Below are 55,050 nucleotides of genomic sequence, written 5' to 3'. Positions count from 1 at the left end.
CAAAGGGCTGATCTGTCCTCGCGGCATCTCCCTGAGCATCGGAGGCAGAACAATTCCGGCAGCGTGGAGACTCCCATGTTAATCTTAACGGTCAGGTCATGTCTCTGCTGTTAGGTCCACGATTGACCGCAACGCTCTCGTGGTCAGGAGTTTGCTGTAATGCCGGGTGTGAGAAGCTCCAGCATGGCTGGATGCGTGCTGTGGATTGCGGCGGGGGTGAGCGCCGCGTCAGCGGCCGACCTCCTCCAGGGGCCCGTAATGCCCCCCGCTCCTGAACTGCGCGGTTCACTGGCGGGCGACGGGGATCGGGAAGCACCGGGCTTCTACCTGCGCGGCGACATCGGCTTCAGCAATCAAGCGGTCGACCGCCTCTCGAACAGCCTCGACGCGCTCGGCACCATCGAGAAGGTCAACCTCGGCTTTGCAGGCGCGCCTCTCGCTGGGATGGGCCTCGGATATCGGTTCAACCGCTGGTTCCGAGCCGACGTGACGGGCGAGTACCGCAGCGCCGCCTCATTTACCGGGCTAGAGCGCTACCGTGACGAAAGCCTGCCGCTCGGGTACGGCACCGACGAGTACACGGCCACGAAGCGCGACGTGGTGGTTCTCGCGAACGGCTATGTCGACTTCGGAACCTATTACGGGGTGACACCCTTTCTGGGGGCCGGTATTGGGGCGGCCTATACCACCATCGACAACTTCAAGGACACGAACGTCGTCACGCAGGGCTTGGCCTATGCCCGACCCGGTTCGAAGACGAACCTGGCCTGGGCTCTCCACGCGGGTCTCGGCTATGACGTGACCTCGAACCTCAAGGTCGAGTTCGCCTACCGCTACCTGAACCTCGGTGACGCCAAGACGGGCACCGTCTCCAACTATGCCGGCCAGTGCGGTTCGTGCGAGGCCCTGACATTCAAGAACATCGACTCGCACGACGTGAAGATCGGGGTGCGTTGGCTGCTGCCCACACCTGTTGCGGCGGTCGAGCCTGCACCGCTCGTGCGCAAATACTGAACTAACACCCTGCTCAGAAGCGTCGGACGCCGGACCCGCCTCGTGACGATGAACGCGCACTACCTCCCGGCATCGCGTCCCGCCCGGTGCCAGGATCACGCGCCTCCTTCAGAACACAGCCTCGCCGGCGAGCAGGCCGAGCGCTGCGGAGACTATGGCGAAGACCAGCAACAGACCAGACAGGATCAGCGAGATCCGGCCCGCGCCTGTGGGGACGCCGAGGATCAAAGCAAGCATACCGCCTCCCAACGAGATCACCAGGGCAATCAGCGCTAGCCTCAGCAAAGAACTTCTCCGTCGCTCGACGACGTCCCATGGCTTTGGGGTGGACCTTCCGAGCGCGCCCAGTCCCAACCGGGTGCGGCCAGAGCACATGGATGGGCATGCCCCCTGACTACCGGCAGCATCCGCCCCCCGAGCGCACCACGTTGTAGACTGCTGGAAGCGACTTGACGTAGACAGCGATCGCGCGTCGGTCTTCCTCCGTGAGTTGCGCCGTGTTCCAGACAACTTCCCGCATTGGCCCGCCAATATGCATGCCGCGCATGCCATGGCCGGCCAGAACGGCCGCGATGTCGTCGACCGCCCAGCGGCCGATGCCGGACCTCGGATCGGGAGTCAGATTCGGCGCCGACCAGCCGTCCGGCCCACCGTCGCGCCCCGCGACGCCGGCCATGAAGTGGCTGCGATCGATGGCGCCGAGGATGTTGCGCGGCGAATGGCAGTCCGCACAGTGGGTGACGGAGGTGACAAGGTAACGCCCGCGGTTCCACACCGCGCCTTGCTCCGGAGCAGGTTCGAGGGGACCGCGATAGAGGAATAGGATCTTCCATGCTGCCATCGCGAGGCGTTGGTTGAAGGGGAAGCCGAGCTCGTGCGCTCGGTTCGGCTGCGGCACCGCCTGCACGGTGCGCAGATAAGCCCAAAGATCGCCGATGTCGGCATCCGACATGCCCGTGAACGAACCATAGGGGAACACCGGGTAGTAGTGCTGATTGTCAGGGGAGACCCCATAGCGCAGCGCGCGCCGCAGATCGTCCAAGCGCCAGCGGCCGATCCCATCGATGGGGTCAGATGTCAGATTTGGAGTGAAGAAGACGCCGAACGGCGTCTCCATCGGACGCCCCCCTGCCATGTATTGGCCGCCGCGGCTGGTATGGCAACTCGCGCAATTGCCGGCTGTCACCAGATATCTTCCCCGACTGACAGCCTCTGGATCCGGTGTCTCCGGAGCGCGGGCCGAAATTGGGTTGCAAGCCGCGAGTGCAACCGATGCCAGGAGAAGGGCCGCAATGCCGCCGGCCCGTCTAGACAGTGCTCTCATCCCTGCCTCTCATCCAGACTGAGCGAGCATCGCGACGAGGCGCCATGTCGGCCGCAGAGCGGCCTTCATTCGCCTGCGCGAGCCTCCCCTCCGCAGCACCGATGCCGCCCAGGGCCACGGATGACAGGCCTCTCGAAGGCGCAGGCCCCAAATTAGCTCCGGACACGCGACGCTTGCGCGTGCGACCGAGCGCAGGACCGCTGAGCCAACACGCGTCAGAGAAAGTGCTGGGTCAGCAGCCCATTTGCCCGCCGTTGCCGGCATTCTGCCCCAACGGTGCTCCCCCCTTCATACCGCCGCCTTGGCCCATCATGCCACCGCCCTGACCGCCTTGCCCCATCATGCCCATGCCACAGCCCTGACCCCCACCCTGGCCCATCTTGCCCTGGCCCTGCATACCGGACTGAGATTCCTGCGCCGGTGCATTCGGCGGCCCCGACGGCTGGGTCTGGGCGTGGACCGGCGCGAATGCGCCGAGAGCCACGACGAAAACACCGGCCGTGAGGCCCTGTCTCGATCTGCTCGTCATAGTACTGCTCTCCTGTGATGAGCTCCGAACCCAAGGGTGACTGGAGAACGATCCCGCCCGCGTTGCGTTGCAGTGACTTGATGGAAAGCTTCCCCAAGCAGATGAGCTTCGGCGAAATCACCTGGAGGCCTGAGGCCGGTGCGGCGTACATCTGAAGTCTCGACCCGGCACGCTGCCACGTCGGCAGATCCGCCCCCGCGAGCAGGAACCGAGAACGCTCTGAGTTTCGGGTTGCTTCGCAGCGTAGCTCTCTCCGACGCTCTTTGCCTCGGCGCTCCACGGGTGGGTCGAGGCCTCTGGCCCGGCGCAGCCTGTCATTCTGCGTCCACGTCTGCGTTCGATCCGCCAAGAGGTTCGATGAGAACCGGGCCGAAAACGGCGCGACCCAGCTCCAGCGCCTCGCCGATCGTCAAGCAGGCCCCCTCGGAGGGCTGCATCCGAGTGTCTCGCCAGCTGACTCGATGGGCGTCCGAGCAGAAGAACGCGATCGATGGGCAGCATGAAGAGGCTGCGCTGCCGATATAGGCAAAATCGTACCAGACGACGGCTTCGGCCGGGGCGACGCTCTGCAGCGCGTGGCCTTCATCCCTCGTCGTAACGCGGATCGTCTCGCCACAATGCCGGCAGGACGACGCGATCGTGATGTCGGTTCGATACATCGCCCCGACTCCGAGGGCATCGATGGCACAAAGGGCGTGGATGCGCCGCCCCCGAAGCTCGACTTTGTGCCCGCTCGCCGCCTCCGTGAATGGGTAGGCGTATCGGATCGCGTCGGCACCGGGTTCGAGCCCGATGAGGTCGCGGAGCTGGAGATTGCGAAGAAGCGCCTGGACGCGGGTCGGGTCGACCCCGGTCTCTGCAGCGACCTCGCTCGGCCGTGGTGGGCGTCCGCGGTCGGCATAAAGCTGCAGCACAGTTCGCCAGATGAGATCCTCGCTAGCTTCAAGGGCGTGGGACCATCGGTCGAGCAGACCGGCGCGCACCACCATGCGCCGCAAGAGCGCCTCGCGCGCCGCAGGCGTCGTGACCGCCGACCAGTCCGGACGCAGCACGCCCGGCCTGATTTCGGCGGCAAGCTCCCGTCTCGCGCTTGCAACGTCATCCATGGCTGGGCTCTCAGCAGAGGTTGGCAGCTTATCCGGCGCAGCACGACAGCTTCTTCACGTCTCTGTCGAAGGTTTGTGCCGCCAACTTCAGGCCCTCTACCGTCGTCAGGTAGGGAAAGATCGTCTCCGCCAGATCGTCGATGGTAAGCCCGCCGCGGATCGCCATGGCCGCGGTCTGAATGCTGTCGGCCCCTTCGGGTGCGAGAATGTGCGCGCCGAGCAGCTTTCGGGTGCCTCGGTCCGCTACGAGCTTGATCAAGCCGCGGGTATCGCGCGCCGCAAGCGCGCGCGGCACATTGTGGAGGGAGAGAACCGAGATGCGCACGTCATGTCCGGCTGACCGGGCCTGCGTCTCGGTGAGGCCGACGCTTGCGACCTGCGGGTCGGTGAAGACCACCGCCGGCATGGCCGAGTTGTCATAGCGCAAGCGATCGCCGTTCAGCGCGTTCTTAGCCGCGAGCTTCGCGCCATAGGCGGCCATGTACACGAACTGGTCCTTGCCCGTGACGTCCCCCACCGCATAGACCCCGGCCTTGGAGGTGCGCATCCAGTCATCGACCAGAATGGCGCCCGTGGCCGTCTGGGCAACGCCGGCCTCCCGCAGGCCGAGGCTCTCGACGTTGGGTGCGCGCCCGGTCGCGACCAGGATCCGCTCGGCAGTCAGCGTCTCGGCACGCCCGTCCCGCGTGACCGTGAGGGCAACGCCGTCCCCTGTCCGCTGAACGGCCTCATAGGCCAGGCCGCCGACCACTCTGACGCCCTCATCCACCAGATAGTCAGTAAGCGCGGCCCCGATCTCCGGTTCCGCCTCCGGCAGCAGGTGGCTGCGGAAGACAAGGGTGACCTCGACGCCGACGCGAGCAAAGGTCTGCGCAAGCTCGGCCCCAATATAGCCGCCGCCGAGCACAATCATGGAAAGCGGGAGCTCGGTGAGCTCCAACGCCGTCGTGCTATCGAGAGGAGACACGTCCTCGATCCCCGGGATCGTCGACAGGGCCGGGCGCGTCCCGGTCGCAATGATGATCCGGTCAGATAACAGGCGCTTGCCGTTGGCCTCAACGCCACCCTCGACGAGGCTGGCACGGCCTTCATGGTAGGCCACGTTGTTATAGGCAGGCAGGAGGTCAGCATACTTTGCCTGGCGAAGGCCTGTGACAAGAGCGTTCTTCTGAGCGATCAGTGCTCTCCAGTCAGTCACCTGAGCCCGCGCCGCGATGCCGTCGAACCGCGACGTCGCGGCCTTCGCGTGGTGGACAGCCTCCGCGACGCGGATGAGGGCTTTGGAGGGCACGCAGCCGATATTGACGCAGGTCCCGCCAATGATGCCGTGTCCGACGAGAGCGATCTGCGCGCCCTGCTCGGCGGCTGTGATCGCAGCCGAGAATCCAGCCGAGCCGGCGCCGACGACCACGAGATCATAGCGGGCGCTGCCGTTTCGCTTGTGGGTGGCGCAGCAGTCATTCATGACATGGAACCTTTGTTTCTACGGCCTTTGGCAGCCCGTGGCTTCGCAGCGAGTCAGCGGTCCTCGTCAGGCCAGTCCCGACGAGAGGAACGGACATCCCGGCGTGATCGGGGTTGTGGTCCGTTTCCCGACACGAGCGGTTTCCGAGAGGGTCAAATCCTTCCCGGCCCGATCTACCGGACGGCAACGCCCGGGTTGGGCGTCGTGGCAGTCGCTTGCTTCACACGGGTCGGGAAGCCGGCCTTGCCGAGGGCCTGGGCGAGGGCGTCAACCGTGGCTTTCTCATCATCGAAGGTAACGGTGGCTGTTGCCTCGCCGGTGCCCTCGACGATCGCAACCTGGCTGACACCCGACATACCGAAGAGTACCCTCTTCACGATCGGCACGCAGGTGGCGCAGCTCACGTTGCCGATCTCGAGGGCTACGGTACGCGGTGCCGCCATAATCTCACGCGCGGCAAGCAGGGCGGAGGCCGTCAGGGCGGCACGAACCAGAGCCTTCATGTCGAGTGATCTTTTCAAGGATCGATGAACAAGCGGGCGGTGTAAGGGAAGGTCGCGGCGGCCAGGACGAGCACGGCTGCCGTCCAGAGGACGAACTTGGCGATGCGGCCAGATGCTGGGCGGGCGCAGTAGCTTCCGCCGGCGCACGCCATCTTCGGGCGGCGGTAGACGCGCCAGAACCCAATTCCCAGGAAGGCAAGCGCCGCCGCAATGAAGAGCGGCTGGTAGGGTGCCAGGGTTCTCAGGTTTCCGATCCAGGCACCGCTCACCCCGAGGCTGAAGAGCACGAAGGGCAGGATGCAGCACGACGAGGCGCCGAGCGCGGCCAGGATGCCCCCGGCCGCCCAAAGCGGCGCTTCCTTCGGGCTGACATCGTCCTGATCGGCCCCCAACTTGGTAAACGACGTCTGGGTCACTTCAAGCATTAGGGACTCTCCCGAACTGGTGCTTCAGTCACCGCAAGGCGCTGACTATCCTCAGGGTCTGGCCCGCGCGGGAAACCCGGCCTCACTCGCGGCGGTGGTGAGCTTGCCAGGGCCGGCCTTGGCGTCGTCGAACACGACCGTCACGGTTCGTGTATCCAGAAACACCGTCGCCTTGATGACCCCATCCACGTTGGTGAGGCTCCTCTTGACCAAGACCGCGAAGCTGGCACACGTCATCCTATCCACCTCAAGCGTGGCCGTGCGTTCGGCAGCCAAAGTGGGACTGGCAGGGGACACGATCACCAAGATCACAGCGAGTCGAGCGAGAGATTTCATGGGCTCTTCTTTCCCGTCTACAGGTCAGCGAGGAACGGGACGACATAGGGGAAGAGGAGTGTCGCCACGACCAGGATGGTGGCGCTCCATAAACCGGCCCTCGCCAGGCGATCAGATACGCACGGACGGGCGCAGCATGCCCCGGCTCCGGCTCCCACTCTGGATTTGCGGAAGTGCAGGACGAGACCGCCTGCGAGGAAGGCCAACGTGAGAGCAATGAGCGGCACCTTGTACGGAGCGAGCGCTGTCAGGTGTCCAACCCAGGCCCCAGCCAGTCCCAGGGAAAGCAACGCGAACGGAAGCACGCAACACGATGCCGCCCCGAGGCCAGTTAGAACCCCGCCCGCGGCCAAGAACTGTTGCCCGTTCGGGCGGGCTACTTTCAAAACGGACATTGCGACCGTCGAGTTGATCTGGGTTGAGTCGAGCATTAGCGCGGTCCCTTCCCGCTAAGACGGACCCTACGAGCTGTAGCAGCTACAGGTTCAAGCGGTTTTTTAGCGCTGATCACGCCAGCGCGAAGGCGCGCTTGCGCCCGATGCACCTCGGCGTGTGACAAACCGCCCTGCGCAACGCCCGCTCGGGTTGGTGGCAGACGATGCTGCTGTGCGGATCTTCCCCTTTCACTGTCTGCAAGCTAGTCCCTGTAGCCGCTACAGGTTCGAGAGGAAAACTTCGCGATGGGCGCGATCACAGCGTTGCGAGCAGAGGGTATGCCGATCGGCACGCTTTCCGAGCGTTCCGGCGTCAATATTGAGACGATCCGCTATTACGAGCGCATCAAGCTTTTCCCCTGCCCTCCTCGTACGGCTGGCAATCAGCGGGTCTATGACGAGGCCCACCAGAGGCGCTTGACTTTCATTCGACGCGCCCGCGAGCTCGGGTTCACCATCGAAGACATCCGCTCTTTGTTAGCGCTGGTCGATCGTCACACCGCAACCTGCGGTGAGGTGCAGAGCGCCGCCGCGCGTCAGCTCGTCGCGGTGCGGACGAAGATCATGGACCTCAGGCGGCTCGAACGCGCTCTGGCAGACATGACGGCTTCATGTCCTGGTGGAACGACGCCCGAGTGCCCAATCCTCGACACGCTATTCGCAGGATCTGTTCGATGAACAGTGAGGCTTCAAAAACAATACCCGGTCAGCCGGGGCGGCGGCCGCTGCCTCGTCGCCGCGCTGCGTGAATGACGGCAAACACCTGATTGCCGTCAGGCTCGATCGGACGGCGCCGGCATACCGCCTCAGCTCCGCCTTTTTGCACGACAAACCCTGTCGGATCGTGGCAATGTGCGGCAACTCAAGATTGGGGGTTTTCCGCACATGTTGATCGGGTACATGCGTGTCTCCAGCGCTGACGAGCGCCAATCCGTCGACCTGCAGCGTGACGCCCTCATCAAAGCTGGCGTCGATGAACGCCATCTGCACCAGGACCGGGCGTCCGGTGCGCGGGATGATCGGCCCGGGCTGAGGGCCTGCTTGGACGACCTGCGCGCCGGCGACGTTCTTGTGGTCTGGAAGCTCGATCGGCTCGGGCGCTCGCTCTCGCATCTCATCCGGATTGTCGAGGAACTGAAGGGGCGCGGTGTCGCGTTCCGCTCGCTGACCGAGCAGATGGACACCACCACGCCGCACGGCGAGTTCCTGTTCAACCTGTTTGGGGCGCTCGCTCAATATGAGCGAGCGCTGATCACGGAGCGGGTCACGGCCGGGCTCGCCGCTGCGCGCCGGCGTGGGCGCAAAGGCGGCCGTCCGCCGGTGCTCGACGCGGAGAAGATCGAGCAAATCATCGTTGCGCTGGATGGCGGCGCAAGCAAAGCTTCCGTCTGCCGCACGTTCAGGGTGCCGCGCTCGACGCTGCTCGACACCCTGGAACGCGTCGGCTGGATCGGAGTGGGCGTGGGTGGTCAGACGAGAGAGCAGCTCATACCGGAGCAAGCGCCTTGAACCTGCGGCAAGGTTTTCGGTCCATGCTGGGCCACGCCTCCTGAAAACCGCCGCCGTCGCGATGTGCCTGCAGTGCTGGTCGAGCCTCCGGAGGACAGGAACCGGTCAGCGCTGGAGGTCGTGGCGAGCCGCTCCACCGTTTCACGCCGGCCGCGAAGCGCAATCACAGCTCCTCTCAGCTCAGCAGGGAAAGGTATTGAGGTGTCCGGTCGTCTGAGACGCGCAGCTCACTCACCCGCGCAACCGCATCGAGCGGTCTCCTCGGAACAGGAACTGGTTTCGGGGTATTCTAATCGATCAGAGCACCACGGCAGCTCCTTCCCTCGTTTTGCTCATCGCTTGAATTTCTGCATCAAAAATACTCTTACCGCCAAGACCAGATTGATTTTCTGCGAGCGATGTTTTTGTAGCTTAAATCACGTATAACATGACTAAATTAAATACAACACCGATGAGCAGCATTCCTGCCATGACGTAGTAGAAATCGTTGGCAGCCCTTCGGGCCACGTTTGTTCGCACGCGCCGACGCCTCCGTGGACGCTTGCGACCATGTATGTATGTCAGCCTGGCAATCTTCTTACTCATATCCGAGCTCGCAGCCGCGCTCAAATTCAGCAGGAGTGCGTGAGCTGTCGGACACAGGACTTTGTCATACCCGGGCCACGCGCAGGCGCGAAGCGTTCCCGATCACGCTGACCGACGAAAGGGCCATGGCCGCCGCGGCGATCATCGGCGAGAGGAGGATGCCGAGGAACGGGTAGAGCAGGCCGGCCGCGATCGGGACGCCCAAGGCATTGTAGATGAAGGCGAAGAACAGGTTCTGGCGGATGTTGCGCATCGTCGCCCGGGACAGGCGCCGGGCCCGTACGATGCCGGCGAGATCTCCCCCGAGCAGAGTCACGCCGGCGCTCTCGATGGCGACGTCAGTGCCGGTGCCCATCGCGATGCCGACATCGGCAGCCGCCAGCGCCGGAGCGTCGTTGACGCCGTCGCCGGCCATCGCGACGACCTGGCCCGCTTCCTGGTAGCGTCGCACCACTTCGGCCTTGTCCCCTGGCAGGACCTCAGCCTCGACTTCTGTGATGCGGAGGAGTTCGGCGACGTCCCGTGCGGCCGCCCGGCTGTCGCCGGTCAGCAGGACGATACGCAGGCCGTCCTCGCGCAGCCTGCGTATCGCCTCGAACGTCGATGTCTTGATCGGATCCGCCAGCACGATGACGCCGCGAGCGCGACCGTCGACCCCGACAAAGACCGCGGTCGCTCCCCGTCCGCGCACCCGCTCGGCCGCCTGCTCCAGGATCGCGGTGTCCACGCCCTGCGCGCTCAGGAACCGGGTGTTGCCGATGACCACGCGTCGCCCCTCGACCGTGCCCATCGCCCCCTTGCCCGTCGGCGCATCGAAGTCGACCACGGGAGCAGCCGTCAGGCCGCGCTCGTCCGCGGCCCGGACGACGGCGCGCGCGAGGGGGTGCTCGCTGGCGCGCTCCACGGCAGCGGCGAGCCGCAGCACCTCCGCCTCGGCCATATCGGGCGCGGGAACCACGCCTGTGACCGACGGCTTGCCTTCAGTCAGGGTGCCGGTCTTGTCGAGAATGAGTGTGTCCACCTTCTCCAGCCGCTCCAGCGCCTCGGCGTTCTTGATGAGCACGCCGGCCTGCGCGCCGCGGCCGACCCCGACCATGACCGACATCGGCGTGGCCAGGCCCAAGGCGCAGGGGCAGGCAATGATGAGGACCGCCACCGCGGCGAGCAGCGCGAAGCTGAAACGCGGCTCCGGCCCAAAAACCATCCAGGCGACGAAGGCGAGGAGCGCCACCCCTATGACGGCCGGGACGAACCAGGCGGCCACGTCGTCGACGAGGCGCTGGACCGGCGCGCGCGAGCGCTGGGCCTGCGCGACCATCGCGACGATGCGGGAGAGGGTGGTCTCGGCGCCGACCCGGGTGGCGCGCATGACGAAGCTGCCGGTCGTGTTGAGGCTCCCGCCGACGACCGCGGAGCCCGGCTCCTTGTCCACGGGGATCGGCTCCCCGGTGAGCATCGCCTCGTCGACCGCCGACCGGCCCTCGACCACCTCGCCATCGACGGGCACCTTCTCACCCGGGCGCACGCGCAGCCTCTCGCCGAGGGCCACTTCGGAGACGAGCACCTCCTCGTCCGAGCCGTCGCCCCGGAGCCTGGATGCCGTCTGCGGGGTGAGGTCGAGGAGGGCCTTGATGGCGCCGGAGGTGCGCTCGCGGGCCATCAGTTCCAGCACCTGTCCGAGAAGGACCAGGACCGTGATCACCGCGGCCGCCTCGAAGTAGGCCGGCACGGCCCCGTCATGGCCGCGCAGGGCCTCCGGGAAGACGCCCGGGGCGAGCGTCGCGGCGACGCTGTAGAGATAGGCTGCTCCCGTCCCCAAGGCGATCAGGGTGAACATGTTCAGGCGGCGGGTGACGAGCGAGCGCCAGCCCCGCTCGAAGAATGGCCAGCCGGCCCAGAGCACGACTGGGGTCGCGAGGACGAACTGGATCGAATTCAAGGTCTGGAGCCCGAGCCGGTCGACCAGGCCGGTCAGGTGCCCGCCCATTTCCAGGGCGAAGAGCGGCAGCGTGAGCACGAGCCCGACCCAGAAGCGGCGGCCCATATCCTTGAGCTCCGCGTTCTCGGCGGGCTCGTTGGTGGGCGTCAGAGGCTCCAGGGCCATGCCGCAGATGGGGCAGTTGCCGGGCTGGTCCTGCCGGATCTCGGGGTGCATCGGGCAGGTGTAGATGTTTCCCGGCGCTGCGGCCGAAGGGTGCATCGCGTCGTCCTGTGGGGGCCGCAGGTAGCGCCGTGGGTCAGCCACGAACTTCGACCGGCAGCTGGCCGAGCAGAAGTGGAAGGTTTCGTGCTCGTGCTCGGCGCGGTGCGGCGTCGTGGCGGGATCGACCGTCATGCCGCAGACGACATCTTTCTCGAGCGGGGGGAGACGAGCACGATCGGGAGCATGCGATGAGGGCTGATCGTGATTACAGTGACCCTGAGTCCCGTGTGCCATGATCAATCCTACTCCTGATGCCGCCCGGATAGGGCCTGTTGCTCGCAGGGGCGGCGTGTCCAGCGGACGCCGATGATCAGCGAAATGGCTCGCCCAAAATCCTGCTGGCAACCAAACTTCGCGACCGCTGGCGTCCAGCCAGTGACTTCACAAAAATCTCTGCGCTGCGAAGAGAGATCCAAAACGTCCCCGAAGGCCCTCCGCAGGGGTCTCGGCAAGGCTCTTCGCAAAATCTCCTGCCGAAGATCGGACCTTGATTTTTAACATTTTGAGAAGATCTGACATGCAGCCAACTAAGACTCACACAATACATTTTTGCTCCTCCAGGGAGCGTTGAAGAAACAGTATCCTTCAGATTGAATGGAAGCCATGGCATGCTTTTCCTTGAAACCAATTGCCTTGCTGTTGCTCTGGTCGAGCGAACCCCAGTATCTCCAACCAGGACCTATGAGGAAGTCTGGGATTGGGTAACTTTTTGGCACCGCGCAGAACAGCCCTTCCGTGAACCGGCACGCGAAAGCAATGTAGGGAAGCTCCCGTGCACGTGCCCCATTTCTGCTGCCCTGGACCCTAGCCATTCGCGAGCCACACTCCTTGCATTCCGTCTTGGCGTGACCGCCCGCTTGCGCGCCTATGATGCCGCCGGCCAGAGAGATCTGTCCTCGCCGGGTCGAGCCCAGCCCTGATAGAGGTAGCTCGCTACGCGCGGACCTTGCCCGGCATAGCCGGTCTCCATCTCCTCGATGACGAACCCCGCTTCCTCAAGAAGACGGTCCACAGAGCGATCGAGATGGCAGCTGATCCGCCTCCAGAGCGGATCGAGCCGCCGCTGCCAGCGCGCGACGGGACGATCCGCAGCAAGGCCGTGCTCGATGAACAGCAGGTGCCCATCGACCCGAAGCACGCGCCGCATCTCCCTGAGAGCCTTGAGCGGATCCGGGATGCTGCACAACGTCCACGTCATGACCAGCGTGTCGATCGTCCTGCTGGCGAGCGGGATTGTCTCGGCAGAACCTTGAAGAAGAAGCACGCTCAAGCCCTGGCGACTCGCCCGCTCCCGCGTTTTGGTGAGGAGCGTCGGCGAGGGGTCAAGACCGACAATGCCGCTGACGTCTGGGCCGTAGAAAGGCAAGTTCAGGCCCGAGCCAATGCCGACCTCAAGCACCACTCCATGAGCGCGTGGGACGAGGCACGCACGGCGAACCGAGGCCTCCTCGTTGCGCAAGGCCCGGTCTATCAGGACAGGGAAGATGCAGCGCTCGTAGAAGCCCATCAGCCAGCTCGCTACAATCAGTTCATCAGAGCTCTGCACGAGAACTCACAAGGACGCAGGCCATCGTGCGGCGTCGCCAAGACGCACGCTGAGGGCTGCAGCGGCGCCGAGCGCCACGACGTGGCATGCCGCGGCGTGTGGGCCAGATCGGGGCCTTCAGCTTGCGCCGAGCAGGCGACAAGAGAACCGATAAACGTCGCCATTTCATCATCCGCACGGCTCGCGGGCCCCGGGTCCCTGAGCACAAATTCGGACAGGAGCTGCGGTTCGTTACATTATGCCTGATGCCTGGGCACGCCGCCCGCCGTTCGTGTGACAGGCACCCTGAAGTTGCGCCTCGAGCTCAAGACGGCGCATGACGTGTTCAATGGCGGCACATCCGATGACGGGGCCTAGTCTACGAAGGTGCCACGCAAGAAACTCCGGCTGGGCTCATAGAACTTTTCGGATGGAAGGACGTTAAATTGCACATCTGTTCCGAAGAGGAGAACCGAGATTGTAGCGCCCTCGGTTTGTGAGACACCGGGAAGGAGCCTACGCGGCGAGAGCCGCGGGTGAAAGTCGTGCCTGGCGGGCGGCGGCGGGCGATTGGAAGCCGAGCCGCTCGATGAGCCAAGTGGTGTTGTAGGTCTCTCGGAAGGCCAGGAGTGCGTGGCGCAAGGCCTCCAGGGTGTCGAAGCTCTGCACCCAGAGCAGGTTCTCCTTCAGCGTCCGGATGAAGCGCTCAGCGCAGCCGTTGCCCTCGGGCGCTCGCACGAAGGCGGGCGAGCTCTCCGCCCCCAAGAAGACCAACTCGGCCTGGAAGTCGTGAGCCATGTAGCAGCTGCCGTGATCGTGCCGGATGGCGAGCCCGCGTGCCACGTCCTTGGCGACGGCGCCGAAATGGCGGCGGACGCCCTGGCGCAGCGGCTCCAGCGCCTCGAAGCGGGTGCCGCGCCGGGCGGCATGGATGCCGACGCACTCGGCGTTGTGATGATCGATGGCGATGAATACCGCGACCTGTCCCTCGCCCGTCCAGGTCGTAGTCATGTCGGTGCCCCACATCGTGTTCAGCGCCTCGGGGATGATGGTGCCGTCGTGGTTGCGCGGGCCCCGGGAGGATCCGACGCGGGCGGGGGCGAGCAGATCGTGCTCGCGCATCAGCCGCAGCACGCGCTGTTTGGAGGTGCGCACGCCAGCCACGCGCAGCCGTGCCCAGACCTTGCGGTGGCCTTCACCGTGGAACGGGCTGGCGGCCAGGACGCCGCGGATCCGCGCCACCAGGTCCGCGTCCGGCATCGGGCCGGTCGGTCCAGGCCGCTGGGCCCGCGGCCTTGCGGGATGACGCTGCCGATAGACGCTGGCGCGCGCGGTCCGCCAGACCCGGCAGACCCAGGCCAGACCGTAAGGCGTGTTGCGGCTCGGCGAGGGGGTCCGGCTCATGGCCTCCACCTCCGCCGCGCTAAAGGGCGGCCGCTCTCCAGGAGCGCGATCTTGGCCTCCAGAAGCTCGCGCTCCAGCAGCATCTCACCGAGCTTGGCCTTCAGACGGGCGCTCTCCAGCGCCTCGCCATCGGTCGCGCGGGTCGCCAGGTGGGCCTCGCCGCCGGACAGAAAGGCATCGCGCCAGTCGCTCAAGGTCGCTGCCGTGACGCCCAGCTCGCGAGAGACCATCTCCAGGTCCTCACCGCGGATCAGCCGCAGCACCGCATTGCGCTTGCGCTGCCGGGACATCCGCCCGCCTCGCCCCGGACCTGCCGCCACGGCCGTCGTTGTCTCTGTCGTCATCATCCACCTCTGCTGCGGACAGCGTCCGCTAACGAGGTGTCTCACTCAACCCTAGGGCGCAGGAAGATGCACCAGACGACACTCGCCCTCGCGACGTCACTGGCTCTAACGGTTGCCGGCGCGGCCTTCGCGCAAACGCCTGCACCTCCCGGAAGTACCGAGAACAACCTCAACGATCCCGGCAGTGTGAAAAGCAACCAGGAGAAGAGCTTGGAGGCAACGACAGGCCGCCCGGGCACGACCGCTCCGGCTACGGCAGGGACAGTCACGGCGCCCGGCTCGCGGATGAGCACCGACAGCGCGCCTCCGACCGCCACAGGCAGCAGCGTCGCCCCCTCACGCTAACCCGCCAGCAGGCTACGATGGAGAGACCGGGCCGTTGTCCGGTCTCTATTTGGTTTCCGGGAGGCCGGTGACCGCTCGACCCGATTGTCTAGCCCCAAATTGATGGGTCGGGTCAGGCCTGAACGGGGGAGATGCCGCAGCCCCTGGCGTGAGCACCTTTGGTCCGATCCTCCGTACCGTCACGACCTGATCTCAGCCGCAGGACTGGTGTCAGTGATGACGACTGACCTGCCGACAGCCTGCCGAACAGGGTCCTCCGTCTGACTCGATTTATTTCTGCTCTCTGCGGCTGCGCCACGCGCGCAGAGCCGGGACGATGCGGGCGAGGATGTCGTCCCTGTAGACGAAGTGGTGGAACAAGGCCGCGGATGCATGCAGTGCGATCACACCCATCGTCATCCAGGCCAGGACAGAGTGGAGAGAAAAGGCGGCTGCGCGGTTCGGGATCGGAGCCGGGTCGAGGCTCGGCAGCACGAACCAGTCGAAAACGTAGGGGTTGAGGTGGCAGCAGCCCGGGGCCGAGACGATGCTCCACCCGGCCAGCGGAAGAGCAACCATCAGCACGTAAAGCGCCGTGTGCGTTGCGCGCGCGGTTAGACGCTGCCAGACCGGCATGTGCTCCGGAAGCGCTGGCCATGGACGCAGCAAGCGCACCAGAATCCTGAGCACCACGAGCGCGAGCAGGGCTAAGCCGAATGAGGCGTGCAGGTTGTAGACCGTCCAGTGCCCTACATCGCAGCAGGACGAGAGCCGGTGCACGAACACCCCGCCCGCGAGGGCGCCGAACATGGCGACCGCGGCAAGCCAGTGGAAGATGACGGACAGGGTGGCCGGCCACCGGGGGCCCTGCGGCGCAGGATCGGCCCGCAGCGCGCTCGTACTTGGATCGGGATTGCTGGCCATCGTGCTCGAACTCGAGAAAGGCAAAAAGGAAGGGATGTGACGAGCCCCTCATAGGCGAGTTGCGGCCCGCCGGAGAGAGGCCAAGTAGCAGGTGAGCCTGCACGGAAAGGGCCGGCGCACCATCGTGCGCCGGCCCTTGACGAGGCATCGGACCTCTGAACTCGCTTGGCAGGCTCAGGACAGCTCGTTACTGCGGCTTGGTCGGGGTCGAGGGCTGGGCCTGCCCGGCGTTGAGACGCTGCTCCAACTGGTTCACGCGCTCCTGCAGCGCGGTCACATCGGCCCCCTGCTGTTGCCCCATGCCGCCGCCCTGCGGCTGACCCATACCGCCCATCCCCATCATGCCCATCATCCCGCAGCCGCCCTGCTTGCCGCCGCCTTGGCCCATGCCGCCGCCTTGCGGCTGGCCCATGCCGCCCATCCCCATCATGCCCATGCCGCCTTGCTTGCCGCCACCCATGCCCATGCCACCTTGCTGGCCGCCGCCCATTTTCATGCCGCCCATGCCACCGCCCTGCTGCGTCTTCTGATCGCCGCCTTGGGAAGAGGGTTGGTCGTTCATGCCCTGGGCAAGCGCCAAGCCCGCCGTGAGAACGAAGGCGATCGCGGCCGAGGTCGGAAGGATCGTCGAGAGTTTCATCGGATGTCTCCATCGTGGTGAAAAGTGGGTTCCGCCGCCCGGATTCGCGCGGCAGTGGCTAACGATCAGGACAGCTTGTGTCCCACCGCTAACACCTTGTTCAGGCCGGGGCCCGGCGTGAGCGCCAGAGGCGGCCGAGGAAGTGGACCAATGCCCGTGCCAACGCAGCGCTCGCCATGATGAACGCAACGACGGCCGTGAGCGCCAGGAACACGAAGAGCCACGTGATCGGGCTACCCTGCAGCAGCCAGCCCCACGACAGGACATTTCCACCCTGCATCATCCCGCACATCTGTTCTCAACCTTCATCAGCCGTTCTTGATTGGCTCTCCCGCCCTGGCCAGCCGCTTGCACCTGGGTCAGGATACCGGCCCGCGCGCTACTCACGTGCGAAGACCTTTGGGTCGCCATCACCGATCTCGTAGATCGTGAACGGCTCCGTCTTCTCGCCGTCCATGCCGGGCGAGCCTGCGGGCATGCCGGGCAGCGAGATGCCCTTGATGGCCGGGCGCTCGGCCAGCAGGCGCTTGACCTGCGCCACCGGCACGTGTCCCTCGACGACGTAGCCGTTGATGAGCAGGGTGTGGCAGCCCTGGAGCGCCTCCGGCACGCCGTGCTCGCGCTTGAGTGCGGTCAGCGTGGCGGTCGGCGTCACGGTGACCGGGATCCCGCTACGCTGAAGCACCTTGGCGTAGGCATCGCAGCATTCGCATTGCGGGTTCTTGTAGAGGATCGCGGTCTGCGCCGCTTGCGCCACCCCCATTCCGGGGGTGGCAAGGGCGAGGAACACCGCCAGGACCGTGCGTCGCTTCATTGTCTTACGTTCTCCAGACGGGTTTTGCTTCAGGATGATGGGGTGGACTCGACCGGGTATGGGATCCCTCGCCACCGCGAGGGCTCCACCTTGGTACCCGGCTGGAGCTTCATGAGATCAACCGGCGGAGCCACCGGCAGCGCCATCTCCATAGCAGCCCAGCGGAGCGCCGAGATTGGCTTACGGTTCAATCTGAGCGTGGCTTGCCCAACATCCGGGACCACGACCGTCTCGGTACAGCTGGCGGTCTGCCCTTCCGCGGATCCCGATCCTGTTGTCCCGCTCATCTCCAACAAGCCTCGCTTGCCTCCCGCATCGATTGTCTCGGCCCTAACTGGAGTTCGGGCCGCTGCGAGCAATCGTTACAGGGAGCCAAGCGATCTCCCCGCCCAGCCCCTTCCGGGCCTGACGCTACCACCCACCGGAGCCAGGCGTGACGGCACCGGGTTATTCTGACAGCGCGAACTTGTTTCTATTCGGAAGGTTGGCGCTGGCTCAGGTGCGATCACTGCCGTCGCTCCTATGCCGCATGCCCTTCGCGCAGACAGCGAGCATGGCGGCACATGGCAAGAGCAGGAGCACGGGCAAGAATGCCGCAGTTCCAGACCAGGACGAGCCAAGCCCGATACCACCGGCAGCCAGAAAACCGGCCGCGAGAACACCGGCACCGCTCCGGCTCCGAACTGTGCCAGCAACCGCACGAGCTAAAGGCAGGTGGGGCTTTCGAGCCGGGACACTGTCGCGTGTTGGCATCCTGAACACCTCTGAGCTTGACGAACCATATTCTGACTCGCGGACCCACCTTGAGCATCGATCACGCCCTCGGGTCCGCACCACACGCGGGCCCGAGGGCGTGATCGGGTGCAGAGTGCCGGTCGCCCGTTCCGCCAACCAGTCTGCTCGTGCGCGCGCTCGACTTCATCACCGCTGAAGAAAACCGCGACCGGCGGAGGGGACCGGTCGCGGCAAGCAGGCCGGACAGGCCAGAGAGGGGGCTTCCATTGGTTCCCCGACCCATCCTGACGCGCCCAACCCGAGACGAACGGGATGGGCTCGCCGCCCCAGCGATAAACAAGGGCGGCCTGACCGCGGGCCGTTGAAGGAACGGGCTTTCTTCGCAGGACCGCGATTCGAAATCTCATGAGCAGCGTTGCAACAGCATGACATCCGCACGAACAAACCGCTCCGCGCATCTTGTGCTGTGACTGACAATGCGCTCAGCCCTAGCCTCGGTACCTAAGCATCGTTGCCTCCAGAGCAGATAGAAGATCTCTGTCACGTAATGCATGGCCGCACGTGTACGGCGCTTGCGCAGTGAGACGCGACGGTGCCGGCAGAGGTGGCGAACAAACTGGGATCAAGCCTTTTCCACAATCCGGCAATGCCTCATGCGGCAAGCCTACGCGGGTCGCTGCGGTGACGAACCAAAATTCGGGGCCCGGCGGCAAACGGTTACATATTTTGTCGCGGCACCTGGCGGGACACGATCCTCCCCCACGCCCCATCCGGCGTCTCAGCAAATACGGCCGCAAGCGCAGCCACAGCCGCCCTCCCCGGCTCGCCTCAGGCGCCCGAGTAACCGACCGCACCCGAATTACGGATTAACGGACGGACGACCGGCGGCAGCCGGCCGCATCAGCAACTCTGCGCGAGGGAGCTTGACCTTGAGACGGGTCACAAGCGGCGAGGGCGGGCTTAGTCGGCCGGCCGCGGTCATATCCCTGAATTGCGCTCAGGGTCACGAAACTGTGACGCCGGGGGTGAGCCCAGGGCCGCAGGCGTGCCGAGCGTTGTGAGCCACAGTTCAGCGATTGAGGAGGCGTATCATGTCGGCGTGTCTCAGTGATCTCGAATACCAGGTTCTGCAAGCCTTCCGGTGCGCGCTCGCCGATAGCCAGTTCGATGCAGCCGAACATCTCCTGCGCGCCCTGGAGTCCCTGGATCAGATACCCGGCGGGGATACCCTACGCGACGCCTGCCGCCGGTCCTTGCTGGAAAAAACGGAGCTGCTTCCGCATCAGCGACGCGCAGCACTCCCGTCCAGCGCCTAACCCGAGGGCCGTATTCCGGCAGCCCGGGAGCGAAGCGCTCGTCCGGGCGCGCTCTTTGCGGTGTTCAGCCGATGTTGGCGAGTGCGGGAAACAGGTCCAGGAACCATCCAGCCATGCTGGTCATGTGACCCGTCATCATGGCGGCCCCCATCGCGATCATCACGCCCCCGCTGAAGATCTGCAGAAGGCGGCCAACACGCCGAAGGGTGCGGAGCCGACCGACGAAGCCGCCCATGAACAGCGCGGCCAGAACGAATGGCAGCCCCAGCCCTGCCGAGTAGAGGGCGAGAAGGGCGATTCCGCTGGCGTTCGCTGAGGTGGCCGAGACGGCCAGGATCGTGCCGAGCACCGGGCCGATACAGGGCGTCCAACCGAACGCGAAGGCCGCGCCGAGCAGAAAAGCCGCTCCTGGCCCGCCTGCCGTGCCACCGTGCCAGCGCAACTCGTGCGCAAGCAGCCTCAGGCGAAAGAGGCCGGTGGTGAACAGGCCGAACACGATGACGACGCCGCCGCTGACGACCCCGGCCTCGTAAAGGTAGGCGCGCAGCAAGCCGCTGACGGCGTTGGCGCCCGCCCCCAGGGCCACGAACACGGTCGAGAAGCCCAGCACGAAGCACAGGCTCAACACTAAAGTCCTGGCCCGGCGCGGGATTGCCTGGCCTGCCAGAGCGACGTTCTGGCCAGCGATATAAGATATGTAGCCCGGTACGAGCGGCAGCACGCAAGGAGACAGGAATGAGATCGCGCCGGCCGCGAAGGCGCTCACAATTCCAACGTTCGATAGGCCAGCCATGACAGAGAGCTTTCAGAGAAGATGAAGCGTCGCTGGACCGGCTGACCGGCGCACCCGATCCAGCCTCGATCTGGCATGGGACCGCAGCAGCCGCGAAGGCGGGCCGAATTCATCGGCCCGCCCTTGCTGGCAAGGGCTAGGGAGCCGCCTCGAGGGACTCGACGGTGTAGGTCCCGTCCGTGCCCTTTTTCAGGGTGAACTTCACCTTGGCACCAGGCTTGGCCTTACCGAGGTCGACGGACTTGGCCGCAGTCACCTCCATGGACATGGCCGGCCAGTTGAAGGCCGGGATCGGCTCGTGGTTGAGCTTGATCTTGCGTTGTGGCGCGTCGACCGACTCGACCGTGCCGACCCCAGAGGCACTCGTCGCCTGCGGGGCCTTGCTGTCGCCCATACCGGGCATGTTCGGCATGCCCTGACCAGCATGCGCAAAGGTCTGACCTGCCAGGATAATGGCAGGCGCCAGGCCGAGGAGCCGTGCGGCTTTGAGCAGGAGCTCGGGGGAACGCCGGAAGGAGTGAGGGGACTGGAACAAAGGAAATTCTCCTGTCTCTTGCTGAGATAAGGCCGGACCTCACGTGCGCAGAGGTCGCGACCGCGGGCGACAACGGTCTCGCTACCCGGAGGGCAGCCGGCACCCGCCCGTTTTGATGCCGGCCTCGACCAGCAGGCCGAGGCCATCCGAATGCTGAGGCCCTGCCCGTCTTCTTTCCGCCGCATGAGCAGTGACGGACGGCGGATCCTCTCGGGCGCAGGCCCGTGAAGTCAGGGCCTGGGATTTGGGGGTCTGACCGCGTCGGCCGCCCTAGGCAGCAGCTCTCGCGATCCCGCTGCCGCAGGCAGGCCTGTCTCATCGGCCGAGTTCAGCCCAGCTGTGCCTCGCGCGACGGCGTGCAGCAGGTGCCGAGGCTCTGAGCCGAGAATGAGAGGGTGTCGTCGGAAGCCGTTTTTGGTGAGGGCACCCCGCGCAGGCGGTTGTGGATCGCTGTCGCGGCGATGGCGGCCTGGCCCATCGCGACGCTGATCTGGTCGAGGCTGCGCACCACGTCGCCGGCGGCGAACAGGCCGTCGGTCGAACTGCGCTGGTGCGCGTCCGTGACCACGCAGCCCTTGTCGTCCAGATGCGTGCCGAGGCCGCGCACGAGGTCGGACCGGGCGTCGCTGCCCAGCGCCGCGTAGAGCACGTCGAACGACCGGCACTCCCCACCGAGCATGTCGAGCGCACGGACCTGATCCCCCTCGACGACAACGCGCCTGACCGGCGCCTCGACGACCGCGATCTCGGCCTGGGCCGCCTGCCGCCGCTCCTCCTCCGTCAACGTCAGGGGCCGACCCAGCGACAGCAGGGTGATGTCGGAGGCGTAGGTTCGCAGGAACAGGGCCTCGTGCAGGCCGCTGTTGCCGTGTCCGATGACGCCGACGCGCCGGCCCATCGCCTCGTAGCCGTCACAGATCCCGCAGTGACGCACCAGCCCGCGCCGGATCACATCCGACACGTCCGGCAACTTCGGCTCGCGGTCGACGACCCCGGTCGCCAGCAGGATGGTCCGGGCCAGGATCGGCTCCCGGTCGAGCGTGGCGACGAAGATGGCGTCCGGCCGGCGCTCCAATCGGGTGACGGAGCCCGGAACGATATGGGCGCCGTACTTGCGTGCCTGCGCCGCCATCCGGCGGAGGAGGACGGGCCCGGGTATGCCGTCCGGGAAGCCCGCGTGATTGTGCGAGGTCGGGATCAGGGCCGCCCGGCTCTGGCCGGCGTCGACCACCTGGAAGCGCCTGCGATACCGGGCCAGGTAGATGGCAGCCGTCAGGCCGGCCGGTCCACCGCCGACCACGAGACAATCCAACACTCTCTCCGACATGGTCTCCAAGGTCCTCACGTTGCTGGATGACGGCTTGTCACGGTGGCCGGAAGTGCGTGGGGGACGACCCCGGGCTCACTCGGCGGGATTGACGAGGCGCGGCGGCAGGCGGACCGGGGCTTGGCCGGCCGTTGACGAGCCCGGCTGGCTCCGGCTCTGGTGCGGGAGCCCCCGCGCCTTGACCAAGCCGTAGATGGCCGGGATGACGACGAGCGTCAGGACGGTCGAGGAGACCATTCCGCCGATCATCGGTACCGCGATGCGTTGCATCACCTCGGAGCCCGAGCCCGTGCTCCACAGGATCGGCACCAGGCCGGCCATGATCGCCACCACCGTCATCATCTTCGGGCGCACGCGCTCGACCGCGCCCACCATGATCGCCCGATAGAGGTCCGCGCGCGTCGCCTCACGGCCTGCGGCGGCAACCGCGGCCCGCTGCTCGTCCCAGGCGTGGTCGAGGTAGATCAGCATGATCACCCCGGTCTCGGCCGCCACACCCGCCAGGGCGATAAAGCCGACCGCCACCGCGACCGACATGTTGAAGCCCATCCACCACATCAGCCAGACCCCACCGACCACGGAGAACGGCAGCGACAGCATGACGATGAGCGTCTCGGTCAGGCGGCGGAAGTTGAGGTAGAGCAGCAGGAAGATGATCAGCAGGGTCACGGGCACCACGATCTTCAGGCGGGCCTCGGCCCGCTCCAGGTACTCGAATTGGCCGCTCCACTGCAGCGTGGTCCCCTGCGGGAGCTTGACCTCGCTGGCCACGGCCGCCCGTGCCTCGTTCACGTAGCCGCCGAGGTCGCGCCCCGTGATGTCGACGAAGATGTAGACCGCGAGCTGCCCGTTCTCGGTGCGGATCGAGGTGGGGCCGCGGGTGAGCTGGACCTTGGCCACCTCGCCGAGCGGGACGGTGCCGCCATTCGGCATCGGCACCTGCACCTCGGTCGCGATGGATTGGGGGTCCGAGCGGAAGGCGCGCGGGTAGCGCACGTTCACGGTGTAGCGCTCGCGGCCCTCGACCGTGTTCGTGACGCTGTCGCCGCCGAGCGCCATGGCGATGACGTCCTGGACGTCGCCGACCATGAGGCCGTAGCGCCCGAGCGCCTCCCGGTCCGGCGTGATGTCGAGGAAGTAGCCGCCGATCACCCGCTCGGCATAGGCGCTCGACGTGCCGGGCACGGCCCGCACGACCGCCTCGACCTCGCGGGAGACCTTCTCCATCTCGGCCAGGTCCTTGCCGTAGACCTTGATGCCGACCGGGGTGCGGATGCCGGTGGCCAGCATGTCGATGCGGGCGCGGATCGGCTGCGTCCAGGCGTTCGAGACGCCCGGGAACTGCAGGGCCTTGTCCATCTCGGCCTTGAGGCTCGCCAGCGTCACGCCGGGGCGCCACTCGGCCTTCGGCCTCAGGCTGATGATGGTCTCGAACATCTCGGTCGGCGCCGGGTCGGTCGCCGTCGAAGCGCGCCCCGCCTTGCCGTAGACGGTCGCGACCTCGGGGAAGGACTTGATGATCCGGTCCTGGGTCGCGAGCAGCTCGCCCGCCTTGGTCACCGAGATGCCCGGCAGGGTCGTGGGCATGTACATCAGGGTGCCCTCGTTCAGGTCCGGCATGAACTCGGAGCCGAGCTGGCGCGCCGGCCAGATCGTCAGGGCGAGCGCTGCCGCGGCGACCAGAATGGTCAGGACCTTGGCCCTGAGCACGCCCTTGATCACCGGCCGATAAATCCAGATCAGGAAGCGGTTGAGGGGATTCCTGTGCTCGGGGACGATCCGGCCGCGCACGAACAGCACCATCAGGGCCGGCACCAGCGTCACCGACAGCACGGCCGCGGCGGCCATCGAAAAGGTCTTGGTGAAGGCGAGCGGCCCGAACAGCCGGCCCTCCTGGCTCTCCAGGGTGAAGATGGGGAGGAAGGAGACCGTGATCACGAGCAGGCTGAAGAACAGCGAGGGGCCGACCTCCGCCGCCGCCTCCACCAGGATCTCCACGCGCGGCTTGCCCGGCGGGGCGCGCTCCAGGTGCTTGTGCGCGTTCTCGATCATGACGATGGCCGCGTCGATCATCGCGCCGACCGCGATGGCGATGCCGCCGAGCGACATGATGTTGGCGCCGATGCCAAGCAGGTGCATGCCCCCGAGCGCCATCAGGATGCCCACCGGCAGCATCAGGATGGCGACGAGCGCGCTGCGCAGGTGGAGCAGGAACACGATGCAGACGAGCGCCACGATGACGCTTTCCTCGATGAGCGTGTGCTTCAGGGTCTCGATGGCCGACTCGATCAGCTGGGAGCGGTCGTAGACCGGCACGATCTCGGTGCCCTTGGGCAGGCTTTTCGCCACCTCGGCGAGGCGTGCCTTGGCGCCCTCGATGACGTTGAGGGCGTTGGCGCCGAAGCGCTGCAGGATGATGCCGCCGGCGACCTCGCCCTCGCCGTTCATCTCGGTGATGCCGCGGCGCTCGTCCGGCCCGAGCTCGACCCGCGCGACGTCCCGCACCCGCAGCGGCGTGCCGCCCGCCGTCTTGAGGACGATGTTCTCGATGTCGGCCACGCTCCTCACGTAGCCGCGCCCGCGCACCATGAACTCGAACTCGGACAATTCGACCGTGCGGCCGCCGACGTCGGCGTTGCTCGACCGGATCGCGTCCCGGAGCTTGCCGAGCGAGACGCCCTGCGCGCGCAACCGGTTCGGGTCGACCACGACGTTGTACTGCTTCACGAAGCCGCCGACCCCCGCGACCTCGGCCACGCCCTCGGCCCGCGAGGCGCCGAAGCGCACCACCCAGTCCTGAAGCGAGCGCAGCTCGGCCAGCGTCTGCTGTTTGGCCAGGATGACGTACTGGTAGACCCAGCCCACGCCCGTCGCGTCGGGCCCGAGCGTCGGCGTGACGCCCGCCGGCAGGCGCTTGGCGGCCGCATTGAGGTATTCGAGCACGCGCGAGCGGGCCCAGTACGGGTCGGTGCCGTCCTCGAAGATGACGTAGACGAACGAGACGCCGAAGAACGAGAAGCCGCGCACCACCTTCGACTTCGGCACCGTCAGCATCGCGGTGGTCAGGGGGTAGGTCACCTGGTCCTCGATCACCTGGGGCGCCTGGCCCGGATACTCGGTGTAGACGATGGTCTGCACGTCCGAGAGGTCCGGGATGGCGTCGAGCGGCAGGGTGCGCACGCTGTAGAGGCCGGCCGCCACCACGAATACGGTGCCGATCAGGACCAGCACGAGGTTGCGGGCCGACCAGCCGATGAGGCGGGCGATCATGGCTGCTTCTCCTCGGCCTGGGCCTGCGGCTCGGCGGGGGACTTGGGCGCCGCCATGCTCTGCAGCGCCGCCTTCAGATTGCTCTCGGCATCGATCAGGAAGTTGGCCGCAGTCACGACCTGCTCGCCGGCCTGCACGCCCTCGCGGATCTCCGTAAAGCCGTTGCCCCGAGCGCCGACCTGGACCGCACGCGGCTCGAAGCGGCCCTCGCCCTTGTCGACGAGCACGACTTGGCGTGCCCCGGTGTCGATGACGGCGTCGTTCGGCACCGCGACGACGGGCTTCGCCGACCCGGTCCCGATCTCGACATCGGCGTACATGTCGGGCAGCAGCACCCCGTCGGGGTTGGCCAATTCGATGCGCACGCGGGTGGTGCGCGTCTCCATGGCCACCTGCGGATAGATGAGCCCGATCTTGCCGGTGAAGGCGCGACCGGGCAGCGAGCGCACGCGCACGGTCGCGGCCTGACCGACCTTCACGCTGCCGAGCTCGTGCTCGGGCACGTCGGCGAGCACCCACATCACCGAGATGTCGCCGATCCGGAACAGGGTCGCGCCGGCCGACGCCTTCATGCCCTCGACCGCCCCGCGTTCGAGGACGACGCCGTCCCGCGGGGACGACCAGGTGATGGCCATGGGCACCGTCCGGGTCCGCTCCATCTCGGCGATGGCCGCGGCCGGCACGTTCAGGTTCTGCAGGCGCCGGCGCGAGCCATCGAAGCCGGGGTTTGCGATGAGCTGCGCAGCCGCGGCGTTGATCTCGGGCGAATAGACCTGGACCAGCGGCTGGTCCTTGCGGACACGGTCACCGGTCGTGACGTTCTCGACATGGTCGACGAAGGCGTCGGAGCGGGTGGCCACCACGGTGACCCGGCGCTCGTCCAGCGTGACGGTGCCCGGCACCCGCACGGGGCGGCTCACGACGCGCCGCTCCACGGCCTCCGACCGCACCCCGGTGCGCTGGATCTTGCCGGGCGAGATCTTGACCGTTTTCCCGTCCTCGGCCTCGCCTTCGTAGACGGGGATGTAGTCCATCCCCATCGAATCCTTCTTCGGCTTCGGCGAGGTGTCCGGCAGGCCCATCGGGTTGCGGTAGTAGAGAACTTTCTTCGCACCGGTCTCGGCCATGCCAGGGCTGCCGGCGTCGGCCGTCGCCGCCGGCTTGGGATCGAAGCCGACGTCCTCGCCGACCCGCACGGGGCGATAGGTGCGCCCATCCGGCGTGGTGGTCGGAACGAGCGCATAGGTGGCCTTGCCGTCAGGGTCGCGGTAGTAGAGCACCGGACCGTCGGGCGTCGCTCCTCCCTCGTCCTTGACCAAGAGCGCGGAGACCGAGGCCGGCAGCCAGGTCGGTCGGGGCCAGCGAGCCTCGCCGGCCTTCAGGCCAAGGGCGAGGGCGCCCACGAGCGCCCCCGGCACGAGCAGGCCGCCAGCGAGCCGGAACGCCATGTGCCGGCGCGCGCCCCGTCGTCCCTGTGCCTTGCCAATCTGATAAGGTGTCATCTGGTCCATCAGGGCACCGCCTTAAGGTCGAGATGGCTTTGGATGGTGCCGGTCTCGCCCTGTACCTTGGCAGCGAGCGAGAGCCGCCAGTCGCCGGCCATCGTGAGATTGGTTTTGAACCGGTAAAGGCCGGGCTCGGTCGCGGACTGCGGCTCCAGTTCCGTCGTCATGGTGGGCATGCCCGAGGGCGCCATGTCGAGGCGGTGAGCGAACACGACCGCGTCGGGAATGGGCTTGCCCGTCGGCTTGTGCACGAGGCGCACCGCCAGAACCGCCTCGCCCTGCTTGGCTCGGGCGTCGGTCAGCTCGAAAGCATAGTCCTTGAGCGCGACCGGTGTGCCGGCGCTGGTGGGGGTAGCCCCTGGAGTCGGCAGCCAGCTGGCGAGCGAGGCGGGCACGTGCTCGGTGATCGAACTCGGAATCGTCCAAGTCCCGCGCCCCAGGCCATAACCGATCGCAGCCGAGGCCGAGAGCGCGAGGACGACCAGGATCGACCACACGAGCCATCGTCCCCTGCCACGAGCGGGCACGGTCTCGAACTCCTCGAACTCGTGGAAAGGCGTGTTCTGATGCATCACAACTCTCGCCAGAAGGCCGTACCTGCCCCTGTGTCTCTCGCTCGGCCCGGCACCGTCTCGCAGGCAGGGACCCCCGGCCCCCGGTGAGGCTCCTCCGGAAGAAGCTGCCCAGAGAGAGAGGGAGGGCGTGCTGAATTCCGCACGCTCCAGGCCCGGTCCGATCACACCGCTCCCGCACCGATGCACGGGGCGATCCTCAGAATTTGGGGCCGCCCGCGGTTCCGCCGAGGTTCTGCGCCTCGGGCGCGCGCTCCGGGAACTGGGCATTGCCGCGGGTGCTGCTGCGCAGGTCGCGGCCTTGCGCGTCACGCCGATGTCCCGCCCGGCGAGGGGCCGTCGCGATACTCCCGGTCGCCTTAGGCAAGACCTGCCCCTGAACCCGGTGTTGCGCGAGCCGATCAGCCGGTGCCGCTGAGGCTGCGCCCGCGAAAGCTACGGCCGTCGCGGCCATTACAAGGAGGTACTTCATCATCAGCTCTATCGAACTTGGGAGGGGCCGCGAAGGGCGCGTCTGATGATGAGTTCGGGAGCGCGGCCGATCCGGTTACAAAGGTTCGGATCGGGGGAAACCCCTGCTCCGGAGCCTGACATGGGCTGCCCCGAACCTGCCAGAAAACCGGGCAAGTTCGCGCGAACCATCGGCCAGACCGACCCGGTGGAGCGCTACCGACGGCGCAAGACCGGCATGAACGCAGGCACGCACTGCCGGTAATCCTGGTAGCGTTGCCCGAACTCGTGCAGAAGACGCTCCTCTTCCCGCCAAGCCAGCCTGAGATAGAGCCAGACGATCACCGGCGTCAGCAGCAGCGTCGGGAGAGTCGGCCAGTGTACGACCTCGCCAAGGATGGCGAGGAACAGGCCGCTGTACTGCGGGTGGCGCACGCGAGCGTAGATCCCATCGGTGATCAGGCGGCCGCGTGCGTGGACGACGGCCCGCCAGCCCTTGGTGAGCAGGACCAGGCCCGCCACGACGAGCGCGTAGCCGAGGATCATCTCAACGAGCGCACCGGCAGAACCATACCCGAGCAGCGTCGCCCAGAGATGGCCGCTGCCGTGAACGAGCGGGATCGGCACGTGGAGGAAGCTCGTCAGAACGTAGATGGTCAGGGGAAAGCCGTACATCTCGGCATAGAGCGCGATGATGAACGCTTGCACGGCGCCCGCCCCCGCCCAATCGCGCCAGCTGCGGGGTGCGAGGAAGTGGTACAGCGCCCAGGAGGCGATCACGATGGCGATGAGGGCCAGTGGCCAGAGCTCGAGCCACCGCCACTCCTGCAAAGGCCTATCCATGCTGCGATCTCACCTGAACGGCCCTCAGCATCATCCCTGCTCGGCAGCACGACAGAATGCGTGAGGACCCAGCAGCCGCAGCGCCCTTTGCTAAGCAGCTGCGGCACCTCACCAGCGCAGAAGGCGCGACCCGAGTACGGCACCTGCCAAGGTGCAGAGCGCGATCGTGCCGCCGTACCAGACAGCCACGAACGGGATCGTGTCGTCCATGCAGTGGAACGCGTATCCCGCCGCGCTCACGGCTCCGGAGGCAAGCCCCACGAACGCCCCTGTCAGGACGAGGTGCGTCGGCGCCCCGATCTTTCGCACGATCCACATGAGCGTGGCAAAGGGCACGACGGCGATGACCGGGATGGAGATCAGACATTCGAGCCACATCTCGCCCGCAACCATCGTTCGCCAATGCTGGGGAGGAGCGAGAGCAAGGCTGATCGCTGCGAGAAGTACGATCGCCACGAACGGCAGAGCGGCAATCCCGAGATGTACCCGCTCCTCTCCTCCGGGGCGTGCGAGCCTGCCGAGGTAGCGCAGGGCGACGACCCCGGCCATGGCGGCAAAGGCGACCTTGAACAGCAGGAAGGTGAGGGCGTCTCCCTCCCACAAATCTGGCCGCAGGCCGAGGGCGAGGACGCCGAGGCCGAGTGCACCCACGGCCCCGGCAGCAGCAGCCAGGCCAATCCTGCGCGTCATCCGAGGATCTTCCGGGGGCTCGTTCTCGAAGCTCGTACCGAGCCGGTCAATGAGCTCGTCTGTTCTCATTTGCGCTTGGCTCCCGCAAAAGTCGCCATCGCGTTCAAGCCGCGCTGAACGCTGACCTTGATGGCCGGCTCGGACATACCGGAGCGCTCGGCGGCCTCCGCGGCGCTCAAGCCCTCCACCTTCATGAAACGGACGGCTTGGCGCATCGTCCTGGGCAGCCGCGTGTGCAAGCGCTCGACGTCGCGCGCCACCAGCTCGCCGGCATCCTCGACCGGGACGTCAGCCAGCTCGGCCCGCGGGCGCCGTCGGTGATCGATGAGTTTGTAGCGGGCGATGGCGTAGACCCCGGATGTCACGGGCTGGGCCATATCGTCAGTGTGTCGGCGGGTGTGAACCGCCATGAGGGTCTCCTGGACCAGGTCCTCGGCTTCCGTGGCCGACCGTCCGCAACGGTAAGCTTGCCCTTGTAGTCAGCGCGCCGGTGCGCTCCGTGCCGATCGAGGAACCGGCGGTAATCCACGGCGCTCCCCGCACGACCGGAGGTGCGCAGGGCTCTGACTTCAGCGTCCTGGCGGATCACCGGATCTCTTCTCAGCGGCCCGACCCAGTCAGCAGCTGGAGGACGACTAACGGGTTCTGCCGCGGCCAGGTGATACAAGACCCTGGTCTGCGTCGGGCGCAGGGGCTGCGCCTGCCGCCACGCATCAAGGCCGAAGGGAAGAGCCGTCATTGTGGGCCGACGCGTGAACGGGCCGTCTCCCGGCGGCTCATCCCATTCCGCACCGCGGCGCTGACCTTCTCGAAGGCCCGCACCTCGATCTGGCGGACGCGCTCGCGGGAGATGCCGAACTCGCCGGAGAGATCCTCGAGGGTGATCGGGTCGTCGGCCAGCCGCCGCGCCTCGAAGATGCGCCGCTCGCGCGGATTGAGAACGCCGAGCGCGTCGCGCAGGGCCGAGAGGCGGTTCTGCCCCTCCTCCTCGCCCGCCAGCACCGCTTCCTGGCTCGGGCTGTGGTCCACGAGCCAGTCCTGCCACGCGCCCGCCCCCTCCGCGTGCAGGGGCGCGTTGAGGGAGGTGTCGCCGGACAGGCGCCGGTTCATGTCGATCACGTCCTGCTCCGGCACGCCGAGGCGGGTCGCGATCTGCTTGACCTGATCCGGCTTGAGGTCACCCTCTTCGAGCGCCGAGATGCGGCCCTTGGCCTTGCGCAGGTTGAAGAACAGCTTCTTCTGGTTCGCGGTGGTGCCCATCTTCACCAGCGACCACGAGCGCAGGATGTATTCCTGGATCGCGGCCTTGATCCACCACATCGCGTAGGTCGCGAGACGGAAGCCCTTGTCGGGATCGAAGCGCTTGACGGCCTGCATCAGGCCGACATTGCCCTCCGACACCACCTCGCCGACCGGCAGGCCGTAGCCGCGATAGCCCATGGCGATCTTGGCGACGAGCCGCAGGTGCGAAGTGACGAGACGATGCGCGGCCTCGCGGTCACCTGCGTCCCGCCAGCTCCTGGCGAGGGTGAACTCCTCGGCCGGCGCCAGCAAGGGAAACCGATGGATCTCGCTGAGGTAGCGGGGCGGGATGCCGAACTCAGACGAGACCGGCAGGGAGGTGTTCTGCATGACGGAGGCCGCCGATGTTCCTCGGGCAGGAAGCGGGGTCGGGTGAGGTCGGATCACTGTCGACCCCGGCCCCGACGGTTCGTGTTCTCCCGATGTGGGTTGCTGTTGATCGAACCCGTCGCGCGCACATCCGGGTTGACGTTGGGTTGCGAGGCAACGGAATGCGGCCTGTTCAACTCGTAGAGCTTGATGGCGTCGATACCGTTCGGGCCGGCGAAAGCAACGTACGGTGTTGCCACCGCGATCACGGTGGCAATCGCCAGGGCTATGGCTGATGACTTCATGGCAGTTGACCCTTCTTGCGAGACGAAATCGAGGTGTTGGCTTGAGCCCCCGGTTGCGCCGCGAGCCGTTACGGATGCGAGGGTTTCTCGAAGGGAGCGGTGCCAACACGTGACACAGCGGCATGCCGGGCTCGTCGCCCCGGCGGCAGCTCTCTTGAGCTCACGACGGCGGGCCGGCGCGGTTTTTCGCGTTCAAGCCCGCCCCGTGGACGGCGCCCGCGGCTCACCCGGCTCGGACCATCCCGTCGCGTCAGAAGTTCGATCCGGGTCGGGCCGGCTGGCGGGGCGCTGGGCGGCGGGGCGTGACGTTGACCGACCCGGTCGTGCGGGCGGCGTCCGGCGCTTCGAGAGTGCGGGGCGCCGTCTGGTGCGCCCCAGGCCGGAAGCGGAGCGGCACATTGTCGATCCACCCGGCGAGGGCGTAACCCGGCAACCCGGCAACCATGGCGATGCCGGCGAATACGGGGATCATCTTACTCCTCATGGCGGGACTCTTTCGCTTACCTTGAAGCTTGTTGCTTCTGTCCTTGATTTCGGACCTGCCGCGAAAGCCGTTACAGCCCCCTCCAAATTTTTGATTTGGCACGGCCGGCGGCGCGAGGGGCCGCCGCAATCGCCGCCCAGCGGGGATCGCTCCTCCGCCCGAGGGGCGGACGCGCACGGTCGGGCCTCAATCCTCGGTTCGGGGCGGGGAGAACAGGTAGAACCCGTCACGGCTGGCCGCCTTCCGGGCCGATGCCGCCTTGAAGCCCGCCGGCCTGAAGCCTCGCTTGCCCAGGGTACCCCGGTACTGCCACGCCGCACCGGTGAGGAAGTCCGGGATCGGGAGGCTTGTCGGAACCGCGCAGAACAGGTCCCGGGCGAACTGGGCTTCGAAGATGACGTAGGTCCGTGGCGGCGACTTGGCCCGACCATGGGCACCCTCGGCGAGCGTCGCGACGCGCTCCCGAGGTCGGGGGCGGCGTTCCCGCGAAGCCGGGGTTCCACCGTCCGCGCGCCTCCCCCTCGGCGGCCCCATACGCACCGAAGCCACCCCGATCATGTCCGGCCCGGTGTCGCCGATCCTCGATGACGGCGCGTTGGCGCCGTGCATCCCGCGCCGCTGCGGAGCGCGACCGGCGCGAACCGCGGCCGTGAAGGCCGCATCGGCCCGGGATGCGAGCCGCCGCAATGCCGGCCACGAACCACCTGCGACATCAAAGTCATGGTGCCGAGTTCGGAGGCGGCGGACGCTTCGTTACAACGTGGGCTGCCGGGGCGACGCCCGCCGGACGCCGGCAGACCCGACTTAACCATGCGCGGCAAACCGGTCGCCCAGCCGATTGCGCACCCTTTCGATGCGCCCGCCCGCCTGTTATGCCGGGTCGGATGTCCTGGCTGCGGTCCCGTTCCCTCTGCGTGTGGTTCCTGACCCTCGCCCTCGTGGCGGGGTTCGCGCTGCATGGTGTGCAGGCCGCGCACATGAAGGCGTCCATGCCGGTGGCGGCGATGCAGGTGCCGATGCCCGACGGCTGCGATGGATGTGACGAGGGCGGGAAAGCCTCCGCAGCCTGCTCACTGCTGTGCGCCGGCTTCGTCGCCATCGTGCCGGCGGCGTTCGGCCCCCGGATCACCGGGGCTCCGTTCGCGTACGCGCTCGCGGATGTCGCAGGCACGAGCTTGCTAGGTCCGCCCGATCCCTTGCCGCCCAAGAGCCCCGTCCTGAACTAGGCGCGCCGGCCAGCCGGCGCGCTGGCAGCCGCGCTTGCGGCGACAGCCTCCGTGCGAGCTTGTGCCCGGGTCCCTCATCGAAAGGCCGGCCCCTACGGCATTCCAGGACGAGACCGATGTCATCCCACCGTGACCCGGCCCATGGCCGCCTGTCCTCGGCGCGCAGCTGCGCGCGCAGCCTGTCCCTTTGCGGTCCGGCGCCCGACCCAGGCCATCCAGCGATGCTCCGCACCGGGAGCCGCCATGACCTGGCCCCACCGCCATCGTGCCGGGGAGCAATTGTAACCGTTGAGGCAGACCTCCCGAACTCGGTTGGGAGTGCATGATGATTGCCAGTGAAGCAGAGCTCAGGGGCCTGATGAGGGCCAGCCTGGACGGTGACGCGGCTGCATACCGGGCGGTTCTCGACCGCCTGAGCCGGCATCTGCGCGCCTATTACCGTGGTAAGCTGGCCCGCATCGGGCGAAGCCAGTCCGAGGCGGAGGATCTCGTGCAGGACACGCTGATGGCGATCCATACGCGTCGGCATACCTACGACGTGAACCAGCCGTTCACCCCGTGGGTGCAGGCCATCGCCCGCTACAAGCTGATCGATCACTTGCGCCATACCCGCCCCTCGATGGCCGATGTGCCCATCGAGGATGCGGGCGACTTCGAGGCGCAGGACGACCATGCCGGTGCGGAGAGCGCGCACGACCTGGATCGGCTCCTGGCCAAGCTGCCCGAGAAGATGCGGCGCGCGATCCGCTACGTGAAGCTCGACGGCTTGAGCGTCGCCGAGGCCGCCAGCCGAACCGGCATGTCGGAATCCGCCATCAAGGTCAGCGTCCACCGTGGTCTCAAAGCCATGGCGTCCGCGATCAGCCAAGGAAGGGGACGATGAGAACGAACGAGCTGATCGAGATGCTCAGCACGAACATCGAGCCGACCGACCACGGCCGGCTCAAGCGCGGCCTCGGCCTCGCCGCGGCGCTCGGCGCGGGGGCGGCGCTCTGCGTCGCGCTTCTGGTACTCGGGGTCAGGCCGGACCTCCGTCACCCCGGGGTGCTCGGCTTCCTGCTCCTGAAGGTCGCCTTCGGCGCCGGCATCGTCGTCCTGGCCGGGTGGCTGTTGACCAAGGTCGCACGCCCGGGCGGTGAGACCCGGATCCGGGCCTGGGTCGCCGTGGCGCCGTTCCTCGGCGTCATGCTGCTGGCCGCGCTCAGCCTGGCCTCGGCGCCGAGCTCGCACTGGGACAGGATGCTCGTCGGCCACATGTGGCTGGAGTGCCTCGTGTCGATCCCGATCATCGGCGTGCTGCCCTTCGCCGTGCTGGTCTGGGCCGTCCGCCGGTTCGCCGCACCGACCGACCTCGTCCGGACGGGCGCGCTCGTCGGGCTGGCCGCCGGGGGGATCAGCGCGATGGGGTACGCCCTCCATTGCATGGACGACTCGGTCCCGTTCGTGGCGCTCTGGTACGGCGGCACCATCGCCTTCTGCACCCTCGCCGGTGCCCTGCTCGGGCCCCGTCTGCTGCGTTGGTGACGTCCGCGAGCCCGCGCGGCCGCCGCCCGAACGCCGACGCGGGGTTCCGCGTCGCTCGACCGGGGCGGCTCAGCGGCCCCGCGGGCCTGTCGGGCCGGCGTGACGTAGGCCGCGACGGGTCTCGCCCGGACCGCGGCGACCCGGCGGCGCGAGCCGAGCGCAACCCGCCCTGGACTTGCGAGCAGCCATGAGCCCGCTGATGGTGATCCGCTACGGTGCCCTCGCGGCGACGGCCGGCCTGGGGCTCGCCCTCGGGGCGGTCGGCGACATGGCCGCTCCGCCGCAGCCTCGGGTCGTGGCCGGCGGGGAGCAGCACGCCCGAGGGGTCGCCCACCACGACGAGGCGGCAGGCGAGCAACTGCTGAGGACGCTGGAGCGGATCAAATGGCTGCTCTGGCACGAGAAGGTGCACTGGGCCTTCGAGGAGGCGACCTCGCTTTACGATGACGTGGACGGGCTGGAGCTGACCTACCCGCACCTCCGCAAGCTCGTCCACGCGGCGCGCGAGCTCCTGAGCCACATCGCCAACGGCTGGGTCGGCCTGATCAACTACGGCGAACGCTTCAGATCGGGTGAGCGCATCTCCGCGGCCATGGCTGAGAGCACGGTCGACGTCGTTGCCAGCAAGCGCTTCGCCAAGCGTCAGCAGATGCAGTGAACTCGGCGCGGCACCCACCTCCTACTCCAGACGCGGACGCGCGCACTGGACGGCACGCTCCGGCCCCTGTTCGAGCGATGGTATCCGAGCCTCGCCAACAACAATGCCGACGCGGCGTCAGCGCTCCACAAAACTTCATGGTCCCGCGGCCCGGGACACGCAACGTGGGCTCATGCCCTATCGGTGACTGCGGCTAGCAAGAGTCGTCGCCGCAGCCGATCTCGGTGCAAGCCACTACGCCCCGGGCGGTGTCGGCCACGAGTTCCTCGGTGAGGCGTAGCAGGGCCTCGACGCGCGGGTCGCCGAGGCGGTAGCGCACGAAGCGCCCCGCCTGATCGCGCAGGACCAGACCGCAATCGTACAGGCAGCCCAGGTGATTGGAGACGTTCGACTGCGTCAGCCCCGTGGCCTGCACGATCTCCGACACGCTCAGCGCCCCGGGGCGCAGCGCCTCCAGGATGACGAGGCGCGAGGGATCGGACAGGCCGCGGCAGAGCTTGGCCATGTGTTCGGCCTTCCGGCGCAGGGCCGCCGGCGCAGCGCTGCGCTGGGGCCGAACACGCCGCGCCGGCAGGAGGGTCTGGTCTTCAGCCATGCTTGGATATCGTCATTCGCCGATATGTGGAGCGACGCCTCTCGATTCCCAACCCGGCAAGCGCGCACGGTGCGTCGATGCTGGGGTTCGTCCTGTGGGGCCGAACAAGCAAGTCTCGGACGCCTTGTCAGCCGATCTGGCCGAGGGCTGGCCAGGTTTCCAGCAGCCAAGAGCCGATCTCCGTCAGGCGGCCCGTCATCATGGCGAGGCCCATGCCGATCATCACCCCTCCGGCCGCGAGATTGAGGAGCCGTCCGAACCGGCCGAGGCCGCGCCCGAGGCCGAGCAGACGGTCGGTGAACAGCGTGGCCAGCAGGAACGGCAGCCCGAGCCCGAGCGAGTAGACGGCGAGCAACACCATGCCGCCCGAGTCGGCGGTGACCGTGGTCACGGCGAGGATCGACCCCAGCACGGGTCCGATGCAGGGTGTCCAGCCGAAGGCGAAGGCCAGGCCGAGGAGGTAGGCCCCGCCTGGCCCGCCGCCAGGAACCGCCCCGTGGTAGCGCAGGTCGCGTTGCAGGGCCGGGAGCCGCAGGAAGCCCGTCGTCACCAGGCCGAAGAGAAGGATGACGGCACCGCCGAGGAGGCCGGCCTCATCCCGGTAGGACAGGACGAGCCGGCCCAGCGCCGTGGCGCCGGCGCCCAGAAGGACGAACACGGTCGAGAAACCGAGCACGAAACACAGCCCGAGGAGGAGCGCGCGGACAGCGGGCCCGGCTCGCGCGCCGCTCCTCGCTTGACCAACGAGTGACCGGCCAGCCACGAAGGACACGTAACCGGGCACCAGCGGCAGCACGCACGGGGACAGGAACGAGACCGCGCCGCCGGCAAAAGCGGTCAGCAGACCCGCTGTCGAGACCTCAGGCACCGGCGCGCTCCACGGCCGCGTCCGCCGCGATCCGGCCGTCGCGGACGTTGACGAGCCGCTCCGCCCTGGCGGCCACGGCCGGGCTGTGGGTCACCATGACGAGGGTCCGTCCCTGGCGGTGAAGCGCGGCCAGCCGGTCGAGGACGTCCGCCTCGGCCGTCGAGTCCAGGTTCCCGGTCGGTTCGTCGAGAAGCAGGAGATCCGGGTCGTTGGCGAGCGCCCGAGCCAGGGCGACGCGTTGTTGCTGGCCACCCGAGAGCTGGCCCGGCAGATGGCCGGCCCGGTCGGCGAGCCCCACTTGGTCCAGGAGGTCGAGCCCCTTGCCGCGTGCCCGGGACGCGGGCCAGCCGCCGAACCAGAGGGCGGTCTGAACGTTTTCGAGCGCGGTCAGGTGAGGCAGCAGATTGAAGAACTGGAACACGAAGCCGATCTTGCGCGCCCTCACCGTGGCGAGGCGGCGAGCGCTCAGGCGGGACAACTCCTCCCCATCGAGGTGGATCTTCCCACTCGTCGAGCGGTCGAGCGCGCCCATCAGGTGGAGCATCGTGCTCTTGCCATGACCGGAGGGCCCGACGACCGCGACCCAACTGCGCCGCTCGATCGCGAGCGACGCCTCGTCCAAGGCTACCGCCGCCGCCTCGCCGCGGCCGTAGACCCGGGACACCTTCTCCAAGCGGACCAGCGCATCTGCCTCAGACATGTCGGATCGCATCCATGGGTGTGAGCCGCGCCGCGCGCCAAGCCGGATAGAACCCGGCGAGCAGGGCCAGGGCGACGGAGAACGCCAGCACGCCCGCCATCGTCCCGGGGTCGAGCGCCGGCGCGGGCGATTGGCGCAGGGCCGCCGTGAAGGGATTGTCGGCCAGGGACGGGCCGATCCAATAGGCCGCCAGCACGCCGAGGCCGAGGCCGATCAGCCCTCCGAGGCCGCCGTAAAGACCGGATTCCAGGAGGAAGCCGACGAACAGCGTGCGCCGGGTTCCCCCGATGGCCTGCAGGATGCCGATCTCGCGCCGGCGTTCGTAGACGGCCGTCATGAGCGTGTTGGCGATGCCGAAGGCGGCGGCTACCACGCCGACGATGGCGACCGCCTGCATGGCCGCGCCGACGGTGCCGACGATGGAGAGGACCGAGTTCACGAGCTGCTTGTCCGACACCACGGCGACGTTGGCCGCTTCCTGGATGCGCAGGCTGATCTCGTCCGCCCGCTCCAGGTCGTCGACCTGCACGGCGACGAAGGAGACCTTGCCCTCCGTCTCGTAGATGCGCTGGACGACGGGAAGCGGCGCGAAGGCGGCGACGTCGTCCTTGGTTCCGGTCGTGTCCAGGACGCCCAGGATCGGGAGCGGGCGGCCTCGCACGGTGAAGGTCTCCCCCGCACGGAGTTCGAACTGCTGGGCGATGGCCGCGCCGATAACCACGCCTTCCTCGTCGGGTTCCTGGAAGTAGCGCCCCGAGCCCACGCGCCAGCCTTGGAGCACCCGCATCGCTGTCGGCTGAATGCCGATCAGCGGCACCGGGCGGTTCCGGAACGCCGTTCGCTGGTTCAGGTAGGGCACGGCCGTCCGCACCCCCGGCACGGCGGCGATCTTGGCGAGTTCCGTCATCGCGATGGCTTCCGGCAGCTGCTCGCCGGTGAGAACCGAGATCTGCTCGTAGGCGCACCAGCCCTTGGGGGTGACGACGAGGTTCGCCCCCAGCCCCTGGGCCTGACGTCGGATCTCCTGGGCCAGGCCCTGGCCAAGCGTGAGAAGGGCCACGAAGGCCGCGATGCCGATGGCCACGCCCGCCAGCGTGAACGCGAAGCGGCCGGGCCGGCGGACGAGATTGCGCCAGACAAGGGTCCCGAGATTCACGCTGCGTCTCCCGCCGAGGCTGCCGTCGTCCCGCAAGGGCGCGTCATCGAAACTGACCGTGGTTCCTCAGGCCGGTCACCCGGAAATACGGGTGCCGGTCGCCCTGGACGAGCTCGCCTTCCAGGTCGACCTCGTCCCAGCGCGCAACCTGCATCGCGGTCTCCGCACTGACCGGCAGGTAGAACTTCGCGCAGTTCGTCGACTTGCAGATCTTGGCCTCGCGGGCATCCACAACCACGAACTTGCGGGGGCTGGTGCCCTCGGTTCTGGCGACGACCGCGCGCAGCGTCATGCCGCCCTTATAGTTGAAGGGATCCGCGGCGATGTCATCGACCTGGAGCGCGCCGGGAGGCAGCGGCCTTGGCGTGCCGCCCAGCCCGGCGAGGACGTTTCCGGTCGCGCCCCGGGTGTTGGCCCAGAGGGCTCCTCCCAGGACGGCGATGCCGACGGCCGTGAGCGTGGCGAGCGCGAGCCGGGACGCCCGCGAGGTGGGTGTTGCCGTGTTCATGAGGTCCTTCCTCCCTGTTGGGCGATGGCATTTCTCAGGATCGCCTCGAGCCGCGGCCCGTCCCATTCCGCCGGCCCGACGAAGCGGCCGATCTCGTGGCCGTCTCTGTCGAACAGGAGGGTGGTCGGCAGCCCGGCGGCGCCGACCTGCGGCAGGGCGGCTCCCGCGGTGTCGAGGAACACTGACAGGTGCCGCACGCCGACGGTTTCGTAGAACCGGCGCACGACCGCGGCGCCGCCGCGGTCCACGGACAGGGCGACGACCTGGAAGTCCGTCCCGACGAGCTTGCCTTGCAGACGGTCCAGCGCCGGCATCTCGTGGCGGCAGGGCAGGCACCAAGTCGCCCAGAGATTGACGAGAACGACCTTGCCGCGGAAATCCGCCAGGCGAGACGGACGTCCCTCGCCGTCCACGAACGCCAGCGCGGTGGGGGAACCGGGGCCGGCGACGTTCGACCAGAGCGCCCCGCCGGCAAGGAGCAGGACAGCGGGGACCAGCCACGCCCGGCGCCGGATGCCCGGCCGCTTCAGGCTGTCCATGCGGGTCGGGCTCATGACCGCGCCCCGGCCGAGCGTGGCACGGACGGGTCTTGGTCGAGCCGAGGTGGCGGGCGTCCGGGCTTGTCGGGACCGCCCCCGCCCGGCCGCGCGCCGGACCTCGGACGTAAGAGGCGAGCCGAGTTCGCGAGAATTCCGAAATCGGGCCCTGCCTGCGCCGCGGCTGCCAGCGTCGGTGGCAGAAGGCCGAATGCCGCGAGGCTGAGGCCGGTCAGGTTGTAGACGACCGTGAAGCCGAGATTGAACCGCACGGCCCTCATGGTGCGCCGCGCGATGCGGACCACTTCGGGCACGAGGGTCCAATCCTCCCGCATGAGTGCGACATGCGAGGCCTCCAGGGCGACGCCGCTGCCCGCGGCGCCCATCGCGATGCCGACGTCGGCCTGAGCCAGGGCCGGTGCGTCGTTGACGCCGTCGCCGATCATCACGACGACGTGCCCGCGGCTCTGGTACTCCTTGACGACCGCGATCTTCTCCTCCGGCAACAGGTCGGCGCGAAAATCCAGGCCGAGCGGACCGGCGAGCGCAGCGGCGGTGCGCGCGTTGTCGCCCGTCAACAGCTCAAAATGCCGGATGCCGAGCGCCCGCAGCGCGGCGAGGGCGGCCGGCACCTCGGGCCGCTCGGTGTCCGTCGCCGCAAGAACCCCGACAGGGCTGCCATCGCAGGTCACGACCACGAGCGTCTTGCCCGCCGCTTCAAGATCGGCCATCCGCGGCGGTCTGTGAAATCCGTCCGGCAGCAGGCGTTTGCCGCCCACGGTGACCGTCGCGCCCTCGATCCGTGCCCGCACGCCGTGGCCGGGCATGGCCTCGAAGTGCTCGGGCTCACCCGGACAAAGCTGGCGTTCGGCCGCCGCCGCTCGCACCGCTTCGGCCAGGGGATGTTCGGAGTAGCGTTCCGCGCCCGCCGCCATCCTCAGCAACCGCTCCTCGCCCGGAGCGCCCGACCCATCGAACGGCACCACGTCCGTGATCCGAGGCCGGCCGAGCGTCAGCGTGCCGGTCTTGTCGAGCAGCACCACGTCGGCCCGGGCGAGAGCCTCCAGGTAGCGCCCACCCTTGATCAGGAGACCGCGCCGGGCGGCGCTGCCGATCGACGCGATCATGGCGACGGGCGTGGCCAGCGCGAACGAACAGGAGCAGGCCACCATCAGCACCGCCGCGGTCGCGAGCGCGTTTCCACTCAGAAAGTAGGTGGCGGTCGCGACGGCGATGACGACGGGCAAGTACCAGGTCGCGAACGTGTCCGCGAGGCGCTGTACGTCGGCGCGGTGTCGATCGGCCTCCTCGACCATCTTGATGACCCGGCCAAAGGTCGTGTCGGCGCCGATGGCGGTCGCTCGGACACGCAGGGCGCCGAGGTGAGCGAAGCTCGCCGCGAACACGCGCGCGCCGGGGCCGGCTTCGACCGGCATCGACTCGCCGGTGATCGAGGCCTGGTTCACGGTGGCCTGACCGGCGATGACCTCGCCGTCGACGGGAACCTTCTCGCTCGGGCGCACGACCACGGTCTCGCCGATCCGCACCTCGGCGACCGGCACGTCGATCTCGGACCCGTGGCGCTCGACCCGGGCTCTCTCGGGAGCGAGGCTGGTCAGCTCCCTGACGGCGCGGCGTGCGCGCTCGGCGGTGAAATGCTCGATGTAATCGGCGAGCCGCATGAAGAACACGACGATGATGGCGGCCGGCCAAGCCCCCGTGAGCACGGCGGCGCCGAGGCCGACCGTCATGAGGGTGTGCGAGGTCACGCGCCGCTTGACGGCGGCGCGCAGGACGGAACGGAAGATCGGGTAGCCGCCGAGGAGGACCGCCGCGAGCCAGAGCGGCCATGGGACAAACTCGGACATCCGGTCCAGAAGACCGGACCATTCGGCGAAGACCACGAACCCGACGACAACCCCCAGGGTCGCACCGAAGGCGGCGAGCAGACCGGCCGAGAAGCCGGCCATCGTGTTCTGCATCGCAGGGGCGCGCGCGGACGAAACGGCGCCGCAGCCGTCGGCGCACCCGCAAGCCGGAGCGTCGGCAGCATCTTGGTCCGCTATTCCGCTCAGCATGCCTCGACCTCCGCGCGCACGGTCCGGGTGCTGAGGGTGACACCCCGTGCGGTGTCGGCCGGCCCCGCTTCCGGCAAGCGCAGCAGGACCGCGACGCCCGGATCGCGCAGCTCCAGAGGCCGGGCGCGCGAAGCCGATGCCGCCGTGCAGTGCGTCATACCGGCGTGTTCACGGGCGCCGATGCGGCGGGCAAGGGTATGTGAGGCCATTCTCGACACGGTGCGCGATGGGTGGGGACGAACGCCGGGACGGGCTCGCGTCCTCAGGAAGCGAGCAGGGGGGCGATGATTTTTTCGATGTCACTCATCGAAAGGTTCCCCGTGTATCTTTGTCCGTTGATGAAGAAAGTCGGCGTTGAACTCACCTTGAAGGTCTCGGTGGCCCGCCGCTTCACGGCGCTGACCGACTCGTATAACGTCTGATCCTTGAGGCAGGACTCGAACTTTTCTTCTGAAAACCCAGCTTGCCGCAGGATCGTCTGTAGACCGTCCAAGGGCTTGGCCGCGAAAGCCCAGTCCTTCTGATGATCGAAGAGTAGATCTGTGACCGGGTAATAGCTTGCATCGCCCTTGCAGCGGGCCAGCATGAATCCGGCGGTTGCCAGCGGGTCCAGCGGAAACTCGCGCAGGATGAAGCGCACCTTTCCCGTGTCGATGAAGCGCTTCTTCAGCTCCGGGTACGTCTCTCGGTGAAAGGCCGCACAGTGGCCGCAGGTCAGGGACGCGTATTCGACAATTGTCACCTTGGCATCCGGCGGTCCGAGTACGACGTCCCCGAGCGGCCCTGCCTCGGCGAGATCGCGAGCCGAGGGATTTTGCGCAAGGGCTGGATTAACGGCTGCCGGGGCCGATGCGATCAACATCAACTGAAGGAGGCCGCGTCGGTTCATCAGTTCGCTTTCTCGGCAGATGCTTGGATGCGCTGGCTCGATCTGCGGAATGAGGCCTGGCGAGCGCGCGGATAGATTTTGGTCAGCACGAAAGCTTTTCCCATGCGCGGATGTTCACGATGGCCCGCTGCAGCGCTTCGGCGCCAACTGCGCCCGCGATGACGCCGTCGTTCAGGACGAACGCCGGGGTCCCCGTTATGCCGAGCTTGTCGGCCAGCGCGGCATTCTCCCGGAGCACGGCCGCGACCGCTTGGTCCTGCATGTGCTTCCGCAGCTTCTCCGGATCGAGCCCGAAGTCCTTGGCGACCGCGAGGGCGCGGTCCCCGTCGGCGCGACCTCGCGTTTCCATCAGCTTGGCATGGAACTCTCGGAGCTTGCCTGCGGGCAGGTCCCGTTTCGCGGCGACCGCGACGCGGCTCGCGTCCGTCGAGGCCGCCCCGAGAACCGGGAACTCCTTGAGGACCACCCGCAGCTGCGGATCGCCCTTGATCAGGACGTCCACATCGCTTTTCGCCTTTCGACAGTACGGGCAATTGTAATCGAAAAACTCCACGAGCGTGACGTCGCCGGCTGGATTGCCGATAACGTAATCGTTCGGGGAGTTGATGAGATGATCACGCTCTTCGCGCAGCGTGATAGCTTGTGTCGCTTTCTGCGCCTCTTGCTGGCGTCGCTCAAGCTCGGTCAAGGCATCCTGCACCACGTCCGGGTTCTTCAGCAGATAGTCCCGCATGACGCCTTCGATGGCGTGCCGCTGCTCCGCGCTCAAGATGCCGGACTGACCCTGCGCCACAGCCGGAGCGGCAGCGAGCAACCCGATGAGTGCGAGGCGAAAGGGGATCATGAGTGCGGCTTGGCTCCATCCGACCGGCCCCGTCCGGGGTGCCTTGCGGTACCGAATATCTCATCATATTCGCATGTGCTGATATGTCTGGCAAGAGCCTGACCGGGGCGGCCCTGCCGGCACACCGCGGCCGCGCGATCCTGGGATGTCCGGCCGTCTGATGCGGATATTTCGAAACGCGATGGCACGTTCAACAACGGCAACGGTGCTTCCTCAGGGGCGGCACCGTTCACGCGGTCGGAAGCCGCAGCTCCGTGGAGCGGCACCCTCGCGACCGACCGTCGACTCGCCCGAGTGACAAGGCTCTGCCGCACGTGAAATTTGGAGACGGCCTCTCATGACCTCATCGGACCGCTCGGCGCGGATCGGCCTCCTGACGGTCTCGGACCGTGCGAGCTCGGGCGGCTACGCGGACGCGAGCGGGCCGGCCATGCACGCCGTCCTTGCGGAAATCCTCGCCTCCCCCTGGGAGGCGGTCGCGCGCACGGTGCCCGACGGCGTCGAGAGCGTGCGTGACGCCCTGGTCCGGCTCGTGGACGACGCGCGCTGCGACCTGGTCCTGACCACCGGCGGGACGGGGCCGGCGCCCCGCGACCTCACCCCCGAGGGTACCGAGGCCGCCTGCGACAGGATGATGCCCGGCTTCGGCGAACTCATGCGGCGGCGCAGCCTGGAGCAGGTGCCGACCGCCATCCTGTCGCGGCAGACGGCGGGCCTGCGCGGCAAGGCGCTGATCGTGAACTGTCCCGGGCGTCCGTCGTCCATCCGCCTCAGCCTGCTCGCGGTCTTCCCGGCCATCCCGTATTGCCTCGACCTGATCGGGGCGGCGCGCATCGAGACGGATCCGGCCGTGGTGCAGGCGTTCCGGCCGGCTTAGCCCGCCGGAGACCGCCCAGTTTGCCACGGTCCGGTCCTGCCCTTGCAGGGTGCTTCGCTGGCGAACATGCGTTGCGCGAGCCAGCGGCTGCGGGTCAGTGCGTCCGCTTCGGCCGCGCTCGATGCGGGGAACGGGCAGGCACCGAGCCCTGGGCGTCATCCGCGAGGCTGAGGTAGGCCGCGGCCACGCAAGCCGAGGCCGACGTCGGCTCGTCCGCGCCAGCGAGCGCCTCCAGGGCGCGCAGGAGGTGCTCGGCCGCGTCGCGTTCCCCCTCTCGGCGCGCCTGCCGGAACGCCGCCAGGATGAGGACGTCGAGGGCATGCCTCTTGCTGCCACGCAATCGCGAGGTCATGGGCCGCCCCCTCGGGCCTGCGGGATCTCGGACCGGAAGAGGCGGAACGCGGCCACGGCCAGGGCCAGTTCCGCGGCCGCGAACAGGGCGAGGGTCGTCCCGAACTCGAAGCGAAGCAACCAGCCGAACAGCAGGCTCCCGAGCCCGAAGCCGGTGAACAGCAGGCAGACGTTGAGCCCCATGGCCTGGCCCGGGCGCCGGCCGCCGAGCGCAGTGACGATGCCGGCAAGGAGCGGCTGGGTCATGTCGTAGCCCAGCGACAGGACCGTCACCGCCACCGCCGCCAGGAGCAGGGGCGCGTCGAGGATCAGGGCCACCGCCGCGAGGGACCCGAGGAACAGCCCGACCGGCAGGAGACGGCCGCGGCCCCGCCGATCCGCCATGCGGCCGATGACAGGCCCGAGAAGGAAGCCCGGGATGCCGTACCCGAGGAGGGCGAGGCCGACCCCGACGGGACCGAGCCCGTAGCGCCGCTCGAAGTACAGGCCGAGCCAGGTGAACACACCGGAGTGGAACATCGAGTTCAGCAGGACGAAGCCGTAGGTCCGGCGCCCGCGCGGGCTGAGCAGGAGGTCGCGATAGCCGCGGAACAGGGTGGCCAGGCCTGCCCCCGCCGCCGTCGCGCCCGGGATGATCCCGCGGGACGGCATGAGAACGAGGAGGAGCCCGCCCCCGGCGGCGCCGACGATCAGGAAGAGGCCGCGCCACCCGACCACGGGTTCGAGCAGCGCGCCGAAGGTCGACCCGAAGGCCATGCCGCCGGCCATGGCGCCGAACAGCCATCCGAGGGGACGCCCGCGCTGCTCGTAGGGGAAAAGCCGGCTGACGAGGACGAGGCCGAGGGGCACGATACCGCTCGCTCCCAGGCCGGTCAGGACTCGCCACCACGCGAGGTGCGCGACCGAGTTCGCGGTGGCGGTCAGGGCCGTCAGCGCCGCGAAGGCGGCCAGGGAACCCGCCATGACGCGCCAGACGCCGAGCCGGTCCGCCAGCAGCCCGTAGACCAGCGTCGCCGCGCCGTACGGGATCAGGTAGGCCGGGACGATGAGCCCGACGCGCTCGGGCGAGACGCCGAACGCCGCCGCCAATTGCGGCAGGATTGGCGCGACCATGAACGCCTGGAAGAAGACCAGGAAGGCCGCCGCCGCGAGCACGCGGAGCAGGCGCTCGCGGCCTGCCTCCGCCGGTTCCATCACGCCGGAGGTCATGCCTGCACCTCGGCGCCGTCGAACCCGCGGCTCGCGAGCGCCGAACGGATCTCCGCCGGTCCGACGCGGGACGGCGCGAAGCGAACGGTGACGCGCTTGCGCCAGGCGCAGGACTTCGCCTGCCGCACCCCCGGCACGGCCATCACCGCGTCATGGATTGTCCCGGCGCAGCCGTGGCAGATCATGCCCGGCACTAGGAGGGTGATTTCCGCCAGGGAGGCGCTCTCGTGGGTCATGACGTCTCCGGGGTTCAGAGCAGGTCCGCGTAGACCCGCGCGTAGTAGGCGCTGACCATCAGTAGGGCACCCCCGCTGGCGACCTGCAGGGTTCTGGCCCACGAGCCGAGGCGTGCGAGGCGGGATGACCGAGCTTCCGGCCGCGCCGGCGGCGAGGAAGGGCAGGCCCCGCCCGAGGCCGAAGGCGAGGGCGAGGACGACGCCGCGCCCCGTCCCTCCCTCGGCGGCCGCCACCGTGAGCAGCAGCAGCAGCGGCGCGACCGAGGTGCCGACGCTGAACACCAAACCGTACGCGAAGGCCCCGAACAGGCCGGGCCGGCGCCAGGCCGTCAGCGTGCCGGTGTGCAGGCGCAGCCCCCAGAAGGCGAGCAGCGCCGCCGCGAGCGAGACGAGGGCCATGAGCAAGGCCCAGGTCCGGCCGAACGCCTCCGTCGCGAGCGCACCGAGTTGGCCCATCGCGGAGCCGAGGGCGACGAGGCTGAGGACGATTCCGGCGAAGAAGGCGCCAGCGACCTGCAGGCCGGCGCGACGGGCACTTGCCTCCGAGGCCCCGGCGACGCTGGCCAGCCCGAGCCCCACCGGAAGGGTGCAGGGGCAGACCGCGCTGGCCAGGACGCCGGCGAGGAACGCCACCCAGAAGGCGGCCGGCCCGCTCGCGCCGGCCGCGAGCGGCTGGACGAGGTGTTCGAGCGTCACGGCGCCATCACCGGATCGCCGGGGGTGTAGCCGACGCCCGAAATGGCCGTCCGAACCCGGCTCAGCAGGAGGGGGCGGCCAGCGGCGTAGGTGACGCGGAGCGTGCGGCCGACGAAGTCGATCTCCGCGCCGGTCACGCCGTCCACGTTCCGGACGGCGCGCTTGATCGAGGCGGCGCAGGACAGGCGCGCCATGCCCTCGACCGGGATCGTCGCGACCCTCTGGTCCGAGACCCGGGGCGACAGCGCCGGTATGTCCTCAGCGGCCCGTGCCGGGGTGAAGGGTCCGACCAGGACCAGGAGCGCGGCCAGCGCGGCCGGCGCGGCCGCCCCGCTCGAATGACGCAGGAACCTCATCGCCGGACTCCATCGAGGGCAGGCTCGGTCGTGCCGGGCCGGCTGCCGACGCTCATGATCGCGCCCAGGAACAGTCCGGGCCGCCCCCCGAGCGAGTTGAGGAAGATCGCGGTGACGCTGACCGCCATGGCGACCATGGCCCAGATCGGGTTGACCAGGCCGGTGGCGGCGACCGGGATGCCGAGGCCGTTGAAGGCGAAGGCCAGCCAGACGTTCTGGAGCATCTTGGCGTAGCTGCGCCGGCTGATGCCGCGGGCGAGCGGCAGCGCGACGAGGCGGTTCGACAGGATGATGATGTCGGCGGCCTCGATGGCGATGTCGGTGCCTCCGCCCATGGCGATGCCGACGTCGGCCTGCATCAGGGCCGGCGCGTCGTTGATGCCGTCGCCGACCATCGCGACTTTGGCCGTCGCCTGCAGGCGACGCACGGTCTCGGCCTTGCCGTCGGGCAGCACCCCGGCATGGACCTCGTCGATGCTTGCCTCGGCGGCGATCCGGCGGGCGGCGCGCTCGTTGTCCCCGGTGAGAAGGACTGTCCGCAGGCCCTCCTTGTGCAGGGCCGCGACGGCTTGCGCGGCATCCGCCCGCAGCCTGTCATCGAGGGCGAGCAGGCCCAGCGCGCGGCCGTCCCGGCCGACGGCGATGACGGTGCGGCCGGCCTCCTCCAGGGCGCGGATGCGGGCCGCAGCGGACGCGATGTCGATGCCGTGGCCGGCGAGGAAGGCCGGGCTGCCGACCAGGACCTCGCCATCCGCGATCCGGGCTCGGACGCCCTTGCCCGGGATGGCCTCGAACGCGGTCACCTCCGGGGGCACGGCGCCGCGCGCGAAGGCCGCTTTGACCACGGCTTGGGCCAGCGGGTGCTCGGAGGAGGCCTCGGCTGCGGCGGCGAGGGCGACAAGCGCGGCCTCGGTCCCCGAATAGACCTCGATCTCGCGGACCACGGGCCGCCCCTCGGTCAGGGTTCCGGTCTTGTCGAGCACGACGGTGTCGACGAGGCGATAGCCCTGGAAGGCCTCGCCGGTCCGCATCAGGATGCCGTGCTCGGCCGCCTCCCCAGCGCCCCGCACGATGGAGAGCGGGGCCGAGATGCCGACGGCGCAGGGATAGCCCATGACCAGGACGCTCAGGCCGGCGAACACGGCCCGCTCGATGTCGGGCGCCCCATCGAGGAGCCAGGAGCCGGCGAGCCAGCCCGCGAAGGCGAGCGCCGCCACCGCGAGCACGGCGGGTGTGTAGACCTGCAGCACGCGGTCGACGAGGTGGAGGAGGCCTGGCTTCAAGGCGCGGGCGTCCTCGACCTCGCGGATCACCTTCTGCAGGAAGCTGCCGGCGCCGACGGCCGTCACCCGTACGAGCAGGCTGCCGGTGCCGTTGATCGAGCCGCCGATGACGACGTCGCCTTCCGTGCGCTCGACCGGGATGGGCTCACCGGTCACCAGCGCTTGGTCGACGGCGGAGCGGCCGGATACGACCGTCCCGTCGACGGGCACGCGCTCCCCGGGGCGAATGCGGACGAGGTCGCCGACCGCCACCGCTTCGAGCGGAAGGTCCTGCTCCTGCCCATCCCGGACCACGCGGGCGGTTTCGGGCTGGAGGTCGAGCAAGCGCTTCACGGCCTGCGAGCTGCGCGTCTTGACGATGAGCGATAGCCACTCGGAGAAGATGTGGTAGGTCACGACCATCACCGTGACGGCGAAGAACGGGGCGGTCGGGTAGCCCGGACGGTTCAGTACAAGCCCGATGACGCCGCCGGCCATGCCCGCGAAGGCGCCGATCTCCAGCAACGCGTGCTGGTTGAGGATGCCGCGGCGCAAGGCCTGGATGGCCATGTGCAGGATGTGGCGTCCGACCCCGAAGACGAGGGCCACGGCCAACGCCGCGACGAGCCAGGGGGCGGACGTCGCCAAGTAGCCATGGAGGTTCAGGTAGAGGAGACCCAGGGCCAACACGGTCAGGCCACCGGTGCTGGCAACAGCGGCCAAGGCGCTCGTTTTTTTCAGGACGAGGAACACCATGGCGCCGAGGCTGAGGCAGACCAGGGCGGGCAGGTAGCCGATCCAGCCGAGCGAGGGATCCGCGATGATGGGAATGGAAGCGACGCTGAGGGCAACCGCGATGACGAAGCGGCGGCTCTCCCGCACGAGGTCCCGCTCCTCTTCCTCGAACGGCCGGACCTTGCGCGGGTCGGAGATCGTGTAGCCGATGTCGCGCAGGATCCCGAGCAGAGCCGCCGGACGGGCGATTGCGGGATCGTACTCCACGAGCGCCTGCTCGTGGGTCAGGCTGACGGCGACCTTGTCGACGCCGGGTTGGCTGCCCAGCGCCTTCTCGATGGTTCCGGTGCAGAGCGAGCAGTGGAGGCCGCCGATCCGGGCGCGGATGCGGGCGCGGTCGGGCCGGCTTGCCGGCTCCTCGCTCCAAAGGGGAAGGTTCGCGTCGAGCGCTGGTGCCGAAGCCACTGCCCTGTCTCCTTGCGGTGTCGGTGAACGGGATCAGGCCGGGTCGCGGGCGACCACGTGGAAGCCGCGCGTCTCGACGGCGGCAACGAGGCGGTCCTCGCTCGTAACTTGCGGGTCGTAGAGGACGCGGGCACGCCCTTCCTCGAAGGAGACGTCGACGCCGCGCACACCGGCCTGTGCATCCAGGAGCGAGCCAACGGAGGCGGCGCAGGCAGCGCACCGCAAACCCTCGATCTTGAGGGTGATGGTCTTCATCGTGGCTTCCCCTTCTTCGGTTCGTCGCAGCGACACGTGCCTGGCCCGCGCGGCGCGTCTTCCAGGGCTTCCAGGATGGTGCAGGCCTCAAGTCCGCCGCGTCCGGGGCAGGAAGCGACCACGGCCTCCAGGGCTGCGCGCACGCGGAGGAGCTCGGAGATCTTCTCGTCGACCTCCGCGATCTTGTGCTGGGCCTGGGCTCGCACCTCGGCGCAATCGGCGGCCGGGTTGGCGCGCAGGGCGAGGAGTTCCTGCGTCTCCTTCAGGGAAAACCCGATCCTCTGGGCCTGCCGGATGAAGCGGATGCGGCCGACCACCTCGGGCGAGTAGGTCCGATACCCGGCTCCTTTGACGGGCTGCTCGATCAGACCTTGGCGCTCGTAGAAGCGGATGGTCTCGACGCCCACGCCGGCGTCCTGCGCCGCCTTTCCAATGGTCAGATCCCGCATGTGCTGTCCTGGCATCACCAAGTCCGCAAGAGCCTACAGTACGTACCATAGTACGGAGTCAAGCGGTCCCTTGGCAGCGTTGGCGACGGGCTAGTGAGCTATAGGGTCTAGGGAGATCATTCCACTGCGGCCAAGGCCTGCTCGATGCAGTAATCCGGGTGGCGGATGCGCGCTGTGGCCGGATTGAAGAGGGCCTCGACTGTTTCCCTGAGCGGCGTCTGGTCCAAGCGTTCGGCGACCCGGTCTGACTTGACCGGTGTCCTCCCTCGGTTTCACGGTTCTCCCGCACTTTGATATTGGTGGCGAATTCGGCGCAGCTCGGTCAGGGCGTCAGTGGGTGCAGTTGCGCAAAGGCGGCGTGTCGCGTCTGCGCCTTCGGTTCGTCCGCCAGCCATCGCAGTAACCGGACGAGGTTCATCGCCGCCGCCGTCATCAAGTGAGCAAGGTGCGTCTTCGCCTGCCCGAAGTACGGCGTCCGCCGTAGCCGAGACGAGCGCACGCCCTGCGCGATCGTGCCCTCGACGCCGGCGCGCCACGCGTACTCGGCCACGAAGTCCGCGGTCTGCTCGCGCGCCCACCCGACGCGCAACGCCTCGTGTTGAGCCTCGGGGCGGATCGTGATCGCCCGGCGTGCCGAGATCGAGCGCGTGCATTGCGGCCGGAGCGGGCACGTCCGGCAGTCAGCGACCGAGAACTTGATCTTGATCACCGGCGTCGTGCCACGCGCGAGCGTCGGCGTCCAGCTCTGGCTCGTTTTCCCGGCCGGGCATGTCGCCCGCTGCTGGGCGAAGTCGACGGCGAAGTCCCGTGCGGCGAACCCGGCGGCGGCCTGAGCTTGCCATTGTCGGTCGCCACGGGTCGGACCGATCAGGTCGACCCCGTAGCGCTCCCTGGCCTCGACGAACAGCGCTGAGTTCACGAAGCCGGTGTCGGCGATGTGGGTCTTCGGGAGCAGGCCCCGGGCGTCGAGTGCTGCGTGGATGGTCGAGGTCGTCGCGTCGTCCGAGACCGCGGCGGTTGTCGTCTCGACGTTGGTGATCAGGTTCGGGGTGCTCACGTCGCACGTCTCGGTCAGGTGCACCTTGCAGCCACTCCACACCATCGGGCCCTTGCTCGCGTAACGTGCCTCCGCGTCGTAGGGCGAGCCGATGTACCGGCCCGACGGGGGTGTCTGATCGTTCGCCCGCCACTCGACGCGGGGGCCCTCCGGCCCGGGCTCAACGAGGAAGTTCTGCACCCAGACCTGTCGCAGGATCTCGAGAGCAGCGACGTCTCGTAGGCCGGGCGGCGCGTCGTCCGCCGTGGTGAGAGCCAGCAGCGTGAACCCGTCGACGCCGGTCTGCACGGCCCACGCCCGACGCCCGGCCCCGCTTTTGGGCAGCCGGAATTCGCTCGCCCGAAGCCCGTATCGTTCGACCCACTCCGGGGTCGTGCGCGCGCGTAGCCAGTCGGGCGCCACCGTCGCCAGCGCGTTCAGCGCGTGGCGCAATGTCTCCCCGACGACCTCGAGCCGACTCATGGTGCGCATCGCTTCGAGGACGTGGGTGGAGTCGCTCCGCTGACGTCCGCCGCCCTTCAGCAGCCCGCGTCCGCGCGCCACATCGAGGATTGCTTCGAAGAGCCGGCCCTCCGCACCGTGCGCGAGAAGGCGCGTGCGGAACTCGCTCAAGACCGTGTGGTCGAAGCCGACGTCGGTCAGTTCCAGGCACAGCAGGTATTTCCAGTCGATCCGCGTGCGGACCGCGTCGGCGGCTTGCCGGTCGGTCAACCCCTCCATGAACTGCAAGAGCGTCGCGAGCGCGAGCCGGACGGGCGCCTCAGCGGGCCGCCCCCGGGCCGGAAACAGATCGGCGAAGTCGCAATCCCCGACGACCATGTGCAGGTCGTCGTACAGACGCATGACCGAATTGCCCTTCGGGAAGACCGCCCGCGCGACCTGAGCGGTCTGGACAGGCACGACGTACGTGCGCTTCGCAGCGAGTGACATCACCCACCTCCGGCTGATTTGGGAACGCGCGCAATTGCTGAGATGCGACGCGCGGACCGCCCTCTCATCGCGGGACCCGCGCCGAATTCGCCACCAATTTCAAAGTGCGGAAGAACCACTAAAACAGGGGAGGATCAGGTGATGCCCGTGATCCATCTCGCCCGACCACCGCCACCAGGGGCGGTCTCGAACTCCTCGAAATCGTGGAAGGGCGTGTTCTGATGCATCATTGCACTGCCTGCAGGACGAGCCTGCGTTGAACCGGGTCCGGAAGGCCGGGGATCTTGGCCGCGAGGGTGAGCGCCCAGGCTCCCTCCATCGCGAGGTCGGTCTCGAAACGGTAGTAGCCGGGCAGCGTATCGGCCTGGAGCTCTAGTGGAGCCGTCATCTGGCCCATCCCGTCAGGCGACATGTCGATCCGGCTGATGAACAGGACCGCGTCCGGAACCACCTTGCCGGTGCGCTCGTCGACGAGCCGGACCAGGATGGTCGTGCCGTAACCCTGCTTCACCTCACGCTCGACGAGCTCGAAGGCGTAATGGTCCGAAGCGTCGCGGCCAAAGGACGACGCGACGGCGACGCCTGCGCCCATGAGAAGCAGCACCATCGCGAGAGAACGCCACAATGGGAGATGCCGTCGCGTGGTAGCGACCGCAACACGTGCTGCGGCCAGTTGAGGCGTGCGAGATGGGATGCTCAAAACTCAGGGCCACCCGCAGTGCCGCCGAGGTTTTGCTGAGCCGGCAGGCGCTCCGGGAATTGCGCGTTGCCGCGCGTGCTGCTGCGGAAGTCTCGTCCCTGCACGTCGCGCAGGCCCCGCGTGCGGTTCAGGCTGCCTGCGAGGCTTCCCGTCGTCTCCGGATCACGCAAGGCGGGCGTGGGATATGAGGCGTGGACGCGCGGGCCGGTCCGCGTCTGCCAACTGGGCGCGGCCGATGCCGTGCCGACAAAGGCCAGTGTTGCGAGAGCAATACCAACGAAGAGTTTCATGATCTTGTCCACGTCCTCTGAGGGGGCGTCCTTGCTTCAGTGCCATTGCTCATGAGTTCGGAGCTCAAAATCTTTTCGTTACATCCGGATGTGCGGGATGCCCGGCGCCTTCCCGGCATCGCCGGGATCGAACATCGGCACGCCGATGCCTGGCCTTCTCGTACTGCCTTCCGAACTCGACCAAGAGGCGCTTCTGCTCACGCCTCGCCAAGCCGTCGTAGAGCCGGACGATCACCGGCGACCGCGGTGGCGTCCGAATGGCCGGCCGGGCAACGCCTCTGTGAGGGCTTGTTGCCGGCGCTTACTAGAGTAGGCCGAGGACACGAAAACCTGGCCGCAGCAAAGGACACCGCTACCGGCGCTCTGTGCCGTGATGTTTTAGAGATGCGCGAGTTGTTCGACTTCGCTCAGAGCTGGTCCGACGCGAGAGCCCGGTTCGAGGAGGTCACCAAGGCGCTCGACCAACCTCAACCGGTCAGGGGTCCAGATTTACAGATCGCCTGACAGAAAGCGAGGCTCGGGCCAGTCGTCATCACGGCTCAAACCGCCTTATCAAGGAGGGCAGCAATCGCTTCCGAACTGGTCTCGGCGACCGAGCGGCCGCTCTCCTTGCCGTCCTTGAAAATGATCAACGTGCTCTGCATCGTTGCACCGAACATCCTTACGACGTCCTTGCTCCTCACGGTGTCAGGGGATCATTCCATCACGCAACGCCATCGCGACCGCATGCGTGAGCGACTGCGCACCGAGCCGGCGCTTCGCCTCCTCATGATGGTGCTGGACCGTTCGCGGGGTGAGATCGATGGAGCGCGCTGCCTGTTTGGCGGATTGGCCCTCCGCTGCCGCAAGCAGGCAGGCCCGCTGCCGTGGCGTCAACGTGCGCTTCCGATGCTCCGGCATGAAGCGCGTGACGCGAGCCGCAAGCTGATTGTGAAGATGGAGACCGCAGACCTGCACGTAGGTCTTCAGTTCCTCGGCTCGCCGAAGCAAAGCGGGCGAGATCTCGTCGGTCGAGAGGGTGAATAGCGCCGTGCGGCCCTTCGGACCGCGAAACGGCACCGTCAGGCCCGACACGATCCCAAAACTCGCCGCATCGTCGAACAGGCGGATGCCGGCAGCATCCGATGGCCGGGCGCCATCCAGCGCGCCCCAGAAGAACGGGATCGTTTGCCGACGTGAGGCAGCGACCACCGGATCGACCTGATCATAGCCGTTGTTGAGATAGTGATCGCTCCAGATCGCCGGATAGGTGCTGATCACGTCCGGTTTGCCGCCACCGACGCTGAGATATGTGAACCAGCGGAAGCCGACGGCATCGCTCAATCGGCTCGCGGCGCCGGCAAAGGCGACTTCTTCGGAGGCCGTATGGACGGCATCCATGAACTCCTGAACTACATCTTTACCCGTCATCGATCCCCCTAAGCCTTGCTGGGCCGGTCGTCGTCCTTCGCGTGCGACCACTCCGAGACGAGGGTCGGTGCTCGTTGCAACCCGAACCCACGGAGCAATCAACCCTAGCGATCGGCCCACCAAGCACTCGACGTTCCGCTGCGGCCGATGCGCAACACCTGTGGTTTTGCCCAGGTATCGGAACCTCGGCCTCATCTGGTTTGCTCGTGGCATCGATCAGGTACCAGCGAGAAACCTTATGCAGTTGAACACCTTGACCTTGACCCGCCACACCTTCGGCAAGCATGTCGACTTCGTCGCCGGCATGCACCGGCTCCGTGGCCGGGTGTTCAAGGATCGCCTCGAT

At 67.8% G+C, this 55,050-nt stretch carries 57 protein-coding genes and 3 pseudogenes (1 of these 60 running past the window's edge); 9 read left to right on the top strand and 51 right to left on the bottom strand.

Going from position 1 to position 55,050, the window contains the following annotated elements; translation table 11 throughout:
- Positions 1 to 258 precede the first annotated feature (258 nt).
- Positions 259 to 1,014 carry an outer membrane protein gene (locus PQI07_RS36100; RefSeq protein WP_274929254.1) on the top strand — a complete coding sequence of 252 codons (756 nt, stop codon included), beginning with the start codon at positions 259 to 261 and terminating at the stop codon, positions 1,012 to 1,014.
- A 108-nt stretch (positions 1,015 to 1,122) separates the two neighbouring features.
- On the opposite strand, the gene PQI07_RS36095 is transcribed toward PQI07_RS36100, so the two are convergent.
- The 8 genes from PQI07_RS36095 to PQI07_RS38065 all read right to left on the bottom strand — a co-directional run bounded on the left by PQI07_RS36095 (position 1,123) and on the right by PQI07_RS38065 (position 7,097).
- Positions 1,123 to 1,251 (bottom strand): hypothetical protein, encoded by a 129-nt coding sequence (locus PQI07_RS36095; RefSeq protein ID WP_274929253.1) that lies wholly within the window; start codon positions 1,249 to 1,251, stop codon positions 1,123 to 1,125.
- A 157-nt stretch (positions 1,252 to 1,408) separates the two neighbouring features.
- Positions 1,409 to 2,338 (bottom strand): c-type cytochrome, encoded by a 930-nt coding sequence (locus tag PQI07_RS36090; RefSeq protein ID WP_274929252.1) that lies wholly within the window; start codon positions 2,336 to 2,338, stop codon positions 1,409 to 1,411.
- Between the two features lie 843 nt (positions 2,339 to 3,181).
- Positions 3,182 to 3,973, bottom strand: a complete 792-nt coding sequence (gene merB / locus PQI07_RS36085) for an alkylmercury lyase family protein (RefSeq protein WP_274929251.1) — start codon at positions 3,971 to 3,973, stop codon at positions 3,182 to 3,184.
- Between the two features lie 28 nt (positions 3,974 to 4,001).
- Positions 4,002 to 5,438, bottom strand: a complete 1,437-nt coding sequence (merA, locus tag PQI07_RS36080; RefSeq protein WP_274929250.1) for a mercury(II) reductase — start codon at positions 5,436 to 5,438, stop codon at positions 4,002 to 4,004.
- A 173-nt stretch (positions 5,439 to 5,611) separates the two neighbouring features.
- Positions 5,612 to 5,941, bottom strand: a complete 330-nt coding sequence (locus PQI07_RS36075) for a cation transporter (RefSeq protein WP_274929249.1) — start codon at positions 5,939 to 5,941, stop codon at positions 5,612 to 5,614.
- A 14-nt stretch (positions 5,942 to 5,955) separates the two neighbouring features.
- Positions 5,956 to 6,366: a mercuric transporter MerT family protein gene (locus PQI07_RS36070; protein ID WP_274929248.1), complete on the bottom strand. Its 411-nt coding sequence runs from the start codon at positions 6,364 to 6,366 to the stop codon at positions 5,956 to 5,958.
- 51 nt (positions 6,367 to 6,417) lie between these two features.
- Complete coding sequence (locus PQI07_RS36065) at positions 6,418 to 6,702, bottom strand: cation transporter (RefSeq protein ID WP_274929247.1); 285 nt, start codon at positions 6,700 to 6,702, stop codon at positions 6,418 to 6,420.
- 17 nt (positions 6,703 to 6,719) lie between these two features.
- Positions 6,720 to 7,097, bottom strand: a complete 378-nt coding sequence (locus PQI07_RS38065) for a mercuric transporter MerT family protein (RefSeq protein WP_446721018.1) — start codon at positions 7,095 to 7,097, stop codon at positions 6,720 to 6,722.
- 285 nt (positions 7,098 to 7,382) lie between these two features.
- Between PQI07_RS38065 and PQI07_RS36060 the strand changes: the two genes are divergently transcribed.
- Together PQI07_RS36060 and PQI07_RS36055 are read left to right on the top strand one after the other, a co-directional pair.
- Positions 7,383 to 7,814, top strand: coding sequence for a MerR family transcriptional regulator (locus PQI07_RS36060; RefSeq protein ID WP_274929246.1), 432 nt, complete (start codon positions 7,383 to 7,385; stop codon positions 7,812 to 7,814).
- Positions 7,815 to 7,988: 174 nt separating this feature from the next.
- Complete coding sequence (locus PQI07_RS36055; RefSeq protein ID WP_446721016.1) at positions 7,989 to 8,645, top strand: recombinase family protein; 657 nt, start codon at positions 7,989 to 7,991, stop codon at positions 8,643 to 8,645.
- Between the two features lie 649 nt (positions 8,646 to 9,294).
- Here the strand turns inward: PQI07_RS36055 and PQI07_RS36050 are convergent.
- The 21 genes and pseudogenes from PQI07_RS36050 to PQI07_RS35955 all read right to left on the bottom strand — a co-directional run bounded on the left by PQI07_RS36050 (position 9,295) and on the right by PQI07_RS35955 (position 32,393).
- Positions 9,295 to 11,667, bottom strand: coding sequence for a heavy metal translocating P-type ATPase (locus PQI07_RS36050; protein ID WP_274929245.1), 2,373 nt, complete (start codon positions 11,665 to 11,667; stop codon positions 9,295 to 9,297).
- A 631-nt stretch (positions 11,668 to 12,298) separates the two neighbouring features.
- Positions 12,299 to 12,940, bottom strand: coding sequence for a class I SAM-dependent methyltransferase (locus PQI07_RS36045; protein ID WP_274929244.1), 642 nt, complete (start codon positions 12,938 to 12,940; stop codon positions 12,299 to 12,301).
- Positions 12,941 to 13,474: 534 nt separating this feature from the next.
- Positions 13,475 to 14,706: pseudogene (locus PQI07_RS36040) on the bottom strand (IS3 family transposase).
- 615 nt (positions 14,707 to 15,321) lie between these two features.
- The gene (locus tag PQI07_RS36035; RefSeq protein ID WP_274929243.1) at positions 15,322 to 15,954 is read right to left on the bottom strand and encodes a cytochrome b; all 633 of its coding nucleotides are present in this window, start codon (positions 15,952 to 15,954) and stop codon (positions 15,322 to 15,324) included.
- A gap of 187 nt (positions 15,955 to 16,141) precedes the next feature.
- Positions 16,142 to 16,594 (bottom strand): hypothetical protein, encoded by a 453-nt coding sequence (locus PQI07_RS36030; RefSeq protein WP_274929242.1) that lies wholly within the window; start codon positions 16,592 to 16,594, stop codon positions 16,142 to 16,144.
- A gap of 100 nt (positions 16,595 to 16,694) precedes the next feature.
- A complete protein-coding gene (locus tag PQI07_RS36025) occupies positions 16,695 to 16,877 on the bottom strand; it encodes a hypothetical protein (RefSeq protein ID WP_274929241.1) in 183 nt (60 codons plus the stop codon).
- 96 nt (positions 16,878 to 16,973) lie between these two features.
- Complete coding sequence (locus PQI07_RS36020; RefSeq protein WP_274929240.1) at positions 16,974 to 17,408, bottom strand: DUF411 domain-containing protein; 435 nt, start codon at positions 17,406 to 17,408, stop codon at positions 16,974 to 16,976.
- A gap of 29 nt (positions 17,409 to 17,437) precedes the next feature.
- Positions 17,438 to 17,695 (bottom strand): copper-binding protein, encoded by a 258-nt coding sequence (locus PQI07_RS38060; protein ID WP_446721017.1) that lies wholly within the window; start codon positions 17,693 to 17,695, stop codon positions 17,438 to 17,440.
- Positions 17,696 to 19,523: 1,828 nt separating this feature from the next.
- Positions 19,524 to 20,252, bottom strand: coding sequence for a cytochrome c biogenesis CcdA family protein (locus tag PQI07_RS36015; protein ID WP_274929239.1), 729 nt, complete (start codon positions 20,250 to 20,252; stop codon positions 19,524 to 19,526).
- Between the two features lie 136 nt (positions 20,253 to 20,388).
- Complete coding sequence (locus PQI07_RS36010; protein ID WP_274929238.1) at positions 20,389 to 20,664, bottom strand: copper-binding protein; 276 nt, start codon at positions 20,662 to 20,664, stop codon at positions 20,389 to 20,391.
- A gap of 451 nt (positions 20,665 to 21,115) precedes the next feature.
- Positions 21,116 to 22,114, bottom strand: a complete 999-nt coding sequence (locus PQI07_RS36005; protein ID WP_274929237.1) for an NAD(P)/FAD-dependent oxidoreductase — start codon at positions 22,112 to 22,114, stop codon at positions 21,116 to 21,118.
- 75 nt (positions 22,115 to 22,189) lie between these two features.
- On the bottom strand, positions 22,190 to 25,384 hold the full coding sequence (locus PQI07_RS36000) for an efflux RND transporter permease subunit (RefSeq protein ID WP_274929236.1): 3,195 nt from the start codon (positions 25,382 to 25,384) through the stop codon (positions 22,190 to 22,192).
- Positions 25,381 to 26,895: an efflux RND transporter periplasmic adaptor subunit gene (locus tag PQI07_RS35995; RefSeq protein WP_274929235.1), complete on the bottom strand. Its 1,515-nt coding sequence runs from the start codon at positions 26,893 to 26,895 to the stop codon at positions 25,381 to 25,383. The genes PQI07_RS36000 and PQI07_RS35995 overlap by 4 nt, the downstream gene beginning before the upstream one ends.
- The gene (locus PQI07_RS37820) at positions 26,895 to 27,461 is read right to left on the bottom strand and encodes a FixH family protein (protein ID WP_342462688.1); all 567 of its coding nucleotides are present in this window, start codon (positions 27,459 to 27,461) and stop codon (positions 26,895 to 26,897) included. Before PQI07_RS37820 ends, PQI07_RS35995 begins: the two co-directional genes overlap by 1 nt.
- Before the next feature lie 666 nt (positions 27,462 to 28,127).
- Positions 28,128 to 28,754, bottom strand: a complete 627-nt coding sequence (locus PQI07_RS35985; protein ID WP_274929234.1) for a methyltransferase family protein — start codon at positions 28,752 to 28,754, stop codon at positions 28,128 to 28,130.
- A 108-nt stretch (positions 28,755 to 28,862) separates the two neighbouring features.
- The gene (locus tag PQI07_RS35980; protein ID WP_274929233.1) at positions 28,863 to 29,513 is read right to left on the bottom strand and encodes a DUF1109 domain-containing protein; all 651 of its coding nucleotides are present in this window, start codon (positions 29,511 to 29,513) and stop codon (positions 28,863 to 28,865) included.
- Positions 29,510 to 29,872, bottom strand: coding sequence for a sigma factor-like helix-turn-helix DNA-binding protein (locus PQI07_RS35975; RefSeq protein WP_342462690.1), 363 nt, complete (start codon positions 29,870 to 29,872; stop codon positions 29,510 to 29,512). Before PQI07_RS35975 ends, PQI07_RS35980 begins: the two co-directional genes overlap by 4 nt.
- A 307-nt stretch (positions 29,873 to 30,179) precedes the next feature.
- A complete protein-coding gene (rpoH, locus tag PQI07_RS35970) occupies positions 30,180 to 31,076 on the bottom strand; it encodes an RNA polymerase sigma factor RpoH (RefSeq protein ID WP_274929231.1) in 897 nt (298 codons plus the stop codon).
- A gap of 53 nt (positions 31,077 to 31,129) precedes the next feature.
- Positions 31,130 to 31,360: a hypothetical protein gene (locus PQI07_RS35965; protein WP_274929230.1), complete on the bottom strand. Its 231-nt coding sequence runs from the start codon at positions 31,358 to 31,360 to the stop codon at positions 31,130 to 31,132.
- 250 nt (positions 31,361 to 31,610) lie between these two features.
- Complete coding sequence (locus PQI07_RS35960) at positions 31,611 to 31,832, bottom strand: MVB12 family protein (protein ID WP_274929229.1); 222 nt, start codon at positions 31,830 to 31,832, stop codon at positions 31,611 to 31,613.
- A gap of 198 nt (positions 31,833 to 32,030) precedes the next feature.
- Positions 32,031 to 32,393 (bottom strand): hypothetical protein, encoded by a 363-nt coding sequence (locus PQI07_RS35955; RefSeq protein ID WP_274929228.1) that lies wholly within the window; start codon positions 32,391 to 32,393, stop codon positions 32,031 to 32,033.
- 365 nt (positions 32,394 to 32,758) lie between these two features.
- Between PQI07_RS35955 and PQI07_RS35950 the strand changes: the two genes are divergently transcribed.
- The 4 genes and pseudogenes from PQI07_RS35950 to PQI07_RS38055 form a co-directional block, all read left to right on the top strand.
- A complete protein-coding gene (locus PQI07_RS35950; RefSeq protein ID WP_274929227.1) occupies positions 32,759 to 33,070 on the top strand; it encodes a hypothetical protein in 312 nt (103 codons plus the stop codon).
- A 325-nt stretch (positions 33,071 to 33,395) separates the two neighbouring features.
- Positions 33,396 to 33,953: a sigma-70 family RNA polymerase sigma factor gene (locus PQI07_RS35945; protein ID WP_274929268.1), complete on the top strand. Its 558-nt coding sequence runs from the start codon at positions 33,396 to 33,398 to the stop codon at positions 33,951 to 33,953.
- Positions 33,950 to 34,594 (top strand): DUF1109 domain-containing protein, encoded by a 645-nt coding sequence (locus tag PQI07_RS35940; protein ID WP_274929226.1) that lies wholly within the window; start codon positions 33,950 to 33,952, stop codon positions 34,592 to 34,594. The genes PQI07_RS35945 and PQI07_RS35940 overlap by 4 nt, the downstream gene beginning before the upstream one ends.
- Positions 34,595 to 35,063: 469 nt before the next feature.
- Positions 35,064 to 35,369, top strand: a pseudogene (locus PQI07_RS38055) (ISKra4 family transposase); the annotation flags it as partial.
- A 76-nt stretch (positions 35,370 to 35,445) separates the two neighbouring features.
- On the opposite strand, the gene PQI07_RS35930 reads toward PQI07_RS38055, so the two are convergent.
- The 10 genes from PQI07_RS35930 to PQI07_RS35885 form a co-directional block, all read right to left on the bottom strand.
- Entirely contained in the window at positions 35,446 to 35,847 is a 402-nt protein-coding gene (locus tag PQI07_RS35930; RefSeq protein WP_274929224.1) for an ArsR/SmtB family transcription factor, read from the bottom strand.
- A gap of 127 nt (positions 35,848 to 35,974) precedes the next feature.
- Positions 35,975 to 36,715: a cytochrome c biogenesis CcdA family protein gene (locus PQI07_RS35925; RefSeq protein ID WP_274929223.1), complete on the bottom strand. Its 741-nt coding sequence runs from the start codon at positions 36,713 to 36,715 to the stop codon at positions 35,975 to 35,977.
- The gene (locus PQI07_RS35920) at positions 36,708 to 37,415 is read right to left on the bottom strand and encodes an ABC transporter ATP-binding protein (RefSeq protein ID WP_274929222.1); all 708 of its coding nucleotides are present in this window, start codon (positions 37,413 to 37,415) and stop codon (positions 36,708 to 36,710) included. Before PQI07_RS35920 ends, PQI07_RS35925 begins: the two co-directional genes overlap by 8 nt.
- Positions 37,408 to 38,571: an ABC transporter permease gene (locus PQI07_RS35915; RefSeq protein ID WP_274929221.1), complete on the bottom strand. Its 1,164-nt coding sequence runs from the start codon at positions 38,569 to 38,571 to the stop codon at positions 37,408 to 37,410. Before PQI07_RS35915 ends, PQI07_RS35920 begins: the two co-directional genes overlap by 8 nt.
- Positions 38,572 to 38,614: 43 nt before the next feature.
- Positions 38,615 to 39,079, bottom strand: a complete 465-nt coding sequence (locus tag PQI07_RS35910) for a hypothetical protein (RefSeq protein ID WP_274929220.1) — start codon at positions 39,077 to 39,079, stop codon at positions 38,615 to 38,617.
- Complete coding sequence (locus tag PQI07_RS35905; RefSeq protein ID WP_274929219.1) at positions 39,076 to 39,633, bottom strand: TlpA family protein disulfide reductase; 558 nt, start codon at positions 39,631 to 39,633, stop codon at positions 39,076 to 39,078. Before PQI07_RS35905 ends, PQI07_RS35910 begins: the two co-directional genes overlap by 4 nt.
- Entirely contained in the window at positions 39,630 to 41,597 is a 1,968-nt protein-coding gene (locus tag PQI07_RS35900) for a heavy metal translocating P-type ATPase (protein WP_274929218.1), read from the bottom strand. Before PQI07_RS35900 ends, PQI07_RS35905 begins: the two co-directional genes overlap by 4 nt.
- A gap of 89 nt (positions 41,598 to 41,686) precedes the next feature.
- On the bottom strand, positions 41,687 to 41,902 hold the full coding sequence (locus tag PQI07_RS35895; RefSeq protein ID WP_274929217.1) for a hypothetical protein: 216 nt from the start codon (positions 41,900 to 41,902) through the stop codon (positions 41,687 to 41,689).
- 53 nt (positions 41,903 to 41,955) lie between these two features.
- Positions 41,956 to 42,582, bottom strand: a complete 627-nt coding sequence (locus PQI07_RS35890; protein WP_274929216.1) for a DsbA family protein — start codon at positions 42,580 to 42,582, stop codon at positions 41,956 to 41,958.
- 82 nt (positions 42,583 to 42,664) lie between these two features.
- Positions 42,665 to 43,426: a DsbA family protein gene (locus PQI07_RS35885; RefSeq protein WP_274929215.1), complete on the bottom strand. Its 762-nt coding sequence runs from the start codon at positions 43,424 to 43,426 to the stop codon at positions 42,665 to 42,667.
- Positions 43,427 to 43,763: 337 nt separating this feature from the next.
- Between PQI07_RS35885 and mog the strand changes: the two genes are divergently transcribed.
- The gene (mog, locus tag PQI07_RS35880) at positions 43,764 to 44,303 is read left to right on the top strand and encodes a molybdopterin adenylyltransferase (protein ID WP_274929214.1); all 540 of its coding nucleotides are present in this window, start codon (positions 43,764 to 43,766) and stop codon (positions 44,301 to 44,303) included.
- Between the two features lie 94 nt (positions 44,304 to 44,397).
- Here mog and PQI07_RS35875 read toward each other — a convergent pair whose 3' ends face one another.
- The 12 genes and pseudogenes from PQI07_RS35875 to PQI07_RS35815 form a co-directional block, all read right to left on the bottom strand.
- Positions 44,398 to 44,655 carry a hypothetical protein gene (locus tag PQI07_RS35875; RefSeq protein WP_274929213.1) on the bottom strand — a complete coding sequence of 86 codons (258 nt, stop codon included), beginning with the start codon at positions 44,653 to 44,655 and terminating at the stop codon, positions 44,398 to 44,400.
- A complete protein-coding gene (locus tag PQI07_RS35870) occupies positions 44,652 to 45,863 on the bottom strand; it encodes an MFS transporter (RefSeq protein WP_274929212.1) in 1,212 nt (403 codons plus the stop codon). The genes PQI07_RS35875 and PQI07_RS35870 overlap by 4 nt, the downstream gene beginning before the upstream one ends.
- The gene (locus tag PQI07_RS35865; RefSeq protein ID WP_274929211.1) at positions 45,860 to 46,795 is read right to left on the bottom strand and encodes a cation transporter; all 936 of its coding nucleotides are present in this window, start codon (positions 46,793 to 46,795) and stop codon (positions 45,860 to 45,862) included. Before PQI07_RS35865 ends, PQI07_RS35870 begins: the two co-directional genes overlap by 4 nt.
- Positions 46,792 to 47,151, bottom strand: coding sequence for a heavy-metal-associated domain-containing protein (locus tag PQI07_RS35860; RefSeq protein WP_274929210.1), 360 nt, complete (start codon positions 47,149 to 47,151; stop codon positions 46,792 to 46,794). The genes PQI07_RS35865 and PQI07_RS35860 overlap by 4 nt, the downstream gene beginning before the upstream one ends.
- Complete coding sequence (locus tag PQI07_RS35855) at positions 47,148 to 49,613, bottom strand: heavy metal translocating P-type ATPase (RefSeq protein WP_274929209.1); 2,466 nt, start codon at positions 49,611 to 49,613, stop codon at positions 47,148 to 47,150. The genes PQI07_RS35860 and PQI07_RS35855 overlap by 4 nt, the downstream gene beginning before the upstream one ends.
- A gap of 33 nt (positions 49,614 to 49,646) precedes the next feature.
- Positions 49,647 to 49,868: a heavy-metal-associated domain-containing protein gene (locus tag PQI07_RS35850; protein WP_274929208.1), complete on the bottom strand. Its 222-nt coding sequence runs from the start codon at positions 49,866 to 49,868 to the stop codon at positions 49,647 to 49,649.
- Positions 49,865 to 50,317 carry a MerR family transcriptional regulator gene (locus tag PQI07_RS35845; protein WP_274929207.1) on the bottom strand — a complete coding sequence of 151 codons (453 nt, stop codon included), beginning with the start codon at positions 50,315 to 50,317 and terminating at the stop codon, positions 49,865 to 49,867. The genes PQI07_RS35850 and PQI07_RS35845 overlap by 4 nt, the downstream gene beginning before the upstream one ends.
- Positions 50,318 to 50,433: 116 nt before the next feature.
- Positions 50,434 to 50,562: pseudogene (locus PQI07_RS35840) on the bottom strand (IS481 family transposase); the annotation flags it as partial.
- A 77-nt stretch (positions 50,563 to 50,639) separates the two neighbouring features.
- Positions 50,640 to 52,304 carry an IS1182 family transposase gene (locus tag PQI07_RS35835; protein ID WP_274929206.1) on the bottom strand — a complete coding sequence of 555 codons (1,665 nt, stop codon included), beginning with the start codon at positions 52,302 to 52,304 and terminating at the stop codon, positions 50,640 to 50,642.
- Positions 52,305 to 52,530: 226 nt separating this feature from the next.
- A complete protein-coding gene (locus PQI07_RS35830) occupies positions 52,531 to 52,911 on the bottom strand; it encodes a FixH family protein (protein WP_274929205.1) in 381 nt (126 codons plus the stop codon).
- 89 nt (positions 52,912 to 53,000) lie between these two features.
- A complete protein-coding gene (locus PQI07_RS35825) occupies positions 53,001 to 53,306 on the bottom strand; it encodes a hypothetical protein (RefSeq protein ID WP_274929204.1) in 306 nt (101 codons plus the stop codon).
- A 675-nt stretch (positions 53,307 to 53,981) separates the two neighbouring features.
- Positions 53,982 to 54,704 (bottom strand): helix-turn-helix transcriptional regulator, encoded by a 723-nt coding sequence (locus PQI07_RS35815; RefSeq protein ID WP_274929203.1) that lies wholly within the window; start codon positions 54,702 to 54,704, stop codon positions 53,982 to 53,984.
- A 238-nt stretch (positions 54,705 to 54,942) separates the two neighbouring features.
- Between PQI07_RS35815 and PQI07_RS35810 the strand changes: the two genes are divergently transcribed.
- Positions 54,943 to 55,050, top strand: the beginning of a protein-coding gene (locus PQI07_RS35810) for an acyl-homoserine-lactone synthase (RefSeq protein ID WP_274929202.1). Its footprint extends 537 nt past the window's final position; only the first 108 of its 645 coding nucleotides appear in the window; its start codon is at positions 54,943 to 54,945; its stop codon lies beyond the right edge, outside the window.

The sequence above is a fragment of the Methylobacterium sp. 092160098-2 genome (assembly GCF_028920805.1).
GTDB classification, from domain to species: domain Bacteria; phylum Pseudomonadota; class Alphaproteobacteria; order Rhizobiales; family Beijerinckiaceae; genus Methylobacterium; species Methylobacterium fujisawaense.
Note: the sequence above shows the minus strand (reverse complement) of the source record. Positions and strands in the feature narration are given on the sequence as shown.

Excerpts from the sequence above, each read along its gene's own strand:
- PQI07_RS36100 (WP_274929254.1), top strand. The coding sequence starts at position 259 with ATGCCCCCCGCTCCTGAACTGCGCGGTTCACTGGCGGGCGACGGGGAT.
- PQI07_RS36095 (WP_274929253.1), bottom strand. The coding sequence starts at position 1,251 with ATGCTTGCTTTGATCCTCGGCGTCCCCACAGGCGCGGGCCGGATCTCG.
- PQI07_RS36090 (WP_274929252.1), bottom strand. The coding sequence starts at position 2,338 with ATGAGAGCACTGTCTAGACGGGCCGGCGGCATTGCGGCCCTTCTCCTG.
- merB (WP_274929251.1), bottom strand. The coding sequence starts at position 3,973 with ATGGATGACGTTGCAAGCGCGAGACGGGAGCTTGCCGCCGAAATCAGG.
- merA (WP_274929250.1), bottom strand. The coding sequence starts at position 5,438 with ATGAATGACTGCTGCGCCACCCACAAGCGAAACGGCAGCGCCCGCTAT.
- PQI07_RS36075 (WP_274929249.1), bottom strand. The coding sequence starts at position 5,941 with ATGAAGGCTCTGGTTCGTGCCGCCCTGACGGCCTCCGCCCTGCTTGCC.
- PQI07_RS36070 (WP_274929248.1), bottom strand. The coding sequence starts at position 6,366 with ATGCTTGAAGTGACCCAGACGTCGTTTACCAAGTTGGGGGCCGATCAG.
- PQI07_RS36065 (WP_274929247.1), bottom strand. The coding sequence starts at position 6,702 with ATGAAATCTCTCGCTCGACTCGCTGTGATCTTGGTGATCGTGTCCCCT.
- PQI07_RS38065 (WP_446721018.1), bottom strand. The coding sequence starts at position 7,097 with ATGTCCGTTTTGAAAGTAGCCCGCCCGAACGGGCAACAGTTCTTGGCC.
- PQI07_RS36060 (WP_274929246.1), top strand. The coding sequence starts at position 7,383 with ATGGGCGCGATCACAGCGTTGCGAGCAGAGGGTATGCCGATCGGCACG.
- PQI07_RS36050 (WP_274929245.1), bottom strand. The coding sequence starts at position 11,667 with ATGGCACACGGGACTCAGGGTCACTGTAATCACGATCAGCCCTCATCG.
- PQI07_RS36045 (WP_274929244.1), bottom strand. The coding sequence starts at position 12,940 with ATGGGCTTCTACGAGCGCTGCATCTTCCCTGTCCTGATAGACCGGGCC.
- PQI07_RS36035 (WP_274929243.1), bottom strand. The coding sequence starts at position 15,954 with ATGGCCAGCAATCCCGATCCAAGTACGAGCGCGCTGCGGGCCGATCCT.
- PQI07_RS36030 (WP_274929242.1), bottom strand. The coding sequence starts at position 16,594 with ATGAAACTCTCGACGATCCTTCCGACCTCGGCCGCGATCGCCTTCGTT.
- PQI07_RS36025 (WP_274929241.1), bottom strand. The coding sequence starts at position 16,877 with ATGATGCAGGGTGGAAATGTCCTGTCGTGGGGCTGGCTGCTGCAGGGT.
- PQI07_RS36020 (WP_274929240.1), bottom strand. The coding sequence starts at position 17,408 with ATGAAGCGACGCACGGTCCTGGCGGTGTTCCTCGCCCTTGCCACCCCC.
- PQI07_RS38060 (WP_446721017.1), bottom strand. The coding sequence starts at position 17,695 with ATGAGCGGGACAACAGGATCGGGATCCGCGGAAGGGCAGACCGCCAGC.
- PQI07_RS36015 (WP_274929239.1), bottom strand. The coding sequence starts at position 20,252 with ATGGCTGGCCTATCGAACGTTGGAATTGTGAGCGCCTTCGCGGCCGGC.
- PQI07_RS36010 (WP_274929238.1), bottom strand. The coding sequence starts at position 20,664 with ATGCCGAACATGCCCGGTATGGGCGACAGCAAGGCCCCGCAGGCGACG.
- PQI07_RS36005 (WP_274929237.1), bottom strand. The coding sequence starts at position 22,114 with ATGTCGGAGAGAGTGTTGGATTGTCTCGTGGTCGGCGGTGGACCGGCC.
- PQI07_RS36000 (WP_274929236.1), bottom strand. The coding sequence starts at position 25,384 with ATGATCGCCCGCCTCATCGGCTGGTCGGCCCGCAACCTCGTGCTGGTC.
- PQI07_RS35995 (WP_274929235.1), bottom strand. The coding sequence starts at position 26,895 with ATGGACCAGATGACACCTTATCAGATTGGCAAGGCACAGGGACGACGG.
- PQI07_RS37820 (WP_342462688.1), bottom strand. The coding sequence starts at position 27,461 with ATGCATCAGAACACGCCTTTCCACGAGTTCGAGGAGTTCGAGACCGTG.
- PQI07_RS35985 (WP_274929234.1), bottom strand. The coding sequence starts at position 28,754 with ATGGATAGGCCTTTGCAGGAGTGGCGGTGGCTCGAGCTCTGGCCACTG.
- PQI07_RS35980 (WP_274929233.1), bottom strand. The coding sequence starts at position 29,513 with ATGAGAACAGACGAGCTCATTGACCGGCTCGGTACGAGCTTCGAGAAC.
- rpoH (WP_274929231.1), bottom strand. The coding sequence starts at position 31,076 with ATGCAGAACACCTCCCTGCCGGTCTCGTCTGAGTTCGGCATCCCGCCC.
- PQI07_RS35965 (WP_274929230.1), bottom strand. The coding sequence starts at position 31,360 with ATGAAGTCATCAGCCATAGCCCTGGCGATTGCCACCGTGATCGCGGTG.
- PQI07_RS35960 (WP_274929229.1), bottom strand. The coding sequence starts at position 31,832 with ATGATCCCCGTATTCGCCGGCATCGCCATGGTTGCCGGGTTGCCGGGT.
- PQI07_RS35945 (WP_274929268.1), top strand. The coding sequence starts at position 33,396 with ATGATTGCCAGTGAAGCAGAGCTCAGGGGCCTGATGAGGGCCAGCCTG.
- PQI07_RS35940 (WP_274929226.1), top strand. The coding sequence starts at position 33,950 with ATGAGAACGAACGAGCTGATCGAGATGCTCAGCACGAACATCGAGCCG.
- PQI07_RS35930 (WP_274929224.1), bottom strand. The coding sequence starts at position 35,847 with ATGGCTGAAGACCAGACCCTCCTGCCGGCGCGGCGTGTTCGGCCCCAG.
- PQI07_RS35920 (WP_274929222.1), bottom strand. The coding sequence starts at position 37,415 with ATGTCTGAGGCAGATGCGCTGGTCCGCTTGGAGAAGGTGTCCCGGGTC.
- PQI07_RS35910 (WP_274929220.1), bottom strand. The coding sequence starts at position 39,079 with ATGAACACGGCAACACCCACCTCGCGGGCGTCCCGGCTCGCGCTCGCC.
- PQI07_RS35905 (WP_274929219.1), bottom strand. The coding sequence starts at position 39,633 with ATGAGCCCGACCCGCATGGACAGCCTGAAGCGGCCGGGCATCCGGCGC.
- PQI07_RS35900 (WP_274929218.1), bottom strand. The coding sequence starts at position 41,597 with ATGCAGAACACGATGGCCGGCTTCTCGGCCGGTCTGCTCGCCGCCTTC.
- PQI07_RS35895 (WP_274929217.1), bottom strand. The coding sequence starts at position 41,902 with ATGGCCTCACATACCCTTGCCCGCCGCATCGGCGCCCGTGAACACGCC.
- PQI07_RS35890 (WP_274929216.1), bottom strand. The coding sequence starts at position 42,582 with ATGAACCGACGCGGCCTCCTTCAGTTGATGTTGATCGCATCGGCCCCG.
- PQI07_RS35885 (WP_274929215.1), bottom strand. The coding sequence starts at position 43,426 with ATGATCCCCTTTCGCCTCGCACTCATCGGGTTGCTCGCTGCCGCTCCG.
- mog (WP_274929214.1), top strand. The coding sequence starts at position 43,764 with ATGACCTCATCGGACCGCTCGGCGCGGATCGGCCTCCTGACGGTCTCG.
- PQI07_RS35875 (WP_274929213.1), bottom strand. The coding sequence starts at position 44,655 with ATGACCTCGCGATTGCGTGGCAGCAAGAGGCATGCCCTCGACGTCCTC.
- PQI07_RS35870 (WP_274929212.1), bottom strand. The coding sequence starts at position 45,863 with ATGACCTCCGGCGTGATGGAACCGGCGGAGGCAGGCCGCGAGCGCCTG.
- PQI07_RS35860 (WP_274929210.1), bottom strand. The coding sequence starts at position 47,151 with ATGAGGTTCCTGCGTCATTCGAGCGGGGCGGCCGCGCCGGCCGCGCTG.
- PQI07_RS35850 (WP_274929208.1), bottom strand. The coding sequence starts at position 49,868 with ATGAAGACCATCACCCTCAAGATCGAGGGTTTGCGGTGCGCTGCCTGC.
- PQI07_RS35845 (WP_274929207.1), bottom strand. The coding sequence starts at position 50,317 with ATGCGGGATCTGACCATTGGAAAGGCGGCGCAGGACGCCGGCGTGGGC.
- PQI07_RS35835 (WP_274929206.1), bottom strand. The coding sequence starts at position 52,304 with ATGTCACTCGCTGCGAAGCGCACGTACGTCGTGCCTGTCCAGACCGCT.
- PQI07_RS35830 (WP_274929205.1), bottom strand. The coding sequence starts at position 52,911 with ATGGTGCTGCTTCTCATGGGCGCAGGCGTCGCCGTCGCGTCGTCCTTT.
- PQI07_RS35815 (WP_274929203.1), bottom strand. The coding sequence starts at position 54,704 with ATGACGGGTAAAGATGTAGTTCAGGAGTTCATGGATGCCGTCCATACG.